Origin of the sequence: Nitrosospira multiformis (assembly GCF_900103165.1) — a bacterium.
In the GTDB taxonomy this organism is placed as follows: domain Bacteria; phylum Pseudomonadota; class Gammaproteobacteria; order Burkholderiales; family Nitrosomonadaceae; genus Nitrosospira; species Nitrosospira multiformis_D.
Genome location: NZ_FNKY01000001.1, coordinates 1960541 through 2018211 on the forward strand (window position 1 = coordinate 1960541; position 57671 = coordinate 2018211).

Here is a 57671-nt window from a genome sequence, read left to right on the forward strand (position 1 = left end):
TTATGCGGGGTTTCGAGATATCGGTTGGCAGGCGTCGCCAGTGCCTGAGCCGGGCGAATGGGGCATGCTACTGGCTGGCTTGGGGTTGATCGTATTTGCAACACGCCTTCGTCAGGCGCCGACAAGAGGAATGATGAGCAGGCAGAATATTGCGGCGCCAATACTCTGTTGACATCGTCCATCGCTGCCCTTAGCTTGCCCTATCTATGGTCAGCCGAATCTCGCTCTCGAGTTCCTGAATACACACATGTTGATACCACAGCAGTCACAATTCTTTTATATCAGGCACTTCCAACTCAATACCCTTTCTAAGTCCGCGAACCCAGACTTACTTCAAGATCGTATGGATTTTTGTTAGTCCTAACTTGAGTAATAGTCAAATATGAATTTTCTCTCCTTACGCTCTAGTGATTATCAGCGTTACGCCCGCATCATCCAGGAAGGGGTAGCGGTGCGCACTCATTTTTGCCTGTTAAAATGGCTACAGGGAGAAATACAGCATTATCTGCCTCATGAAATCATGTTTGCCGCCTGGGGGGATTTTGACTCGAATTACATCCACCACGACATTGTTTCCGCACTACCTGGGGTTCGAACCAACCGTTCGAATACAGGATATTTTTCTCCAACGCTTTGTAACCTCCATAGACAATGGATCGAACTGGGTAAGGCGCCTTGCACACTGAACATTGACTCGTTAGGTCTCTTATTTGAAAACTGGAGACAGCAGTGCTCTCTGGGCGCAGCCTTGCAGGACATGCGTTCTTGTCTACTGCATGGCATCAGCGATAAACGCGGGCATCATGACTGCTTTTACGTGATTTTCAGCTCGAAAGATAACCTCAGCAGCTCCACTCTAAGTGCGATGGAAATGCTGCTGCCCTGTCTCGATATGGCATTGCGCCACATCACCCCCTTATCCCCGCATCTATCCCTTGTGGCGAATTTACTGAAAAGCGAGGCTCATGGGTTGAGCGAGCGGGAAATTGAAATCATGGGTTGGGTAAAGATGGGCAAGACTAATGCCGAGATAGCCAGTATTCTAAACATCAGTCTCTTCACCGTGCAAAACCACATAAGGCATATCTTTAAGAAACTTGACGTCAATAACCGACCACAAGCTGTTTTCAAGATGGAGCGCATCCTCAGTCACGACTGAAATCCTCCGATCTCCATCTCGCGGCCCCAAGGCACCTCATCGACGCCGGGCTTCGCATACGGAAAATTCTTTGCAGTCAATTCGCTGTGTAGTGCATCGATGTCATCGAGCGGCACGAGAATCGTGGAGCCGGGGGTAGCATCGCCATAGTGTTCGCTGAGATGAGTAACTAGGTCGGACCGTCGTATTTGCGCGTATAGCGGCAGTTGCTCCTCGAAGCGATGTTCCCATTCAAGCGTGAAACCTAGGAAACTAACACTTCTTTGCTCAAGTGGTCCTGTCTGTTTCATTGTTACCATTGTTACTTCAGCTGGCAGCATGTTTCAAAGCGCTCTCGAACAGACGGTCTGAGCCGATCACGGTAACCCAACTGTCCCGGGAAAGCCCGCATACATAAAAACGGAGACCGTAGTCTCCGCTTGACTCTAACGTAAAAGCTGTTCTCAGGCTTGCTTGGCCTTGCGGCGGCGTCCTACGAAACCCATCAGGCCGAGGCCGGCCAGCAGCATTGCGTAGGTTTCGGGTTCCGGTATCGGAGCAGTGATCGCAGTGTATTGCAGGCTCAGGAAACCGTTCCCGTTAAACGGGAGTTGCCAGCCGTTGCCGGGGATGGTGCTGTAGAAGGCGTTGCCAATGCCGAAGCCGGAGGCATCCGCCGCCGTCTGGGTGCGCGACAGCTGAATGCCGGTCACAGCCGGGTCGCTGCTGGTCAAGTAGGCAATGTACTTGGTATCGGCATTCAGGCTCAGGCCCAGGTTGTCGAACGCAAGTGTGGTGAAGCCCCCAGTCGAGTTAAAGGTCTCGACGGCCGCGGTCGTGGTCAGCAGGACCGGCCCGACCGAATTGACTGCCTGGTTCTTGGCGTTCGTGTCTGGGTTCCACTGCGCCAGATTCAGCTGCAGGGACAGCGTCTTGTTACCGATCGCATAAAAGCTGAATGATGACAGCATGACGTCCGACGTCAGGGAAAACACTTCGCCCACCCTGGGCGAGTCGCCGCTCGGATTTGGTGCGTTACCAAAGGAAGCAAACGGCAAGCCAGTGGTCGCGCCACCTGGCACGTTGGTGAAGGTGTTAGCGGAGGCACCGACGGCAACCGTGGCCATGAAAATACCTATTGCGAGTTTTTTTAACATCATAGATTTCCTTGAAAGTGTTGAAAGTGTATTTGGGATGGGCCCACCCCATCCCTTATTGTTTAGGATGAGGCTCCCCATCCTTTTTTTTAGATTAAAGCAATATTATTTCATTTCTAACCGTCGCCGCCGGATCGTTAATAGTCCGAACGAACGCGACGGATGGTCCGCTTCAAGCAGTGCTGCGGCGACGCGCAACGGACGTAACCAAGCCAAGCCCGGCGAGCAGAAGAGCATAGATATCCGGCTCCGGAATGGGTGTTACTGAACTGATTACGAAATCGAATCGATAAGAAACAAGCCCACCGGTTCCTGCACCCGGAGCAAATAATTACGGCTGGGCAGTATGCTCCCGGAACTATAGACGAGCGTGGGGAGGAGGTCAGTGTCGATCATGCCGTTGCCATAGTTCATGAAGCCCAGCAGGTTTTCAGCGCCTCTGTCCGATGGCGTGACGGTCAGTTGCGGGCCAGCCGGATGCCTATGAAAGAAGAACTGCCGGACACGAAGGCATTGCTCAACAAACTGGTCGCGGTCAACGCCGCGCCGTTCGGCACGGTGAAGCTGGAGTAGTCGCGATCGACGTCGCCGCCACCATTGCCAGTAATGCCAATGACGTTGTTTGAGCCGATAGTCATGGCAAAGTGGGTCGGCAACAATCCGTCGTTGGACAGGTCGTCGATGGTGGACTCGTCCCAAGTGGAAGCGGCCTGCGCCGCGAAAACCCGCATGCACGCGATAGCGATTGCTAAACGTCCCGGAATGATTTTTCGTCTCATTCTATGTCTGCTCCCCCTGTTAATAAGCTCGAGAAGCTACGTTGGGAAGATGACATGGGAGTAAAGGCTTCAGGTCATTTTATAGGTCACTTACACTACCTGGCATCGCAGGCAGGAGAGGGCGCCGGGTGCTTGCCCGCGCCCATTGGGGATGGAAATCTGGCGCGCCCCGAACGGATAGATCTGGGTGAGTGTTCACTTGGATCGAGGATTGGTATAATCCAGGCGACGTCATAGTGTTCTGGGATATCTTCACCCATGAACTCTGAAAGGAGATAAATTCATCCATGGGGCATCTTCACACAAATACGGTACTCGACAATGTCATACTGTATTTCCTTGCCCTCGCACCTCCAGAAAGCGGCGAGGGCCTCTAATTTGATGTCGGCCTCTATGCCATAAATCTTGTCGCCGTTCCTGCATTTAATATCGACCACCGTTCCCTTCGGTATTGGCAAGCACTTGCCATCGTGTTTAATCCACTCGCCGTTCATGAACATTCCAATGTTCTATGCAGCAGTACGGCAGCTTCTACACCCACTCGCTCACACTGCTTCGGTCCGGCGACTGGAGCAAACCCCAAGAGCCGCCTTTGTCCCGCTATATGACGCGGCACTACCTCGCAAACCAGATCATTGATACCGTTGAGCAGGTGCGCGTAGTAATAGACAAAGTGGAACATGGCCCCCATGACGGCTCGGGTCGGCTGTCCGGGAACGATAGCGAACCGGGATAGTTCTGCTATTTTCCCGCCACGGCGTCGTATTTCATCAAGTTCGGTGGAATAGGCCTCATCCGCACATAGTCCATTGATTGAATCCAGTTTCACCATGACAGTGCCAACTACCGAACCATATAACTCGGCATCTATCACCATGTCGGAGCTGGTTAATGCGTGATTTGCGACATATCCTTTTCGCCAGTACGATGCGTTGACAAGCCATTCTGATGGCGTCAGCGACTTTCCAATGTTTACCGTGTAAGGTCCGAATGTTGTTTTCATTTTCCGGCCACCATGCGGTCATGGGCTGGCTTGCCCTCTCCCATCCATCCCGGAAGCACCCCACACCCAGGGCATCTATAAATCCCTGGATGAATTACCTCCTCAGATGGAGAGTAAATTTTATCGAAGCCTGGATCGAATGATATGGTCAGAAAAGTGCTTCTCTTATAATTTGCCATGTTTTCCTCAAGTGCGATTAAGTATGAATACATACGATTAATGGCCACAGATAAACGTCCGCGGTCATTGAGCATCTTACGGATTTATGGGGGAATCGATAATTGGACTGACGTGCACAAGCAAATCGAGTCGATACCAGACTTACGTACCATGAGCGAATCAGTCGATATTGGACTGACGTACACCAGGGTAGCGGTGTGGTTATTGACGGATCATCCTAAATCCGGCAGTTGGATAGGGTGGAGTGTGCGGTTTTTGAGGTGCAGGGCAAGGCGCAACGACGCGGAATGGTCATTCCATTCCAAGGAGTTGCAACGCCGGCATGCGCCGTAAAAACCGTGCAATTTGCCCTGTAGCGAGCTCACCAAGAAGGTGAAGGTCAAGTAATGCAAACAATCTTTGTGGATCATAGTGTTAAGCTAAAAAGCGAGTGGTCAACTGCCGGATTTAGGATTAGGAAAGGGAACAACAGAAAAATCCGCCGAAGTGGGGCTGGGAGGGGATTTCGGCGGCCTGCCTAGTGCCGGGCGTGCAAGCAGATGGCACCGAACAAATCCTGGGGCTATGGATCGAACAAACTAAATGAAGAGGGCCAAATCCTGGTTGCATGTGACCGGGCTCAAGAATCGGGGTATGCGCCCATGATTGCCATGGTGGATGGATTGAAGGGTTTCTCCGAAGAGATCTCTGTCATCCTTCCGCAAGAACACAAATCCAGACTTGCATTGCGCGCTGGCAGTTCATGGGGATTAAACTCCAGTAAAAACAGTCTATAAACTTTTTTTTTCATAATTATCACCTATAGTTCTTTTAAGGGTACTTTGATGACTGTCCATTTTGATGCGGAGTAATCATCGGAAGTGGATCGATGGCTGTCACAGTGCTACGCAATAGCAGGTTCATTGACAATTCTTGGCCGAAATCGGGGGAGGTTCCATGAAAAAATATCTCATCAATTGGGTTACGTTCGTCGCTTTAGCCATCTGGTTTTCGTCTCCGGCGCAAGCTCAGGATTCTGCGAGCCTGTCTCCAGCGATTGGACATAGCAAGGCCCCGCTTTTTTCCACCAAGGAAAAGATCATTTTCAACCTGAATACCAACTTTACGGATTTGTGGAAGCACCGCGCAATCGCGAATCGGGAAGTGCCTGAGGATATCCGGGATTTTGAGGCGCCCGGACGCCTCGCGTGGACTGATAGCACTGGAAAACATGATCTCCCCGTAAAGGTGCAGTTGCGAGGCAATACCAGTCAGTCCGCATCCGAGTGCCCATTCCCGAAAATGAGTCTAAGTTTCGAAAAAGATCAGGCGAGTGGCGAAAGGGTTTCAAAAGGAACGCTGTTTGATGGATTGAGCTCCATTGGAATAGGTACGCATTGCGGCGGCAAGCCGGGGGCTTCGCTGCGGTTCCGCCGGGTTTGGGGAGGTTTGTCGCCGCATCGGGAGGCGTTGATCTACAAAGTGCAGGAATACCTTTCCATCCCAGGTTTCCAAGTTTCACCGACGAGCTTCAGATATATTGATACAAGTACCGGAAGAGGACCTGTCGAGCCGCAGCCAAGCGGTTTCGCCGTAAATCAGCCTATGCCGGGTTTCTTCCTGGAGGATATCAAGACTTTTGTGAAGCAGGCGGACGGAAAAGAGATTCGCGCGGCGGATGCTCCTTTTCCGGATTCGGATAAACCCTATATTTTCACAAGCATTACCGATGCGCCAAAAGATGCGCGGGCGGCAGGTTCGACGATCGAGCCCATCGATGCGAAGAGTATTATTCGTATCATGTTTTTCCAGGCGCTTGTCGGGAACCGGGACTGGATCATTCGTATCTCCCCGGATGATCTCAGTGCTTCCAGAGGCCTCTGGAATATGAAGGTTGTCGAGGCCAATGGTAAATGGATCGTTTTTCCCTATGATTACGATTTGGCTGGCTGGGTGAAGGCCGAGAATTTCTTTTCGGGTTTGCCGGGCCTGGCTGATGGTGATTTCTATAAGCCCGCCGATATTTCTCAGGTCGTGGCCGAACTGAAGCAGAAACGCCCTGGCATCGAGGCTCTGGTGGATGAGTTGGCCAGAGAGGACAGGGATGGAGCAGACAGGATAAAAGAGCATATCAAGGCTTTTTATAACGCGCTCGATCGAAGATTTCATTGATTGATGTTGTCTGTTTGACCGGGCGGAGGGGCGCTGAGAGATCCGGATAGGCTATTACACTTGGCAAGTGGTGGCCGGTCACCGCAAGATTATCGCGGATTATTGCGGATAAACACTTGTGCCGCAAATTACATTGACGGAATCCTGATTTTGGAGGATCGTGTAGTGGTTACGTAACATCGTGAGTTTAAACGATCTTTTTTATTTTTTGAGCTATCAAGTTAAATAATATCTGCAGATAATATTTCAAGTCAGAGGAAAAGGTTCAGTTCGATGGAAATTGAGAGATTACTCGAGCCAATTTCGCCAGATTCGCCTTGTGGCCCCGATCTTGAGTACGATCCGGATTTCATGGCGCTGGAACAGGCAGGCCAGGGCAAGCCGGAACGGCAGACGGGTGAAGTTATCGTGGCTGCTGAGGAGCCTAACTGGATTGACGTCAGGCAGCGCGCCGAGACACTTTTCTCCCGGACTAAAGACCTGCGGGTGACCGTGTTGTTGACGCGAGCCCTTACCCATAGCGATGGTATGGTTGGACTTGCCTCCGGCTTGAAGTTGTTGCTGGGACTCTTGACTAATTACTGGGAGAATGTTCATCCCGGTCTCGATCCCGATGAAGGCCCGGTTACACGTCTTAACGTGCTCGGGTCGCTGGGGAAATCGTTGCGGGATCCGGATACGGTACTTCGTGATGTACGTGGCGTGAATTTTGTCAGTACCGGTAGCCATGCGCGACTATCGGTACGGGACGTTTTGATAACGCAAGGCAAATTTGCCGCCGCGAGCAATGAAGGGGTGCCCACTCAAGCCGAGGCGGAGGAAGTCCTGCGTCTCCCGGAAAACACTGCGTCTGTACAGGCAATGCGCGATGCGCTGATCTCCCTGAATGGAATATGCATTTTTCTTAGTGAGAAAGTTGGCTATAACCTCATTCCGGATTTGCAATCGCTGCAGGATATGCTCAAAACAGTGGTGCAACTGTGCAGAAACAATCCGGAAACGGGGAACAAACCCATGGATGTGAAAGGAATAGCCGATTCATTGGCGGACGGAGAAATGAATGATCGCGTGCCGGCGATACCCGGAGAGATTCATAGTCGCGAAGACGTTGTGCGAATGCTGGAGAAGATTTGCGAGTTTATCGAGCGGACTGAACCCGCTAACCCGGCACCTCTATTTATCCGGCGAGGACAGCGGCTCATGACCAAGAACTTCGTGGAAATTATTCAGGATCTTGCCCCGGACAGTTTGAACCAGATCAAGCAGATTACCGGTTTTGAACCGAAGAAAACCTAAATAGTTACGAAGGGGGCGGGTCAGAACAAAAAAACGAGCTTAAAACGGGTTGACGGCTTGCATATTCATTGACAGTGTCTATGATTAAAATCATATTACAGTAACAAATCATAGGAGAGTACGATGCACCGGGGAATTTCAGCATAGTCTCTCAATCATCTTTCGAAGGGAGAGTCGGGCCATGGCACAAAGCAGTCAAAAGTTCATCGCGCGTAACCGCGCACCTCGCGTTCAGATCGAATATGACGTGGAACTCTACGGTGCGGAAAAGAAAATTCAGCTCCCGTTTGTCATGGGGGTTTTTGCAGACTTGTCCGGCAAACCGACGGAGCCTTTGCCGCCCGTGGCGGATCGCAAATTCCTCGATATCGATGTCGACAACTTCGATGACCGCATGAAGGCCATCAAGCCACATGTTGCCTTTCAGATCCCCAATACCTTGACGGGAGAGGGAAATCTCAGCGTCGATATTTCGTTTGAGAGCATGGATGATTTTTCCCCCGCCGCAGTGGCCCGCAAGGTCGATGCACTCAACAAGCTACTCCAGGCGCGCCAGCAGCTTTCCAATCTTGTGACTTATATGGATGGTAAAACCGGTGCCGAGGAGCTGATAGCGAAAGTTCTGAACGATCCCGCCTTGCTCCAGACGCTGGCGACCAGTAAGAAACCAGCGGATGAAAGCGGCGCATCCTGAAACTGATTGAACGAGTCTGAGGAAACAAGGAGAAGATAATGGCGGAAACCCAGCAGCAGGCCCCAGAGGCTGAAGTCCCAAAACTGGAGGAAAGCGAGTTTGCTTCATTGTTGCAGAAGGAGTTCAGACCTAAATCCGAGGAAGCGAAAGGTGCCGTCGAGCAGGCGGTGCGCACTCTTGCCGAACAGGCACTTGCGCAGACCCAGCTTATCGGCCGTGATGTGGTCAAATCGATCGAGGCAATTATCGCAGAGCTTGACCGGAAACTTTCCGAACAGGTGAATCTGATCATTCATCATCAGGATTTTCAGAAGCTGGAAGGCTCATGGCGGGGACTTCACTACCTGATCAACAACACTGAAACCGATGAAATGCTGAAGATCCGTTTCATGAACATCTCAAAAAACGATCTGGGCAAGACGCTGAAACGCTACAAGGGTACCAGCTGGGATCAAAGTCCCTTGTTCAAGAAGATCTACGAAGCAGAGTACGGACAGTTTGGCGGAGAACCCTTTGGTTGCATGGTGGGGGATTATGCTTTTGATCATAATCCACCTGATGTTGAGCTGCTGGGTGAAATGTCCAAGGTTTCAGCGGCAGCCCATATGCCATTTATCGCTGGCGCCAGCCCAACCTTGATGCAAATGGATTCCTGGCAGGAACTGGCCAATCCCCGTGATCTGACAAAAATTTTTACGACACCGGAGTATGCCTCGTGGCGTTCGCTCCGCGAGTCGGAGGACTCTCGTTACGTGGGTCTCGCCATGCCCCGATTTCTCGCACGTATTCCCTATGGAGCAAAAACCAGTCCGGTGGAAGAATTCGATTTCGAGGAAGACACCGGCGCGGCCGATCACAGCAGATATACCTGGGCCAACGCCGCCTATGCCATGGCTGTCAATATCAACCGTTCGTTCAAGCTCTACGGCTGGTGTTCACGTATCCGCGGTGTCGAATCCGGGGGTGCGGTGGAAGGGCTGCCTGTGCATACTTTCCCCACTGATGATGGTGGCGTGGATATGAAGTGTCCCACTGAAATCGCCATCAGCGACCGCCGGGAAGCGGAACTTGCAAAAAATGGCTTCATGCCGCTCTTGCATCGCAAGAATTCCGACTTTGCCGCCTTTATCGGCGCCCAGTCGCTCCAAAAGCCGTTCGAGTATGACGACCCGGATGCCACCGCCAACGCCAATTTGTCCGCACGGTTACCCTATCTATTCGCATGCTGCCGCTTTGCACACTATTTGAAATGCATCGTGCGCGACAAAATCGGTTCGTTCAAGGAACGTGCCGATATGCAGATATGGCTACAGAAATGGATCATGAATTATGTGGATGGCGACCCTGCCCATTCATCGGAGAGTACCAAAGCACGCAAGCCGCTGGCTGCTGCTGAAGTCGTTGTGGAAGAGGTCGAAGGTAACCCCGGGTATTACACGTCAAAGTTTTACCTCCGACCCCATTACCAGCTTGAAGGACTGACGGTATCGCTGCGTCTGGTATCCAAACTGCCGTCTGCAAAGAAGGCTTAACGTTTGAAGTCTCAAGTTATCTGTGTCGCCGCAGGTATTAGGCGGATTAAGCGAACAGCAAGAAAGACAGGTTCTTTTACGAGGAGATAATCATGGCCGTTGACATGTTTCTGAAGCTGGATGATGTGAAGGGTGAATCCATAGATGACAAGCATAAGGATGAGACTGATGTACTCGCCTGGAGTTGGGGAATGAATCAGTCGGGTACCACGCATATGGGTAGCGGCGGCGGCGCAGGAAAAGTAAGTGTCAACGACTTGTCCATTACCAAGTATGTCGACAAAGGCAGTCCTACACTGATCATCTCCTGCTGTAACGGCAAGCACTTCAAAGAGGGTTTGCTGACGGTGCGCAAAGCGGGTGAGACGGCACTTGAATACCTCAAGATAACGATGAAAGAGGTTCTCGTCTCGTCAATCTCGACCGGCGGCAGTGGTGGGGAGGATAGAATCACAGAAAACGTCACGCTCAATTTCGCCGAATTCAAGGTGGAATACACGCCGCAGAAGGAGGATGGGAGCGGGGATGCGGCGGTTGAGGCGGGCTGGAAGATTGCCGCCAACGTCAAGGCCTAGATAGCAGGGCCACACCAGATGGCCGGTCTGGCCGCAGGAATGCTTTATTTCAATTAGGGAAAGAGGCTTGGGTTCCGATTTCTCTTGTGACCTCGGCTAGCGGCATCGTAACAGAGTCCGGACGGAGCCTTTGCGTAAACCAATCCTTAGACCAACTATCGGATGAAATATCATGGCCCAGGGTGACATGTTTCTGAGGATAGAAAGCGCCCGCCAGGGTGCGATCAAGGGCGAGGCGCAGGACGAGAATCACAAGGATGAGATTGACGTAAACGACTGGTCCTGGGGCATGCAGGCAAAGACTACGCTGAGTGGAGGCGGAGCCAGCCCAAAGGCCACGTTGAATGAACTGAACATTGTCAAGCAGGTGGATAGCGCATCGACCGGCCTGATGTCTGCAATGCGCAATAACGATCTGATCAAGAAAGCCGTACTTACCGTGCGCAAGGCGGGCGGAACTCCGCACGAATACTTCAAGATCAGCATTGAAAAGGGACGAATCACGGCCCTGGATGTGGATACCAGCAACTTCTCGTCGAGTGGCGACCTTTCCGAACGACTTAGCCTGGCATTTCAGAAAATCAGCGTGGAATATGTTCCTCAGGGACCCGATGGGCTGCCCCAGGGAAGCATGCTTTTCGACGCCGAAATATCCTGAGGCGCTTCATTTAAACCCGGATAACTCATTAGGATGCGAGATGATGGTGAGGCAGGTTACGAGACAGTTTTTCCGGTTGGGAGAAATCCATAGTTTAGTCTATGGACACTGCGCCAGGGGCAAAAATGGCGGCGAGAATGGCCGCAAGCTGACTGCCAACACTCGCGCAGGCTCGGAGAGCCGCCTGATGGATTTATCCGGGTTAAACAAAGGATGTTCGCCATGAATCTGGCCAGTGCCGCCGAGCAAAGTTTGCGTGATGGGGATCCCCCCGGCGCGTTGGTGCAGCTTCAGGAAGCAGTCCGCACCAAACCCGGCGACTCCAAGCTGCGAATTTTTCTGTTTCAACTCCTTTCCGTAATGGGGCAGTGGGAGCGAGCACTAAATCAGTTAAATGTCGTGGCTGAACTTGATGCCGAGGCTTTGGCAATGGTGCAGACGTATCGTGAGGCGCTCCATTGCGAGGTGTTGCGCGCTCAGGTGTTCGAAGGTAAGAAAACTCCAATCGTTTTTGGTCAGCCGGATCAATGGCTCGCGCTGTTGATTGAGTCGCTGCTGCGAGGCGGGCAAGGAAAACACCGGGAAGCCGGCGAGCTGCGCACCGCGGCGTTTGAGGAAGCCAGCGAAACCAGCGGTATCCTCGATGGTCAGCCATTCACCTGGATTATCGACGCCGACAGCCGCCTGGGGCCGGTATGCGAGGCCATCATCAATGGACGGTATTACTGGGTGCCCTTTTCCCGTCTCACCAAAGTTTTCATCGATGCGCCGGAGGATCTTCGGGATGTGGTGTGGATGCCTGCACATTTTCAGTTCGACAATGGCGGTGAGAGTGTGGCATTGATTCCTTCCCGCTATGCAGGTTCGGAAACAAGTGATGATGGGCAGCTTCTGCTGGCGCGCAAAACCATCTGGGTCGAAGCCGCACCTGATGTTTATCATGGGTTGGGACAGCGCATGTTCGCAACGGATGCGGGAGAAAGCCCGCTCATGGATATTCGCAAGATCATGCTCGGACCGGTGGAGGCGGAGTCCGTACAATCGGCTGCACCCTCATATGGTTGATCTGACTCCCCAGGAACGGCTGCAACCGGCACTACTTGATCGCCTCGCTGATAACGAGCCGGACAAAAAACTGGAGCCGCGCGGGGAGCGCGTCATGACCAAAGCCCGATTGCGTGAGGCTGTCCTGCGCGATCTAGCATGGCTGTTCAATACCACGAGACTGGGTAATAGTAACGATTTCACCGGTTTTCCGTTTGCCGGGTGCTCCGTCGTTAATTTCGGACTTCCGGCACTCTCGGGTGAGACGGCCTCCACACTGGATATCATCGAATTGGAGCGTTCGATCAAGCAGGCGATAATCGATTTCGAGCCCCGTATTACGCCTTCCAGCCTGCAAGTCGAGGCGATGGTAAGTGATTTGCAGCTCGATCGTCACAACGTGATCAGCGTGCAGATTCGGGGGATTTATGGGCATACCCGGTGCCGCTGGAATTGCTGCTGCGGACCGATGTGGATCTTGAGACGGGGCAGGTAGAAATTCGTGATCTGGGGCGGTCAGAGCTGTAAATCCTGGCGGTGGATTCATGCCTTCGAGCTTTGGAGAAATAGGGGCGCATAGATGAAAGAATTCTTTGATTCCAATTCTCCCGTTGCCTTCGGGGTGTTGCGGTCAAAGAAAAGATTTTTATATTGCCGTTACCGCGAGTACCAATAAATGGATCCCCGCCTGCTGCGTCATTACAATCGGGAACTCGCCTACATGCGCGAGATGGGTGCCGAGTTCGCCGCACAATTTCCCAAGATCGCCGGCCGTCTTGGCATGGATGGCATTGAAGTCGCCGATCCGTATGTCGAAAGACTCATGGAAGGCGTCGCGTTTTTGGCAGCGCGAGTGCAACTCAAACTCGACGCCGAGTTTCCGCGTTTCACCCAGCGCCTGCTGGAAATTGTCTATCCTAATTATCTGGCGCCCACACCGGCGATGCTGGTAGCCCAGTTCCGCCCGCAACTCTCCGAGACCAATCTTGCGCAGGGGTTTATTATTCCTCGCGACAGTTCCATGCGCAGCCAGCTGGGGAAAAACGAGACCACGGCGTGCGAATTCCGCACGGCGCAAGATATTACCCTTTGGCCGCTCGAGATAACCCATGCCGAATACTTCACTTTTGCGCCGGATTTGCCGCTCAACAAATTGCCGCTGGCCCAGCCTGTAAAGGGCGGAGTTCGCTTAAGAATCAAATCTACCGCGGGGTTGAAATTCAATCAGGTGAGCCTCGATCGGCTGCGGCTGTTTTTGTCCGGTGGTGATGAAGTTGCCTACAAGCTGCACGAACTATGTCTTGGCGCGCCGCTGGGCGTGGTGGTGGCCCCGGCCCCAGCTCCAGCCCCGGCGATGGGGCCATGGCCCTGGCATCAATTTCTGCCGGCGCGCAACATTCAGCCGGTGGGGTACAGCGATGAGCAAGCGCTTCTACCTGTCAGCCTGCGCGGTTTCCAGGGTTACCGGCTGTTGCAGGAATATTTTGCGTTTCCGCAGCGATTCCTGTTTATCGACATTGATGGACTGGGACCGGCGGTACGAAAACATGAGGGGGACGAACTGGAAATCGTCCTGTTATTTTCGCGCGGTGACGCGGTGCTGGAGAATGTCGTCGATCGGGCGAATTTCTCCCTTTTTTGTGCGCCCGCGATCAATCTCTTCCACAAGCGCGCCGACCGTATCCATCTTACCGATAATACTTATGAATATCATGTCGTTGCGGACCGCACGCAGCCGATGGATTTTGAAGTCTTCGAAGTCAGCCGCGTAACGGGATACGGTGTAGGCAGCGACAGTGAACAGGCTTTTCTTCCATTTTATGCGGCCTATCATACCGAATCGCAGGAGCGTCAGGCCTATTTTACCGTGCAGCGTGAGCCGCGCCTGCTATCGTCCGGGCAAAAGCGCACCGGTACCCGGTCCAGCTATATTGGCAACGAAGTTTTCCTCTCGCTGGTCGATCCTGAAGAGGCACCTTATTCCGGTGACCTTCGGCAATTGGCAATCACCACGCTATGCACCAATCGGGATCTGCCCCTGCTGATGCCGCTGGGTGCGGGTAAGACAGATTTTACCCTGGACAGCGCGGCGCCGCTGGATACTATTCGCTGTGTCAAAGGACCTTCCAAACCCTACTCGCCGATATGGAATGGAGGAATTGCCTGGCAATTCGTCAGTCATCTGTCGCTCAACTACCTTTCCCTGATGAATACCGGGGGACGCGAAGGCGCGGCCGCGTTGCGTGAAATGCTGGAACTGTATGCGATGAGTTCCGACGCGGCCATCAAGAAACAGATCGAAGGGGTTCGAAAGGTGTCGGTAAAGCCCTTGGTGCGCCGGTTGCCCATGCCGGGTCCGATCACCTTCGGCCGGGGACTGGAAGTCGAACTGTACCTGGAAGAGCTCGCATTCCAGGGCGGTAGCGCATTCCTCTTTGGCAGCGTGATGGAGCAGTTCTTCGCCCGTCATGTTTCCCTTAATTCATTCACGGAAACCGTTCTTTCCTCTGTCGAGCGGGCTGAAATCATGCGCTGGAGGCCACGATGCGGGGCACGCCCGATCCTCTGACCTATTTTCGCGCCCTGGCGGATAAGCCTTTCAACTACGATTTTTTCCAGGCGCTGCGGCGTATCGAGTGTCTATATCCAGGCAAGCCGAAGCTGGGGATGGGATTGCGCCCCATTGACGAGGCGGTAAGGCTTGCTCAAGAGCCTTCGATGATATTCGCGCCTTCTTCGCTTTCATCGTTTCACCTGCCCGCCGGCGGGCGGCCGGGGCGAATGGAGGTTCGTTTCTTTGGCCTTCTTGGACCCAATGGTCCGCTGCCATTGCATCTGACGGAGTATGCCCGTGCGCGGCTGCTCAACGCGGGGGATGCGACCTTCGTGCATTTTCTGGATATGCTTAACCATCGCTTTCTGATGCTGTTCTACCGCGCTTGGGCACAAGCGCGGCCGACGGTCAGCCTGGACAGGCCGCGCGAGGATCGATTTACGGTTTATGTAGGCGCGCTCGAAGGTCTGGCCGGCAGCAGGATGCGTGAGCGTGACGAGATCGGCGATTTCGCCAAGCTGTTCTTTGCCGGTTTGCTGGGCCGGCAGGTGCGCAACCGTGACGGGATCATTGCGTTGCTTGCATCCTACTTCCGCGTGCCGGTAGAGATAGACGAATTCGCCGGCCACTGGATGCGCATACCAGCACGCGATCAAACGCGGTTATCCGCCGGTGACACCGGGGAGGCAAGCACGCAATTGGGAGTCGGCGCCGTGCTGGGCGCTCGAATCTGGGATCGGCAGCATAAATTCAGAATCCGGCTGGGTCCGCTTACGCTGAGCCAATACGAGAGCTTCCTGCCGGGTGGAAAGGCGATCGGACGGCTTGTGGCCTGGGTAAGGCAATATTTTTGCTTTGAGTTGGAATGGGATGTACGGCTAGTACTCGCACACGACGAAGTGCCAAAGGCCAGCCTGGGGCAGTTTGGGCGCCTGGGCTGGACTACCTGGCTGGGTACCCGTTCCGCCGCCACCGACGCAGCCGATTTGAATCTAAATGCAGAGCGCCTGATTTCTCGGCAATCCGAGATTACTGGTCCGGGTCAGATACGACCATAAAGGGAAGGGGAGGCAGCATGAGTGAAATCAGTCGTGTCGCGCTGTTCGGCAAGCTGAACAGCCTGGCCTACAAGGCAATCGAAGGCGCAACGGTCTTCTGCAAGCTGCGCGGCAACCCTTATGTCGAGCTGGAGCACTGGCTGCAGCAGATCCTGGCTAATCAGGATTCGGACCTGCATCGCATCTTCAAGCATTTCGAGCTCGATAACTCCCGTTTTGCCAAAGACATCACCAATGCGCTCGACCGGTTACCGCGCGGCGCCACGTCAATCTCCGATCTGTCGGAGCATATTGAATATGCGGTGGAGCGTGGCTGGGTTTATGGCACGCTGATGTTCGGTGAAGGACAGGTAAGGACCGGCCACCTCCTGGTTGGCATGCTCAAAACCTCCAGTTTACGCAATGCATTGTTCAATATCTCGCGCCAGTTCGAACGTATTCGCCCGGATACACTGGCAGACGAGTTCGCAAAAATTATCGCTGGTTCGCCGGAGGAGCATTTACGCGCAACCGATGGCTCAGGTAGTGCGCCTGGGGAAGCGAGCGGGGCGATAGCACCGGCGCAGATGGGCAAGCAGGAGGCACTGAAGAAGTTTTCGGTGGACCTGGTCGACCGAGCGCGCAAAGGCGAAATCGATCCCGTAACAGGCCGGGACGAGGAGATTCGCCAGATCGTCGACATCCTCATGCGCCGCCGGCAGAACAACCCCATCCTCACCGGCGAAGCCGGGGTAGGCAAGACCGCAGTGGTGGAAGGCTTTGCTCTGCGGATTGCCAAGGGCGATGTGCCGCCACCCTTGAAGGATGTTTCGCTTCTCACACTGGATATCGGCCTCTTGCAGGCTGGCGCCAGCATGAAGGGCGAATTCGAAAACCGCTTGCGACAGGTGATCGACGAAGTACAGGCGTCCCCGAAGCCGATCATCCTCTTCATTGACGAGGCACACACACTGATCGGCGCGGGCGGCCCGGCGGGTACCGGCGACGCGGCCAATTTGCTGAAACCCGCCCTTGCGCGCGGCACGCTGCGTACTATCGGCGCCACCACCTGGGCGGAGTACCGGAAATATTTTGAGAAAGACCCTGCGCTCACTCGCCGTTTCCAGGTCGTGCAGATACTGGAGCCGACGGAAGAAAAGGCTATCCTCATGGTGCGGGGTGTCGCCTCGACGCTGGAAAAACATCATCGCGTACAATTGCTTGACGAGGCGCTGGAAGCTGCGGTCAAGTTATCGCACCGTTACATTCCCGCCCGTCAGTTGCCGGACAAGGCCGTGAGCCTGCTCGATACGACCTGCGCACGGGTGGCCATCAGCCAGTATGCCACGCCGGCTGAAGTGGAGGATTGCCAGCGTCGTATGGAGGCGTTGCAGACGGAGCTGGAGATCATCGGCCGTGAAGAAGAGATCGGATTCGATGTTGGTGCAAGGCGGAGCGATGTGGAGCAAAAGCAAGCTGCCGAAAAAGAACGTCTGGCTGGTCTCGATGCGCGGTGGCAGGAGGAAAAAGGGCTTGTCGATCATATACTCGAACTGCGCGGTAAGCTGCGTGCGGGCGGCAAACCTGTGGATGTGAAAGTGCAGAGCACCACTACACCGGACAGCCTCAGCCCCAGTAGTGTGGCTGCGCCTGTGCCGGATGGCAAGCCTGAAGACGCTCTACAGGCCGCTCCCCAGGCAGTTCCGAAAGACGAAGCGCCAGCGACATCGCAACCTACCGGGTCTGTGGAAGCCCCTATACCCGTCAGTCCATCTGCGGATGAAGCCGGGCTCAGCGCGGAAGAGCGCCACAAGCTACTGGCTGAGTTGTATGATCTCCAGACGAAACTGGATGCACTCCAAGGTGAGACGCCCCTCATCATGCCCACGGTGGACGCCCAGGTGGTTTCGTCGGTGGTTGCCGACTGGACCGGCATTCCGGTTGGCCGCATGGTGAAGAACGAAGTGGAGGCGGTGCTCAAGCTTGCCGACACCTTGAACCAGCGAATCATAGGCCAGCGCCATGCCCTGGAAATGATCGCCCGGCGCATCCAGACTTCGCGCGCGAAGCTGGATAACCCCAACAAGCCCATTGGCGTATTCATGCTCTGTGGTCCTTCGGGCGTGGGCAAAACAGAAACCGCTCTGGCGCTGGCCGAGTCACTCTACGGCGGCGAGCAGAACGTTATTACCATCAACATGAGCGAGTTCCAGGAAGCCCACACCGTTTCAACTTTGAAGGGCGCTCCACCGGGTTACGTTGGCTACGGCGAGGGCGGCGTCCTTACCGAAGCGGTGCGGCGGCGTCCTTACAGCGTAGTGCTACTGGATGAAATGGAAAAGGCGCACCCGGACGTGCACGAAATATTTTTCCAGGTATTCGACAAGGGCTGGATGGAAGATGGCGAAGGGCGTCACATCAACTTCAAAAACACCATTATTCTGCTCACCACCAATATCGGCACCGATCTTATCATGGGCATGTGCCGCGACCCCGAACTAATGCCCGACGCGGATTCGCTCGGCAAGTCGCTGCGCGAGCCGCTGCTGAAGGTGTTTCCGCCCGCGTTGCTGGGGCGGTTGGTGACAATTCCATACTATCCGCTGAATGACGAGATGATCGGCACCATCGTGCGGCTGCAGTTGGGCCGGATCAAAAAACGTATCATGGAGAACCATAAAATTCCATTCGCCTATGATGACGAAACAGTGAAACTCATTGTCAGTCGCTGCACGGAACTGGAAAGCGGCGGGCGGATGATCGATACCATTCTTACCAATACGGTGTTGCCGCGTATCAGCGAGGAATTTCTGAAACACATGATCGAGGGCAAGCCGGTGACGCGAGTGCAGGTGAGCGTGAAGGATGGAGAATTTGGGTATGAGTTTGATTGAGATAGTTTTAGTGATAAGACATATACCCCATTGAGTATATATGGTAGTGATGTTGAATTAATCCCCTGAAAAGGGTGTTTCATGCGATTCAATAAATATAGGGAAAAATGGCTATGGCTAAATTAACTCGGAGTATTGCTTCTCTCAGTTGGATCGACCCGATTACCGGTTTGCCAGAAGTGGACGAAAATGGAGAGCCGGGCTATTCGTTAACGCGCGAAAATATTGCGGCCGGCCGCATATATCGTTTTGCAAACTTTCTTGAAGCAGAGGTCGAACTTGACAAAGGGGCGCTTCGCAATCCTCGCTTCACAAGTGAAAGTGGGATGTATCGTGGCCCATCTTTTGGAAAACTGGCCAGCGCACCCGTTGGTAAGGTAGGTAAAAGGATTATTGTCCTTAGCCAAAGTATCTTATTTCGGCAAATTGTGGGCTGTCGTACGGAAAGTCCAGAGAAAATTGGCAGTGTTGGCGGTGCTGCTGTCGGAGTGGGTGCTGGCGCTTGGGTTGGAGCAAAAAGCGGTGCAGCAATAGGCTCAATCGGTGGCGTTCCGGGAGCGATAGCGGTTGCTGCCATCGGAGCTGGCATTGGTGGCACCACAGGTTATCTGGTAGGCAAAGAAGTTGCAGAATACGCCATGGCATTTCCACCAATATGGACAGAACTAGAGATGACCATCCACAGTGACGGAACGACCTCACAGCAGGTTATCAGCCACAGCCTCTTCCCAAGCGTGACCTTCTATCTCCTACTGAAAGATAGAATTTATAACCGCATAGGTTTATCCTACGACGGAGTTGCGAACCTGGATCGCTGGAAAAAAAATGGATGGAAACTCACACCAATGATTAATCGCAACGGAGCGGCGGCGGGGAACCCATGGGGAATGGAGGATCCAGGCCCGGAGCTGGGGGGTGGAAAACTACGCACTCAGTGCCCAAGTGGCTATGACTGCCCTTAGGAGGAAAGTGTAATGGTCGTTACAGCAACCTAATGGCTAATTCAGCTAAAAATAGTTGAAGTAATATTGCTCTGACACGTGTCGCAACCAAATATATATTGCGGATAAAGAAGAATTAGGAATTCCACATTGGCTGACCTGTTCGTGAAACTTTATGATCTGCCACGTATGGAATCGAACCTGAAGAGTTCGAGGCATGAAGGTGTGCATCTACGTCATGCAATGGCCTACGAAAAGCATCAGGTTGTTAATTGGGTTCGTGAGCACTTCAGTATGGGATGGGCGAGCGAATGTGACGTGGCGTTCAGCAACCGGCCGATCTCGTGCCATATCGCAACAGAGGACGGCGCAATCCTGGGTTTTGCCTGCTACGATAGCATCAGCCGTGGGATGTTTGGTCCCATTGGCGTGATTGAGTCCGCACGCAGACAGGGCATCGGACGCGGCCTGTTACTTTCTAGTCTATACTCAATGGTAGCTGCTGGTTATGCCTATGCCGTGATAGGCGGGGCCAGTTCCTTGGAGTTCTATCAACGAGTTGTAAACGTCATTGAAATTCCGGATTCCAGTCCGGGGATTTACATTGACAGGTTGGTCGAATAAATAGCTGGCATGGATAGGGTATGACTTAAGCATTGGTGTGGAATAAAGCGAATGATGGGTTGCGCTATGCTTTACCCATCCTACTGGAAACCATATAGCGGTATATACCTTTATGCATCCTGACGTTCAGAACGAAGTCGAGAGTGAACGGGAGACCATTTCGGAGCTGAGTCTCCCCGATGCGCTGGCGCTTGCCTTGCAGATTCACCGTCGCGGCCACCTGACCGAGGCGGAAACCCTCTACCGGAAGGTTCTCGATATCGCACCGGACTGTGCGGATGCGCAACACTTTCTCGGCGTACTCTTACATCAGAGTGGCGATAGCGACTCGGGGATCAAGCTTATCCGTAAATCCATTGCGTTAGACCCCGGCGAACCCAATTATTACAACAATCTTGGCAACGTGCTGGTTGAAATGGAGCGGCTCGCCGAGGCTGCCGAAGCCTATAAAAAAGTCATCGCGCTGGCTCCCGATCATGCCAACGCCCACAATAACCTCGGTGCCTTGTCGAAGGCTCTCGGGCGATTTGATGAAGCTGCCGCAGCCTATCAGAAGGCGATCGAGCTAAACCCGGATCACGTTGATGCCCATAACAACATGGGCAAGCTGCTGTCGGCTCAGGGAAAAACCAAAGAGGCGATCGCCTGGTACTGCAAGGCAATCACCTTGATGCGTCACAATCCGGACTCGCGCAAGCTGCTCGGTATCGCCTATTACACCCTGGGGCAGACGGAGAAGGCGGCTGAAGTCTACCGGCAATGGCTCGCTGAAGAACCGGAAAGTCCGGTGGCAAAACACATGCTATCGGCATGTTCGGGGAAAAATGTGCCGCCACGCGCTTCAGACGAGTATGTTGAATCCACTTTCGATCGTTTCGCCGACAGTTTCGATGCCAAACTGGAAAAGCTTGCCTACCGTGCTCCTGATCTGATTGCCGAGGCGCTGGCCCGCGCTTGTGGAGAACCCGAGAAACGCCTTATGGCCCTCGATGCGGGCTGCGGCACTGGCTTGTGCGGTCCCTTGATCGCCCAATACGTTCATCGACTGGTGGGTGTGGATTTATCGTCGGGTATGCTTGCTAAAGCGCGCGGCAGAAATGCTTATGATGAGCTGATCAAGTCAGAATTGACCACCTATCTCCTTACGCAGTCCGGTGCTTTTAATCTTATCGTTTCGGCGGATACCCTGGTCTATTTCGGTTCTCTGGAAGAGGTACTCGGTGCCGCGCATCAGGCTTTGCAGGAGGGTGGTTTGCTTATATTTACTGTCGAGGCAGCCACCCATGAAGCTATCAATAAAGCTACTAATACAGCCGTCAGCACCGGCTATCGCATTAACCCGCATGGCCGCTACAGCCACAGTAACGAATATCTGCGACAGGTGTTGCCCGCCGCTGGCTTCAGCATGTTTGCGATTGAGTCTGCGGTACTGCGTATGGAAGGGGGTAGTGCGGTAGCAGGGTGGGTGGTTACCAGCCGCAAAGCAAATGGCAACGCGATTAAAGATGATAGAACGTTAACCGCTGTGCCAAAATAAAATGACAACTTTCAAGTCAAGTCTGTGAGACGCGAATGGCCAGAACTTTTGAGCTGATTACTCCTCTCGGTGCCGATGTACTGTTGTTTCATCGCATGCACGCACGGGAAGAGTTGTCCCGCCTGAGCGAGTTTCAGATCGATGCCCTGAGTATCCGCAATGACATCAATCTGGATGAGATTCTGGGTAAAAATGTCACCGTCAAAGTGGAACTTGCGGGGGGGCAGCTTCGTCACTTCAATGGGTATGTAACCCGTTTCGCTCAGGCCGGCATGCATGGCCGCTACCATGCGTATCAGGCAACGGTCAGGCCGTGGTTGTGGTTTCTTACTCGCCGGGCAAACTGCCGCATCTTCCAGCAGATGACCGTGCCGGATATTCTCAAGAAAGTCTTCAATGACCATTCCGGTCTGGCGGACACCAAGTTCGAGCTTACCGGCAGCTACCGCACGTGGGATTACTGTGTGCAATACCGCGAAACGGACTTCAACTTCGTCAGCCGCCTGATGGAGCAGGAAGGCATGTATTACTACTTCAAATATCAGGAAGGCCGTAATACTTTCGTGGTCGCCGATTCATACAGTGCGCATTCGGCGCTACCTGGGTGCGAGCAGCTCCCCTATATCCCCCAGGAGCGAATGACGCGTCCCGAGCAGGAGCGTATCAGTACTTGGAGTTTTGGGCGGGAGATTCAGCCTGGCCGGTATGTTCTTGATGATTACGATGCGACAAAACCTAGTGTCGAACTGCAAACGAAGACCAACTTCAAGCGCAAGCATGTTCACGCCGATTACGAATTCTACGACTACCCTGGCGAATATCTGGAAACGAAGGATGGCGAGCAGTATGTGCGTACCCGCATCGAGGAACTGCATGCTCAATTCGAACTGGCTCAGGGACAGAGCAATGCCCGCGGTTTGAGTACAGGCTATCTGGTCAAACTGACGGGCCAACCGCGTGTGGATCAGAATCGGGAATATCTGGTAGTGTCCGCCCAGCATCAGCTTGATTACAGCGAATACGAATCCATGGAAGAGGCGGGTACCTCCTACGATTGCAATTTCACCATGCTCAACAGCCGCCAGCCGTACCGGCCAGCGCGGACTACCCCAAAGCCCTTCGTTCAAGGTCCACAAACTGCCGTGGTGGTGGGTCCGTCAGGCGACGAGATTTACACGGATAAATACGGTAGGGTCAAAGTCCAGTTCCATTGGGATCGGGTGGGCGAGAAAAATGAAAACAGCTCTTGCTGGATTCGTGTTTCCCATCCGTGGGCCGGTAAAAACTGGGGTATGGTTGCTATTCCGCGCATAGGACAGGAAGTCATTGTCGACTTTCTCGAAGGCGATCCGGATAACCCGATCATCACTGGCCGGGTATACAACGCCGAGCAGATGCCCCCCTACGCGTTGCCTGCAAACATGACGCAGACAGGGATTCTGTCTCGATCCAGCAAGGGCGGCAGCGGCGCCAATGCCAATGAACTGCGTTTCGAAGATAAAAAGGGGGCTGAGCAGGTTTACCTGCACGCCGAAAAGAATCAGGATATCAGCGTCGAGAACGATGAAACGCATTCGGTCGGCCATGATCGGACCAAGACCATCGACAATGACGAAACCAGTCTTATCAAGCATGATCGTACCGAGACGGTGGGTAATAACGAGACGATCACGATTGGTGTAAACCGGACCGAGAAGGTAGGTGTGAACGAGAGCATCACCATTGGTTCGAATCGGACCAAGTCTGTTGGAGCCAGCGAAACCGCGTCGGTCGCCCTGCAACGAACTCACCTTGTTGGAGTGAACGAAACCATCGGTATCGGCGGTGCGCAGGAAGTGGGAATTGGCGGATTTCAGGCAATCGCGGTTGGAGCCTATCAAACTACTAATGTGGGTGCGTACCAAAGCAACAATATTGGAGTGAACCAGAGTACCAATGTGGGTGCAGCCCAATCGGTGACAGTAGGTGCTGCGCAGACTGTCAAGGTTGGCGCGAATCAATCCGTAAGCGTCGGGGCAAACCAGAGCGAATCGGTAGGGGGAAATGCATCCAAGAGTGTAAAGGGAAATGATTCGCTTGGCGTTGATGGGAATCGCAGTGCAGACGTCAAGGGTGACGACAGCACCAAGATTGGTAAAAATCTAGTGATTGATGCCGGGGATTCGGTCACGATCAAGACCGGCAGCGCGAGCATTAGCATGAAAAAGGATGGGACGATAGTGATCAAAGGCAAGGACATCACGGTCGAGGGCTCGGGTAAAATCAATATCAAGGCCGACAGCGATATCGTAATGAAGGGTTCCAAGATTCTTCAGAATTAGACGCGTACCTTATTGGGAGGTGCAAAGTGAGTAGCAGGGATATCATCGAAGTAGAGAAAACACAAGTAGCCGAGGTGGAATCCGGGAGCGATCTCTTGCGTCCTCTGATGAAGGCAGGCCCGGTCAAAGCGCCACAATCTATTCCCCAAGCTGGTATCGTAGTTGGCGAGCTGATCGGTATGACCAATGAAGGCCGCACACCGTTGGTCCGTTATCCGGGACAGACTGGCACCGTGGCGCTTCTCGCCCGTACCATGGTAGATCTGCATGGGCCTCACATTGGCCGTCAGGTCGCACTCATGTTTGAAGGCGCCGACCCATCGCGGCCGATCATTATGGGTGTTCTGCAGGAAGGCGAAGGGTGGCCACGAGATCAGAAGCCTGAACAAGTCGAGGTCGACGTGGATGGCGAGCGTATGCTCGTCACGGCGAAAGAACAACTCGTGCTCCGCTGTGGCAAGGCCAGTATTACGTTAACCAAAGCTGGTAAGGTGATGATCAAGGGGAGCTACGTACTTAGCCGTTCCAGCGGCGTCAATCGCATCAAGGGTGGCTCTGTTCAGCTCAATTAATCGCAAAAACCTCCCATGGACCTTATCAACGTGACGCGCATGGTTGCCGGTTATACAATGGGCATGGAGTCATCAGGTCGTGAGTGGCTGGTCGTTGTTGTCAAGGGTACGTTCTGCTTACCCCAATCCGATGGGAATGTTCAGTTGCATGCCGAACAGTTACCCCTGATCATGGCCGATACTTTCACTGGTGAGCCCGGTTTCTCCGCGCCGGTATACGAAGTTGATTTTGCACCAAGCAAGCCGCGCTGTGACATCCTGCTTCTTGGCAGTGCCTACGCTCCGGAGGGTCGGCCTACGGCACGTGTACCCGTTGGGCTTCGCGTCGGCAACTGGAAAAAAACCTTCGCCGTTGTCGGTAACCGGTACTGGGATAGTGGCGTGACGGGGGTTCGAGCTACCCCTGCTGAGCCATTCTTAATACAACCTTTTTCCTACGATGTCGCATTTGGCGGCGTCGACACGCATCATGACGATCCGGCCAAGCACGTTGCCTTCATGCGTAATCCCATCGGTCAAGGTTTTCATAAACATCTTAAGAAGGAATGGGTGGATGGGACACCATTGCCTCATACTGAAGAGCTTAATCATTCGGTCGATACGCCGGACGGCGATTATGCCCCAATGGCCTTTGGTCCGATTGGGCGAGGCTGGGCATCGCGTCTACCGTACGCAGGGACTTATGACCAGAACTGGATAGATAACACCTTTCCTTTTTTACCCACCGACTTTAACGAAGCTTATTACCAAGCCGCGCCTCTGGATCAGCAAGTAGCCTATCCCAACGGGGGTGAAGAAGTGGTTCTGGTGAATCTAACACCTGAAGGGCGACTATCCTTTAAATTGCCGGCAATAGAAGTTCCGGTGGTATTTTTTCGCAAAAAAGAGGAACGACATGAAACCCAGGCGGTGCTCGACACCATTGTTATTGAACCCGATAAAGGTGTCTTTAGCCTGACTTGGCGTGCCAGTTTGCCACTAAAAAAAAATATGTTTGAAATTCCCCAAGTCCTTGCAGGCAGAATGTCTCGCGCTTGGTGGCGTGCAAGAGAGTCAAGTAAGACCTACTATCCTTCCTTGGCGCATTTGGCCAAAGCAAATAAATCTGAGGTCGACAAGGAAACGCTATGAGCTGCTTCCCTTTAGCCATTACTGGAACAGGCTTGGTGACCGGTGTTGGTCTCAATGCAGAAGCTTCCTGCGCTGCAATCCGTTGTGCCATCGATAATTTCCAGGAAACCCGCTTTATGGATAAAGGGGGAGAATGGATAATGGGTAGCGAAGTGCCGCTAGAACAACCTTGGCGAGGGAAAAGTAAATTGCTCAAAATGGCGACCGCTGCAATAAACGAATGTCTGGTCAATAATAAACAAATCGCTCCTAAATCGACTCCCCTATTGCTTTGCTTGTCAGAGCACGAGCGAAAAGGGCGTATCATCAATGACGATAACCAGTTTTTTCTCGATTTGCAGGATGAGTTGGGCGTGGAGTTTCACGAACAATCCCGTGTCATCGCCCAAGGCCAAGTTTCGATCGCCATTGCACTCAAACATGCCAGAGTGCTACTTCAGGAATCGGAGATCAATTATATTTTGATTGCTGCGACCGACAGTTTGCTGGTTGGATCAACTTTATCTCATTATGAAAAAAATGAGCGATTGTTAACCAGTCAAAATTCCAATGGCTTTATCCCAGGTGAGGCCGGTGCTGCTTTGCTGATTGAACCTGTTTATGCTACACAGGAAAATAAACTTGTTTGTCATGGATTGGGTTTTGGGGTTGAAAAAGCTCATGTATATTCGGAAGAACCTCTAAGGGCTGACGGCTTAACGGCTGCTATTAAGGAGTCGTTAGATAATGCAGGCTATGAAATGGGCGATCTGGATTTCAGAGTTACCGGGGTATCGGGAGAACAATATTATTTTAAGGAAGCAAGCCTCACTTTGCTTCGGCTACTTAGAGAACGCAAAGAAGAATTCGATATTTGGCATCCTGCTGATTGCATCGGTGAAATTGGCGCTGTTATGGGCGTGGCAATGGTTGCCGTTCTAAAGTCTGCCTGCGAAAAAGGCTATGCCAAAGGTAACCACATATTAGCCCATTTGGGTAATGATTATGGCAAACGTTCTTCGATGATATTTTCTTGGCAAAGAGCCGACAGTCAATAATGTCGAATCAAGTTTTTGCCAATGGTAGAGAAATTGCCTGTAAAGCAGGAGCAGGCAAAACGATCTGTGCTATGCCGGATGTTTGTTTTACCCCGCCTGAAAATCCTGCGACCCCTCCTGGTGTCCCAGTACCTTATCCAAATACTGGTTTAGCCTCTGATACAACTGAGGGTAGCAAAAGTGTGATGATCTCCGGTAAAGAGGTTATGTTAAAACACATTTCTTATTTTAAAACTTTAACGGGAGACGAAGCTGGTTGTGCAACAAAAAAGGGCGTAATAACCAGCAAGAACAAGGGAAAAGTCTATTTTGAAGCTTGGTCGATGGATGTGAAATTCGAAGGCGAGAATATTGATCGGCATTTAGATTTGACGACGACTAATCACGCTTCCGATCCTGGTGATGCGCCACCGTGGCCTTATCAAGATAGCATGGCTCCATCCGGAGTTGGGCCAGAACATGACATCATGTGCGCCATAAAAAAATGTGATAAAGCGGACGAAAATGGAAAACCATATGACGTCAGTAAGACAGCAAAGGGCGGGAGTATGCCCCCTAATAGCAGGTGTAGTGCGCTTGGGTCGAAAAAGCATACCTGTGTAAAGAAGACCTTAGAGAAGAAAAAGCAAAATAATGTTGCATGTGAGCAGACCTTTGATATGACAAAAAATCCTCCTGCAGCTTGCTCTCAAAGCCCGGGGCGTGGATTAGGGCGGCGGCCTGACATCATAGTCGGGGATCCAAGTGCGAGCCCAAGGAATATTGATGTCTATGATGCCAAGTTTCCTTGTTCGTCGGGATCGACCTCTCGACCGGTTAGTGGTCAGCAATACATGACTGCGAAGCGTGCAAGGAATGGAGGACGGCCGCTAAAGGAAGAGAAAGATTACAAAACTATTGCCGGACAGGGCAGATCGAAGGTACTTACGCCTGAGGATTGTAAGAACGAAAAGTGTGAGGGCGATTAGATGCAGCTGCCATTAGATTTACATCGCTTCGAGTTGCGAAGCAAAGAAGAGAACGTCAGGATCGTCTCGCTCGCCTACGATCTGGTGCTCTACACGGACAGAATCCTGTCGGAAGTTCCCGAGGCAGTGCTCTATGCTTACGATCGGTTCCTAAGAATAGTACCCCCGGGCACGCTGCGCTGGTATCTGACAGAAAGCATGTCGAAGCATAAAGCGATTACGCCTCGTAGCATGGATATGTTAGGTGGCTGGCTTAAGCTTGGATCGTCGAGCCGTGAAATTATTAACATCGAACTTCGAGATGGACAAGATTTTACGAACACTGCGGACTTCGTATTCTTTGTATATGGGGGTGAACCAACGTATCCGCGACATAGATTTGAGGCTAACATGATAAGGCTTTGTTTTCCTCCAGAATGGGGTGCTACTCGTCACCTAGAACTCTATCATCTTGCCAAGGATATATGCCACCATTTTCCCTTTCAATCTGGGCATTCTGGATATGTATTGCAGACGTCAAAATATGTTCAAGAAGAAAGTGAGTTTCAAGCTTTTAAGCTCGGTATGCAATTTCCATGCGTCGATATCCGAAACGAAATAACAGATCTTATCGCGGTACGGGATGCTATTAAGGGCGTTAACTGGCTTACCATGTTATGTGATGATTTTGTCGATCGAATTCGCGGACGCTTACCTTTGAGCGCCTCTCTGCCACCCAGTGCAGAGATTATTCGTGTAGATGGAGGCGTCATCCTGAAGGCAGGTAATCATCCGATCTTAGGGGATTTAGATACTGGCGAGGACATCTCGCTGTACAAGGCGGTCTACCGGTTAGTTGAGCCTCTGCAGCGTGCCGCGAGGGATAAGTATAGTTCCTTCCTATTGCCGGGCGGCGATCATGTCGCCAAGACGCAGCGTTGGTTGAGGAGGCTGGGAGATGACTAACCACGTGTTTAAGTTCACCGTGGTCTGGGATAAGGCCTTGGCGCAGCAGTTTTCGATTGACTTTGTTTTGGCTTCCAATGCATCTCTATCACACATTGCGGAGTTGTCGAAGTGTTTAAGGGCATTTGTTCAGGTCGGAGTGCATGGAGGGTTTGTCGAGCCAACCGAAGCTCCTCATGAAGGGAGCTTGAGCTTAGTGAGTCAGGACTTTGGTAACCCTGAGAAACCGAGGTTTTTACTTGAAGCAAGATCAATTGACGTTCGTGCCTTCCTGGTTCTGCAAAATCTTGTCGCGAGGTTTAGCAGACGAGTGCACCGGGTATACGGAGTTGAAGTTAGAAGCCTGGCTCCCTTGGCTGGAGACGTTCATGTTCTGTTTCCACCGTTGACTTGGGATAATGCCCATGACCTCTACCCGGGTCTATCGAGCTTTATTAGTGTACGAGTTCAAATCGAAGATCCACAGGATTATCATAAAGGACGCAGATGTGTTGTCGAGTTTCAGCAACCTGAAGTACGTGAGAAACTGGAGCTTCTTCGAGAGTGGATTAACCATTGGGCTACTATTGTTGAACTTGGCGGATATTCTTTGCCCGTTAGAGAGGCACACGAAGCCGAAGCGTGGGTTGACGTACTCCAGATCTACGATGAGTACTCCGTAGAGGTAGTGTTCTCGCTGTTTGAAGCTGCGGAAGAAGCTTGGAAGCCTTTGATTAATCTCTTGGATCGTTTCTCCATTGAGATTGGATCCCTTGCTCTAGTATCAGTAGAGTAGAAAGATTAACTCGCAATGTGGAACTATGGATGAGTTCCTTTGAATATTACCGGGTAGTACAAGACATGGGGTCAGGATGGCTTTTTAGCATGTCAAGACCCTTGCGAAGATAGACACCGGTTTCTGGACGTGCTGTCAGAGCTTGTGAATGACTTCAACTGGGCCGTTTATGCCTATTCCTATTGTTTGATGAACAACCACTATCCTCTGCTGATCGAAATTCCGGAAAGTAATTTGTCTAGGGGCATGCGCCAATTGAACGGAGTTTACACACAGCGTTTAATTGCGGGCATGGGCGGGTGGGGCATGTATTCCGGGGCCGTTATAAGATACCGTGTAGAAGGAATTGTACCTGTTGGAACTGGCCCGCTACGTTGCCCTCAACTCGGTCAGGTGCGCAGCGGCTTAATACTTGGCTCGTAATATTGGTATTTGACGTGTTAGAGGGGTCGGGTTTGAATTAATTTGGAAACTGCGGCTGCCACAAGCATTAGCATTAACAAAATGAAGGGATTTGCCAATGTTAGCCAACTTTCTGGAACCCATACCACATATTATTCAGCAGCACGCTGAGGAAGCCGCGCACCTGCGGCATATGCGCTCGACTCTTGTATCTGCCCCACACGTTAAACTCCATCACCTCCGCCGTCTCGACGACCGTCTTGCTGCCCATCTCGATGGCCTCGCAGTAGCGGGTGAGTATGGCTCAAATGCGTGCGAGGCCGCGCTGGAGTCGCCCGGCATTGGCGAAGTGTTCGCGGCAACCGTGCGGGCGATCATGGAGAAGGATGAGCGGCGGCTGGATAAGCTGTTTGCCTTGGCGGGTGCCGTGCCGAAAGCCCAGCCCGGTCTGATTTCCGCCTTTGGCTGGGTTTCGGCCCCTTACCTGGAAGGCACTGTCGCAACGCTGCTTGCCTCAATGGAACCCTTCAGGCGGCAGACGGGCATCACCGCCTGCGTCATGCATCGCGTTGATCCGGGTGCGACACTTACGCAGTCACTTACCCATTCTGAGCCGAGTCTTCGTGCTCGTGCTTTGCGCGCGGTGGGTGAACTGGGGCAGCGAGATCTGCTTGTGTCGTGTTTGAGTGTGTTGGAAGATGAAGATGCCGGGGTACGCTTCTGGGCGGCCTGGTCGGCGGTGTTGCTGGGAAATCGGGAGAAGGCGGTCAAGGTGTTGGAAAGCTTTTTGCTTTTGCCCAATGCTTATCGAGAGCGCGCGCTGCGGCTGTTGCTGAAAGTACTCGATCTACCGAGCGCCCAACAACTGCTCAAGACAGTTGCGCAGGACCCCAACAAGCGGCTGGTGATTCAGGGCGCAGGCATCGCTGGCGATCCCTATTACATACCCTGGCTGATCAAGCAGATGGAGGATCTGAAGCTCACTCGCGTTGCCGGTGAATCGTTCAGCTTCATTACCGGGCTTGATCTTGCCTACCTCGATCTCGAACGTAAGCCGCCTGAGGGTGTTGAGTTCGGTCCGAACGACGATCCGGAAGATGACAATGTTGCGATGGATGAAGACGACAGCTTGCCGTGGCCCGATCCGGTAAAGATTCAAGCGTGGTGGGACGCGAACAAATCTTGCTTTACCAATGGTGTACGCTACTTCATGGGCGCGCCGGTTACGCGCGAACACTGCATCCATGTGCTCAAGGAAGGGTACCAGCGCCAGCGTATTGCAGCGGCTGAGTATCTATGTCTGCTCGCACCCGGCACACAGCTGTTTCCTACCAGTGCCCCCGCATGGCGGCAGCAACGCTGGCTGGCGAAGATGGGCTGAATTTGGGTATTCCAGATGCTGGAATGGCTGGAACGGCATCCTGCCGTATTGCAATAAGAGTCTGACTTTGAGAGGAGAGAAGAGGCTCATGGCTTCAGCGAATTACGCGGCCTCTTCCGGGGAGTAATATGGCATTATTGTGCGAATGGTGGACAAGGCGGATCTACTGAGTAGTTCAGAGGAAGCGGCAACACAGGGGAGGCGAAATATGGCAAAGACGGTCGAGTTTGTATCCCAGATGGAGGATTTATCCACCGAGAAGGGTTATCAATTCACGTTCCACTGCGACAAGTGCCATAGGGGTTACACGTCCAGTTACCACGCGACACCGCTAGGCATTGCCGCCGATCTTCTGGGCACCGCGGGTGGCGTGTTCGAGAGCTTCGGGTCAATTTTCGGAAAAGGCAAGGAGGCGGCCAAAGGAGTGCAGGAGGCATTAGGCGGTAAAACGCACAGCGACGCCTACGCCGAAGCTGTGGAGGAGGTCAAGCCCCAGTTCAGGCATTGTTCCCGCTGCGGCCATTGGGTGTGTGTGGATGCTTGCTGGAATGTAAACGCAGGTCTGTGCGATGAGTGCGCACCTAATGTCAAGGAAGAGCTCGTTTTCAAACAGACCCACCTTACGGTCGAACAACTCGGACAAAGGTTGAGTGAGCAGGATCTTACCCAGGGCATGGATTTGACGACACCCGCTCAAGTGGTCACCTGTGCGAAATGCGGTGCTGACATCGCTGCGGGAGCGAAGTTCTGTAGCAGTTGCGGTGAGCCCGTCCGGAGCGTCAAGGGTGTTTTTTGTTCGGAATGTGGTGCAAAGCTGAGTGGCGGGAAGTTCTGCCCTTCATGCGGTAAGCCGGTACAGTAGCCGGGCAACCCGGTCGGAAATATGACTTAAACGGATTGAAATTAAAGAGATTATCAGCGACTTGCTGCATAAAGATATTGCATTAATCGGGGAGATCAACTAGAAATAAAATTGAAGCTGAGTGAACTGCCGCGTTAGTTGATAAGTATTCGACTATCGCAATCCATCTTGCCAATCCGGAATAGTAGTAAAACGATTCAGAGCTGCTGAACAACGGTAACAAAAACGTTAGGGGGAAGCTTTGATGCTGGAAAAAATCGGTCGCTTCAACATTCTTGAAGAGCTGGGCAGGGGCGGCATGGCGGTTGTTTATAAAGCCTACGACCCCAATATCAACCGTCCGTTAGCCATCAAGGTTCTGCTGGAAGAGCGCTGCGCCAACAAGGAGTACCGTTCCCGATTTCTGGCTGAGGCTAGAGCCGCCGGTCTCTTGTCCCATCCCAACATTGTGACTATCTATGATATCGGCGAGGTGAACGATCGTCCGTATATCGTCATGGAACTTCTCGAGGGCGAACCTCTCGATGAATACATGAGATCGACACCCAATCGCTCTCGTCTCGAAGATCTCGCTATCGGTATTCAACTCGCCAAGGCGCTGCATTATGCGCATAGCAGAGGCATTATTCATCGCGACATCAAACCGAGCAACATCATCCGCGCCAAAGACAGCAATAATATAAAAATTACAGACTTTGGCATTGCGCATGTCGAAGATCCGGAACAGACCCGGCATACCATGATGGGTGAAGTGCTTGGGACGCCTCAGTACATGTCTCCGGAACAAGCGCTGGGCAGGCAGGTTGATGCACGGTCCGATCTTTACTCTGTTGGGGTAGTGCTTTACCAGTTAATGACGGGGAAAAAGCCTTTTGAAAGCAATACCACTGCCACGCTGCTGCTACAAATCACTACGACCGAACCGGTGCCCATTGATCAAATTGTTCCCGGTATCCCAAGATCGGTAAAGTTAATTGTTGAGCGTCTGCTCAGGAAGGATCCTGAAAAGCGGTTTCAAAACGGCAAAGATCTGGCTGATGCCTTGATTGACGCGGTAGAAGAGATTCGCCAGGACGAGATACAACGCGCGAAGCCAAAGGTATTGCCGATTCGCGTGAAATGGACTCTTATCATGACTGTTATCGTCTCGGTCACGATGATCATCGGCGCTACCTGGTTATACAAGCGCCAGTATGCCAGCATCATCCAGCAGGCTACCGAGTATGGCAGTTCCATGGTGCGCTTCATGGCGGCTGAGAGTGCCGAGAAAGTATTCAATGAAGACTGGATCTTTCTTGAAGTGTTTATTCAGGATGCGATGACCGGGCAGCGATTTGGCTATCTTGGCCTGGTGGATAGCCATGGCATAGTCAGAGGAAGCAGCGCGCCTGACAAGGTTGGACAACCTTATCAGAAAATAGAAAATGGTGAACTGATTGCCACGATTGGCGATGTTTCCATACAGCGCTACGATGTATCGAAATCATCCTCAATGATGGATTTCGATGCTCCTGTTGTATTTCGTGACAAGGAGATAGGCCGTATTCATCTGGGCATGCAATGGGACCCTCTGGATGAGTTGAGCAAGCAGATCGTTTTAACGATGCTGCTGCTCATGATAGTGACCGTCGCCGCGGCATCGGTGGTGGCTTACGTGTTCGCGGGCGCGATATCCAATCCGATAAAGACATTGCGAAAATCATTTGAAGAAATCAAAAAAGGGAACCTGGGTTACCGGATTGCGCAGACAAGGAAAGATGAGTTCGGAGAGCTCTTCGAGTCTTTTGACAAGATGGCCGATACGATACAAAAAAGCAGCGAGAATACGACTGATGCTCGTAAGCTATCAAGTAACGAGAAAAATACGGATACCCATGGCGCCGGCTAAATTCCTGACGTTTGTTTCACTGATTGTTTTAACGGGATGCGCCAGCCCGCCCGCAGGCATACCCACCAGCAAATCCGGCGAAATCCGCGGAGAGGAATATGTCATACACACCGCGACACCGGATGACACATGGGTTTCTCTTGCTGATACGTACTTAAAGGATAAAGGTAAATGGTGGCTGATTGCCGATTTTAATAAAACCAGCGAAGTGACAGCCGGCCAGCAAATTATTATTCCCCTCATTCATCCCAATCCAATCGGTGTTTACTCATCGGGGTATCAAACCGTGATGATTCTTTGTTATCACAGGTTTGGTCCGAATAAATCAAAAATGGCTATCACCCCGGGAGATTTTGACGCTCAGATGGCCTATCTTAAAAAACATGACTATCGGGTGATTCCTCTTTCCAGTATTCATTCTTTTTTAAAGGGGGACACCGCGCTTCCTCGGCGCGCGGTGGTAATAACCATAGATGACGGCTATCGATCTTCATACGATGTTGCCTACCCAATTCTCAGGAAATATAACTTTCCCGCCACCATGTTTGTTTACTCGGATTTCATGGGCTCTCGAGATGCCTTAGGCCGGAGTGAAATGAAGGAAATGATCGGATCCGGTCTCATTGACATCCAGCCCCATTCAAAAACACATATTTCCATGGGCAAACGGCTGGCTAATGAAAGTGATGAAGCGTATCGCAGAAGAATAGATGAGGAAATCAGAATCCCCGGCCAGCAAATCAGAAAGGGGCTGGGTTTGCCGCTCCATACATTTGCTTATCCCTATGGCGATACCAATGATTTTCTGATTTCACAACTCAAGAATGCTGACTACAGTGCTGGCGTCACCGTCAATGCGGGTGGCAACCCTGCTTTTTCCTACCCGTTCAAGCTGAGAAGAACGATGATTTATGGTGATCGCGATATGGCTTCTTTCGTCAGGAATCTGCGGGTATTTACCACGGAAAAATTAAAATGATGTTATCATGGTTCCATCACCTGGTTGTCATGATATCTATTGTCGCTGGTTTACTGGTCTTATCCGGCTTAAGCGGTTGCGCACAGTCGCCGGAGAGGCAGGTCTCCGTCTCCCAGCCCATTTCAACAACGGTTAACAGGGAAAAGTTGGCACTGGACCTGAAGAATAGGGGAGAGTTGGCTGAGGCACTTATCCAGTGGAAGATTCTTGCGACCATTGAGCCTTCCAATACGAATTATGAAACCCAGATCGACGCCACAAGACAGCTTATCGACAAGAAATCGAAGCAGTTCATTCTTGATGGGATCGCAAACTTGCGCCAGGGAGCACGGGAGGCCGCAAGACTATCCTTTTTAAAGGCGCTTGCATTGAGTCCAAAGAATAGCGAGGCTTTCAATTATCTGCGGCAACTGACAATGCGGTACCCTGCAATCGGGCCAAATAGCGGTTGGCCGGATGACATGTGTTGCATGAACTACAGTGCCAATGGAGAGGGCAAAGAATAGCGTGCCGGCATAAAGTCGTGGCTTGATGAATTATGTGTGCTGGGCTTGACGGATTCCACCACGATTCAGCCATCCCGCATGATCTTCACTTATTTACGCTGTTGCCCCAATTGTTCGCGATCCAGAATCGCCTTTATTTCATTGCGATTAGACTTTGCCAGCTCATGATTGGGGTCAATTTCCAATAGCTTATCCAGACTGCTGATTGCCTCGGTAAAGTTTTGACGCCTGCGGGCACGAACGGAATCGGCATAATAAGCTTCCACAACCTGAGGTCTAATTTTTGCCAGTGCAGCCTTCGCGCCAGCATGCTCTGGCTCCAGCTTCAATGTTTTGGCGTAGGCCGCATAAGCGTTGGTCAATTGCCCGTTGTTTTGCCACTGATTCCCTTCTTCGTAGGCTTGTTCGGCATTACGATGCACATCAATTTGATCGCTCGTTTTTCTCAAACGCTCGTTGCCAGGGTAGGCGATTAATGCTTTGGATAATAATTTATTTGCTTCGGCGAATTGGCCAGAGCTGGTTAATTTTTTTGCATAAGCCACATATACCGTAATCAGAAAATCACTTAGCTCGGCGTTGCCGCCTCCTTCTGTCTGTATATGTTCCAAGGTGCTGATTGACTCCGCAAACCGGCCATCCGAATACAGTTTTTTAGCTTCGGCCAGTCTCAGATTGGATACATCCGGTGTTACCGGGTGCTCGACAGGGATTGCAGCCGTCGCTTTACCTGGTGGAGGTTTTTTCCCCGGAATTTTTATGGACCGTCCGGCTTCCAGATTATCGGAAAGCGTGATCTCATTGTACTTCGCGAGTATGTAAAACTTGAAATGATCGCCAAGAAAGCGCTTGGCGATCAGCGAGAGCGTATCGCCTGGCTGTACTTTATAAGGAAAGTATTCTTTGCCCAGCATTTCCACCGGATTGGCATCGATTTGCAGCAATAAACTGGAAGCATTTTTATGATTTGGTTCCAGCACGAGTACTTGCTGCAACAGGGGTTTGGCTTTTGCTCCATCGCCGTGTTGAAGCGCATCCACGCCGGCCTTGAACAATTCCTTGGCAGTGCCCTGGGGCACCACAACTACAGGAACCGGCACCGGTTCGGGTTCTGGTGGCAATGGTGCCGGTTTTGGCGCCGGTGCCAAGGCACAGCCCCCTAAACCAGCAATCAGTAAAATGCAACCATAAATGCCCAGGCGTCCCATACCGGCCCTTTCCATGCTCATTTTGTTGTTGAGCCTCTAAACGTTTTCGATAGGATGGGGAGAAGTACAACCCATCATCTGCTTTATTTTCTATCTCACGAAATTCCTGCCGCTTGCTTCACATTTCCAGTCCAATCGTCATGGTTTGGCATGGGTCATGCTGTCAAATCGAGAATAAGTTATGGGTATATTTTGTTACTGCTTCCTTTCCCGTTTCGAATTATAGAACGTATAAGGCATATCCCATATTCTCTGCCGGCCACTTCAGCGCAGCAACATTATTGCTGACTGGCTTTTAATGTGCCCATTAGCCGATCTTTGAAGGGATCGCCCAGATTTTCAATATCGCCAACATTGATAAGCTCCTCGAAAGCGTTCTTGCCGGACAGCTCGGTACTTTCGATAACCAGGCCATCCGGAGGAAGGCTGGTGGAGATTGACGATGTAATATACGTGATGGGCAATGCGCCAAAATCCGATAATTGGCTCGACGCAAGCGGAAAGTGCAAGGTGCTGAGTATCTGGGCGAGGCCTGGCTGTTTCGAGACGACCACATGCATGGCAAGGTAGTGCAACACAAACTGTTGCAGTTCGCCATCATTCCGGTTGCGGTTTGTGAGCAGCTCCCTGAGCCGTCTTGGAGAGTAGCCTGTATAGGTAATTATCGACTTGAACGGACAGGTAACGGTGATGGTTCTGCTCTCTCCATCCTTCGCGGCTGTATGTATATACTCCCATGGCGTTAGCTCAAGCGACGAGGTCATCTGCATGAGCGGCGAATTGAGTTCCCTGGATAGATGAAATGGCGCTACGGTAGCGATGGACTCATACAGGCTTTGCAATTCCTTGAAGGCCTGTTCGGCGCCTTTGACCGTCTCTTTTCCGCTGGCCTGGATATATTCACCGAACACGGCCCGCTGACGAAAAAGGGGAGTCAGCGTTGCGACGTATGCCTTCATCTGGCCGTTGATAATTTCACCGGTCGTACGGGTCAATTTTCTAAGGGTGAGGAGCTTTTGAGTTGTATAAGTGTCGTTCATTCGGGCTCCAATAATTAAGGCGTCTGAGGGTATATTGAACAGATGCGGGGCCTTGCTAAACAAATCAGCATCAAGATTGCAATATCCGTACCCTGGTGATGGATAATAAGCTGATTCAACGCTGTTTTCCAGTCCAAGATGGCATCCGGAGCGGCTGATTGATGGTTTGTGGCGCGGTGGGTGACCCAGCTGTCTATTAACGAGCAATCAGCTTGCTCTCTAGAAGGGCCGCAACGGTTTTCTCGAAAGCGCTTTGCCGGTCAGTAAAATATATGCTATCAATAGGTTATATAGGTGATAGGGGGCGTATCGGGGAAGAATGAGCGATCAACTTCCGGATTTAGTATTATCATCCATTGAAGTTATCCATAGTGACTGACCATGCCGTTATAATTTTTAATCGCCATCATGAATCTGACACAACCGCCCGATGATGACCGTACCGTCATGCCCTCATCCGCGCCGGGATCTGTAGTTGAACAAGCGGAACAGGCACTGGGCGTGGATAACGCGCTACCGGCCGGGACGGCGCTCGGCGAATTCGAGATAACCGGCCTGATTGGCGCAGGGGGGTTTGGCATCGTATACCTTGCCTACGATCACTCTCTACAGCGTAGAGTTGCTCTCAAGGAATATATGCCATCAGGGCTGGCGGCACGAAAGAGCGGCGTGACCGTCGCGAAATCGAAGCAGCATGTGGAGACGTTTCAGGCAGGTCTGCGCAGCTTTATCAATGAAGCTCGTCTACTGGCTCAATTCGATCATCCATCTTTGGTCAAGGTTCACCGTTTCTGGGAAGCCAATGGAACCGCGTATATGATTATGCCGTTCTACGAGGGCAGCACGCTGAAGGAAACACTGCGTCAGCGTGGTGAACCGCCAACCGAGCTCTGGCTCAAGCAACTGCTCGGACATTTGCTCGATGCATTGGAAATCATTCACAAGGAAAACTGTTTTCATCGGGATATCGCGCCCGACAATATCCTGATCCTCAAGGATGGCCGGCCACTGCTTCTCGATTTCGGAGCCGCGCGCCGTGTCATCAGTGACATGACACAAAACCTGACAGTGATATTGAAGCCGGGCTACGCGCCTATCGAACAGTATGCCGAGATGAACTCGATGCAACAGGGAGCATGGACCGATATTTATGCGCTGGCCGCAGTGATATATTTTGCGGTCACGGGCAAACCCCCCGTGCCGGCTGTGGCGCGTATCATCTCTGATTCGATGGTGCCACTTACCGAGGCTATCGGAGGCCAAACACAAAGCCGGTATTCTCCGGCATTCTTGCATGGCATCGATAAGGCATTGGCGGTAAAGCCGGAAGAGCGCCCACGGGATGTCGCTACGTTCCGCAGGCTGCTGGATCTGGCGGAGACCACCCCGATCACAACCGGCTCACCCCTGAGAGATGGGGCGGCCATCATGCCTGGGGGCGGTCCAGCGGAATTGGTGAAGACGCGTAGTCAGCGTCCTTTGGCGTTGTACGGTTTCGGTGGCATGATGCTCCTTGCCTTGATCATAGCGGGCTGGTTTTTGATGCGGGAGACCCCGATTCCCGTGCCTGTGCCGATAACACCTGAGGAAAACAGGATTCTTGCCACACCTGCCATCCCCGCCGGTGATGCTTCGGTCAATGAGCCGGAGACGGATTCCAAACCGCATACCCTCCGCGAGGCGTCACCTGTCACATCCGGAATGACATCCGGGTTGCCACCTAAAGTGGCACCCGGGATCGGGCAGGGTGATATCATTAATCCGGAAGCCGAGCTTAAGTCGGGCATCATAAAACGTGGACGTTCTGACGCTGAATCCTCGGTATCACCGGAAGTGCCGACCCGGATTGAAAAAAAACGGGAGTCTTCGACAAGCGCAATCGAAAAGGTGATCAATGCCAGCCTCATAGAGGGGAAGGCTTGCCTCAGTAACAAAAATTTCGAGTGTGCCATCGCAAAAGCAGAAACGGTACTACAACTCGAACCGGGCAACGCACCCGCGCGCGCACTTCTGAAAGACGCCAACATAGCGCAGCAAAAAGCATGGGAGGCGTCTGAACTCAAATAGCGATAATTGGGAGATGAATGAAAACCCATAAACAGCATACGTATTGGCGCGCAACAGCGGCCGGAATAGCCATCGTCATGGCGTTGTCGAGTTGCGCCTCGACCGGAGGGTCAGGGTTTGCAGGGGATAATGTTGGAAAATTGCTTGGCACTCTCGGTGGCGCGGCAATTGGAGCGGCAGTAGGAGGCAAGAAAAACCCCTTGATTGGAGCAGCGATAGGCGCATTGGTAGGCTATATGGCAGGTTATGCGTTCGATAGTTACCGGATCAGCCAAAAGAAGGATGCCACCGAGGTGAATGACGAGTACAAAAGAGATCATGACGGACGCCTGCCTGCCGAGACCGTGGTGACAAAGTATGTGACAAGAACCGACCCATCAGGCCTGGTCAACAGAGGGAGCCAGCTTGATATCGTTTCGGAAATTGAATTGGTGAAGGGTTCGGGTTCTTCCGGGAAGAAAGATCGCGTTGACGAAGAGCTGATGATCTCCGATGCTTCAGGCAGGAATACAAAGAAATTGAAGAAACAGGCGCTTAGTGAGGCAAGTGCCTCGGGCGCGTATGTAACCCGATTTACTTTCAAGCCGACGCAGGAGATTGCGCAAGGAACCTACCCCTTCAAGACCGTTCTGTATCTCAATGACGAGCAGGTAAGGGAATCCGCAGGGAAGATCCAGATTGTAATCGTTGATCAGCAAATAAGGGTGGCGATTCTTGAGCAAGAAGCTGTAATCTACGCAATTAAATGAACTCCCGTACTATCCGGATGTTCTAAAAGGCCGATATGGTCAGTAAAAAAGTCAGTAATAAAATCGCGGCGCGTACTACCGGTATATGAATTGAAAACAGCAGGGCGCGGGAGAATGGATGTCCATAGAGGTGGGCTATAATGATCCGTATCCAAGTCACTAGCTATAACGGCGCTTCGCTATCTCAGCCACTCTCTGCCGAGTTTAACGAAATGGGCGGCAATATCGGCAGGGCGGAGGGAAATGCATTGGTGCTGCATGATCCTACGCGGACGATTTCCAGAACTCATGCTTCAATTGCATTTCGTGGTGGAGGTTACGTTATTCGTAACCTCGGCACCGCGATGCCTGTTTACGTCAATGACCGGTCACTGGGTAATGGCCAGGATACGGCAATTGCCGCCGGCGACGAAATTCGCATCGGCGGTTACACCATGCAAGTGGCGGGTAGAGAAAAACCTGCATCGATACGTGATGGTGAGGGTATCGGTCCGTCCATCCTATCGAAGGATCCGCTGGAGCTGTTTGGCGACCCGCCCGGCCCCAATCCATTCGATGATCTAATTAAGCCTCCTGCCGGGCATCCCGGGCCGCAGTCTCAGGTCAATCCATTATCGAAAGCAAAAGGGCCGTTTGGCAACTTGGGTGCCGACGGTCTGGCCCCGGTGTCTTCGGCCATTATTCCCTCGGATTTTGATCCGTCTGCGGAGGCGCCGTCGCTTGAGCCTCAGTCACACCCTTTTTTCACGCAGCCGCATAGCCCCCAACCAGAAGACATATTTGACGGGCTGGGTCCACTGGTACCGAACAAAAGTATCGACGAATTGTGGGATTTGGGTCCGGAAACGAGTTCCGACCCGCTTGCCCCCGGCGCTCCATTAGCGTCTCCGCTTAGCCAATCAAATATGGCCAGCGTTGATCCGTTGGTGGCACTGAATGCTGTATCGGAGAAGAAATCTTCTGGCAGTCACATCCAGCGTGATGATGGCCCCGAATTGGAAAATTCGTATCATCCGCCGAAGGCAAAACCGGACCCCGCTATCCGTGCAGTATCGCCGGCAACGCCGCAGACTGGCAGCGTCTCATCGTCCGAACCCGGCAGCCTGGTGCTTTCCTGGGGAAGCAAGGAATCAGATCAAGATACTGGCGAGATCATCAGTGTGATTGTGCCATCACCGGCACATGAGCGGCGAAGAAGCGACAGGCGCCGCAGTGAACAGCAGCCGGCCGTGCAAGGAGAAATTGTATTTGACAAAGTAGCACCTGCAGGCGAGTCCGCAACGATGCCGGTTGACCTTACGCCAGAGCCGAAATCGATCGCTGATCGTGACGAATTGTTGCGTGCGTTTCTCGCAGGCGCCGGCGTACCCGATCTTGTCATACCCGCGGGATTGACGCCACAGTTCATGAATACTCTAGGGCAGTTATTGCGCGAATCGACGCAAGGCACGCTGGATTTGCTGCTTGCCCGGACACTCACCAAGCGCGAGGTGCGCGCGGACCTTACCATCATTGCCCCAAGGGAAAATAATCCACTGAAATTCTCTCCCGGCGTGGAGGTTGCGCTGTTGCACCTGCTGGCCCCTCAGGGACGCGGTTTTATGACGCCGCTTCAAGCAATGAAGGATGCTCATGATGACCTGTGCTCCCATCAGTTTGGTTTCATGGCGGGCATGCGAGCGGCTCTGGCGGGCGTGCTGGAGCGTTTCGATCCCGTGGAACTGGAGCAGCGGCTCACACAAAAAACGGTGATCGATTCCCTGATCCCGATCAATCGTAAAGCAAAACTCTGGGATCTATTTGCCGATCGCTATAAGGACATATCTCATGAAGCCGAGGAAGATTTTCATGTTCTGTTTGGTAAAGAGTTTCTGCGGGCATACAAGGAGCAGATTGCCAAGCTTGAACAGGACGACAAGAGCATGAAACGTTAAGAGCCCCTTAATATTCAACCTGAATCCGGTAGTTGACCGCTCATTTGATAGATCAGTGTTATGATTAATAACGATATTCCTTATTATTTGACTCTCACCTTCCGGGTGAGGCCCGCTACGGGGACCTCGTCCGACTACCGGATTTAGGTTCAATTCATGCGCCTGCCATGCAGCTTGAAATAGTAGTGCTCTCGAAAGCCGGGGGACGCGAAGTCAATGAAGACGCATGCGGTTTCTGGTCAACTCCGGAAGCTTGCTTCTGTGCCTTGTCCGATGGTCTGGGCGGACATTATGGCGGCGATGTGGCCTCGAAACTCGCAGTAGAGCATATCCTCGATTGGTTTCGAGAAACCCCGGAATGCAGCGTGCGCGCGGTCAAGGCATCGTTGGAAGCGGGCAATTCCGCCATCATGCGTGAGCAGCAGCGCGATATCCGGCTGAAGCAGATGCGCGCAACTGCGGTGGTACTCTCCATCGACATCAAGCATGATGTGGCGATTTGGGGGCATACCGGCGACTCGCGATTATACTGTTTCCGGCAGGGCCGGATCATCGAACAAACGCGCGATCACAGCGTATTGCAAAGCATGGTCGATGCTGGCTATCTGCAACCCAGGGAATTGCGTATTTCACCGAACCGTAGCAAATTGCTGGCCGCACTCGGCAATGAGCAGCAGTTCGAAATGGGCATCAAATCCGTTGAGTTTCCGTTATTGCATGGCGATATTTTCCTGTTGTGCACTGATGGACTCTGGGAGTATGTGGAGGAAGAGGATATGGAGCGGATGCTGGGCGCCTCAACTTCCGCGCCGGAATGGTTGCGAGCGCTGGAGAGCCAGGTACTTGCGCGTGGACATGCAGGTCAGGACAATTACTCGGCAATCGCGGTGTGGTGCAGCGATCCCGATGAAGCTACCCGGTTTGACGCTTCACAGCTTGCGGAGACGATTTTATCTGATGAAATCCCGCTGTAGGGTGTCATGGCAGCGAGACGTATGCGTTCATGTCATGATTCGGAAAGCCGCGGCATTCTGGCGGAAATATTATTTTTCGAGCATGGTGGCGAAATAATCTTCAGGGGGAAGACCGGAGAAGCAGTGCAGTTGCGTCGTTCCCGCTTCGGCTGATACAGCCCACCAGAAACTCTTACCCGCGCTCGTGGAGGTGAGAAGGTCTTCCGCGGTGGTATCGAACAGATCGGCCAATGCGTTTTCCGTCGGTAGTGTAAGAGCCTTGGGGGTATGTTCTCCAGTCCACCAGATCGCGAGTTCTTGCGCATTACCACGCTGGCCGCCCGGTTCCAGCAGGGGAAATGGATTCTCGGATAAATTACGGTCCAGATCATCCGGCAGCGCATTGATGTTAAGTGTAGCGAGTGCAACCCGCTCCAGGGCAGCGTACCAGGCTTGCGCGGAAAACACCGTTAACATCGATCCGGGCCGGGGATCGATCCGTAATGCGATCGTCAGTGGAAAATAACGCCCTACCTTATCAACGCTCGGCATGAGCACGCCGGCCCACATACTGGTCGTATCGCCACAGATCCCCGGCATGAGGGTAAAACGCCATATGGGGCCGGTGAGGTAAGCATCGAGCCAGTGCTCACCCAGTTCTGCGCGACTCGCGGCCATGGCGTGCTGCAACCATGAGTCCCAGGTATCAATGAAGCGGGTTGGCAGGCGGCGCGAGATGAAGTCCCCGAGATATGGGATCTTTCCATACCAGCCTGCGATGAGCGAGCCATCAGGGTCGCTACAATCGTTCCGGACACTGGAATTGTTCGAGTTCATGTAGGCGGAAAGGGTTTTGCACACTGCTGGTAATGACCTCGAAACGTGCTTTTCTTCCATCGATACTGAAGGTGACGACGAATTTCTCCGGTTGCGAAGTTGGAGTGATTTGTACCCCGTCGAGCATACGGAATAATGCCCAGGGACCTTCAAATATCTGGCCCGATGCGCCGCTCGCACTGGCCGGGGAAATTTGCAGACGTACCTGCGAGCTGCCTCGTGGACCGGGCCATTGCAGTTCCATGGGAACCTGTGGGCCATGGCTGTACTTGACCAATTGTCCATCGACATCGAGAATGAATTGTGTGATCGATGCATCCATTTCAATTGGCTTGAAAACAAGTTTCATTCCTGCTGCGCGGCCGCCGCTCCGAAAAAATACGTCACGGATTATTTGTGCGCGACGGAACTCCTGCAAGGCTCCCGAAGCATGGCCCATGCTGGCGTCTCCGGCCTTGCGAAAACTCCATGGCCGTGTTGAGGTATCGACGTATGGCGTGAGATTTTTCTGAAAAAATTCGTCCAGCAATCCGCCCGGTGCGAACAGCCGGGCGAAATCATCCTGGGTCACGTCGCGTGCGCTATTCTTCTCAAATGGATAACGACCATCGATTGCCTTGTGGCAGAAATCGCTGATCGTTGCTTTGAGAGATTGATTCAGGTTGGCGCGCGTCTCCCCCAGTGCCTGGCTGATGCCGCTCGTGGAAAGGGTGACAAGCATCGACCGTATTGGCTCCGGCATGCGGCCGGCATCCGCCTTTATTTTAGACGGTACATCGCTCGGTGGTGGCGCACCGCCGCCTTTAACCGCCGCCTCGGTTGCGGTGAGCAGTATATACAGCTCATTGATCTGGGAAGGTATCGCGTCGATTGGCGCTGGTTGGCCCGGGGCAGCAGGACGCACCATGCTGCGCAATTCCTTGAAGCGATCATCGACGATACGCTCGGGCCTCGACTCAAACGCTGTTATGGATGTTTTTTTGCCGGTTTTTCCAATGAGTATTTCCAGCTTGTCCCGGGCAGTTTTCACCTTATCTACCGCCTTATCGGCCACGGTCTTGTCGGCCTCGTCGACATCGATGAGCGTCACTTCTTTTACGATGCCGCGTATGAGTGATGTCAGAGGCGAGTCCGGGGCGGAAAGCAGTCGCGCTGACTGGATACTTTTCGGCAAGCTATCGGAACGCAGCAACCCGATATCGTCAATAAATGCTGACCATATCTGCGCATAGTCTTCGAGATATAAACGACGCACCTCATCCACCAGGCGTACTTGCGCCTGGGGGTTCGTCCACTTGTTGCGATCTTTTTCCTTGAGACCAAGCACCCATACTTCTTCATCCGCCAGTTGCCCGGTTACTTCCTTTGCGGCCTGGAAAAAAAACTTATAGTAACCATCATAGCTGAACAAGCCCGGTACACCCTGGGTAAGCGGTTGCCCGCTAATCCTGGCAAAAATCAGCGGTGCAGACGGGCCGGCGGCCCTTACGATGGTGAATTCGGGTATTTCAGCGCCAACACCTTGTAGTTTAAGCCGGTTATAACTGCGTTGCGCGATGGGTGTCTGTGCAACGGTATACCGTACGTTGGCAATCAATTGCTCATTGAGGGGAATAGGCGACGATAACGGGCCGCGAGACAATAGATGATCCAGGTGAGATTCGAGTTCGTCGCGTTGCTCGATGGTTATCTCCCGTGGCAGGCTGACTTCCCAATCCGCGGTGATAAAAGCCTTCAGCGCAACGGGATCGAAGTGCTCGGGATTGCTCAGCATGAGATAAGCTTTGAGCCCTTCATACAAGAGATCCAGGTTTGCACGGCCACCGCCGGATAGCAGGCGTTCAATACGCAGCACAAGCTGCGGCAGAAATGCATCATGCAGTAAACGCTGATAGGTATTGTTCGATGCGGCCGCCAGTTTGTCTCCCTGATAAAGGCCAAAGCCCATGGATAATGGTACGGTGTCATCGTTACCAGGAGAAGCGCTGCTTAAATCCCGTACGGATTTAAGGACGGGCAGTAAGCTGACGATATCCATGCTTTGCAGGACGGGTAACTCCTCGACCTGCTGAAGGATCGCGGGTATTTTCTCCCTTGCCTCGGCAAGATAGGCTTGATTGCGTGAATAACTGACGGTCCACGCGGTGATGGCGCCCAGGGTGATCAGCCCGGCTGTGGCGAATGCTCCCCATTGTAGCCAGGCGCGCCGCCGTTCCCAGCGCAGATTGGTGCCGGCGAGTCCCGCTTCGGAGAAAATCACGTCCTTTACCAATCGTGTCAGAAAGAAGCTCTTGCCACTTGGCTTATTAGGAGCAAGCAGCTTTCGGTCGAGGTGCAGCGCCCGGGCGAGGGTGCCCATTACGCGATCGATTGGATTACCTTCCTGTGTTCCACTGGTGAAATAGAAGCCCCGCAATAGCGGTTGCTGTTCGAAACGGGAAGGTGAGAATATCTGGTTCAAAAAATCGCCCAGTACTTCCTTGAGACTGCTGAATTGCTGAGGGAAGGCGTAGAGCAATGCTCGTTTTTGCGCATCCCTTTCCTGCTGCAGGCGATCAATCAGCCGATCATTCAGACGCTGCTCCAACGCGGAGAACTCGGTGCTGAAATTGGCCAGCGGTAAAGTATCCTGTTTTTCGGTAAGCGGAAACGTTGCGCCCCAGACCTGAGCCCTTTCCTCCCTGCCGTATTCGCCGAAGAAATCCATGAAACCCGCAAGGAGATCAGCCTTGGTGACAAGCACATAAAGGGGAAAACGGATATTGAGCTCCGCGTGCAGTTCCTGAATACGTTTGCGTATCGCGGTTGCCTGTGCTTCTCGCTGCGCCACGGTCTGTTGTAGCAGATCGGTCACGCTGACTGTAACGATGACGCCGTTAATCGGCCGCCGGGGACGGTATTTCTTCAAGAGTTGCAGAAAACCCGTCCACGCCGCACTATCGGCTTCCCGGTTGCTCTCCTGAGTCGTATAACGTCCAGCTGTATCGAGGAGCACGGCTTCGTTGGTGAACCACCAATCACAGTTGCGCGTGCCGCCGATACCTCGAATGACTTCCTGACCAAAGCGCTCCGCAAACGGAAACTGAAGCCCCGAATTAACGAGCGCTGTGGTCTTCCCCGACCCGGGTGGACCGATGAAAATATACCAGGGAAGTTCGTAAACGTATTGCTGGCGGGTCAGTAGCGCGAGCAGCGGTTTTCTGGGCTGGCCACCGAGATTGGCTTGTTTCAGCACCGTCACGGCTTCCTCGAAACGTTTGCGCAAAACCACTACTTCTTCAGCACCCGCGCTATCGCCTGGTTGTGGGGGTGGGGATGGATGCCACAAAAGGCCATCCATCAACCGTGCATTCAATGTCTTTGCCTTGATGACTCTCCAAACGTGTTTTCCGGCATAGAGAATAATGGCCAGTGCAATAATAAAGAGCCGTACCGTACTGGATTCCAGAGGGTGATATTCCGCGATCGCGACTAACGGCCCGACGAACCAAATCAGCAGGCCGGCCGCAACCAGACCGAGGAATACCAAGGTCCAGTGATTGAATAAAAGTTTAAAAACCCTTTTCATGCCTTTTACCCTTATTCTGGAGGCGGTGAATGCTATTTGGCGGTTCGAGGGACATAGAGCGTGATCTCCACCCGGCGATTGCGTGCGCGATCCGCGGGCGTGCTATTCGGAGCGACAGGTTCGGCATCGGCACGGCCTTCCGCGGTCAAGCGGCTTGCCAAGGTTCCCTTTTCGGTAAGAAATTGCATTACGGAACGGGCACGGTCTTGAGAAAGATGCCAATTGGAAGGGAATCGCAATGATCGTATCGGTTGATTGTCGGTATGACCGGTAACCCGGACCTGTCCCGGCACGGCATTAAGCGCGCTGGCTATGCGTGCCAGAATGGGTAAAAAGTTCTCAGAAATTGTCGCGCTGCCTGGGGCGAACAACCCGTCGCCCCGGAGGGTAACTACACTGCGCCCCTCCTCATCGCGCACAGCCACCAATCCCTCCTGAATTTCTGCTGCAAGGAATTCCGCAAGCCGGGGTTCCGCCGCCGGTAACGGTATGGGCTCGGGGACGGGGTATTTGACGCGGATGGATTGTATCTGGGTGAAAATCGGGTCAGAGGTATTGTTGAGCTGAAAACTGAACCACAAGTAGGTGGCCAGCATAATAAGTCCGCATACAGCCGCCAGAACCCATACAGGCAAGAGGGCGAGAATTTTTGCGCGCTTGATGAGTGTGGGGGGCCAATGGGGTGACAGATCACGTTCGTATTCGCCCCGCTCTTTACTCAACAACTGCGCGACACGTTCGCGTAATGCGTCGAGATGAGCCTTGCCATTTTCGATTACACGATAGCGGCCTTCGAAACCCAGGGCAAGGCACACGTACATAAACTCCAGGAGATCGCGGTTGGCTTTGGGGTTCTCAGCCAGCTTCGATAGCAGCTGAAAAAATTTCTCGCCCCCCCATGCCTCGCTGTGGAACATAACAAGCAGGCTTTGTTCGGCCCATATGCCACTGCCCCAAGGTGTCGACGCGGCGGTCTCATCCAGTAGGGTGCAAAGCGCATAGCGGGCTGCGATGACTTTTTCGGGTGCTATTCCGGCAGCCTTGGCACGAATTTCAAACGCCTTGATATTCTGTGCAATGTGATCGCGCAGACTTGAAGGGTCAGGATGTTGCAAAGTGCTGCGTAGCTGCGGCACGATATTCAGCAAGGAACTGGCGGCGGCAATTAATGGATTCAGCCCCGCAGTGGCTGTTATTTCGTCTATTTCTCTGGTTGTTCCTGTCGAGCCGGTTGTTTGCCAGATATTCGTGGATTGGCCCGGCGAAACGGTACGTCCCCCCGGTGAAGGCATTATTACCGTTTTGTCCGTATCCGAAGAAAACGGGTCATCCTGGCTCATAATGTGTATCCGTAAATATATTTTTGACGCATGTTCAGGACAGAACAGGATTTTTGAGAGTCCAATATTATTAAACCCGGATAATCCATCAGGCGGCTCTTCGAGCCTACGCGAGTACCGGCGGTCAGTTTGCCGCCGTTTTTGCCACCGGTGCGGCGTCCATAGACCCGGCTATGGACTTCTCTCAACCGGCAAAACCGTTTCGCAACCTGCTTCATCATCATCTCGCGTCCTGACGGATTATCCGGGCTTAAAATTTTTTACCGTCTTATGGCCCAGAATTCAAGTTCAAGTCCGGGGAACTCGCCGGCGACATGCATTGCCAGGCCACCGGAGCGTTCCAGTTGCTTCCAGATTTCACCCCCCCTTTCGAGCTCGAAGTAGCTGAATCCTGCATGGAAGGGTATCTGCCGCGGGGCAACCGGCAAAGAATTGAGGGGAATGCCGGGCAAAGCCAGATTAACGAGATCTCGAATGCGCTCGACAGACCCGATTTTAACCTGAGCGGGGAAGCGCGTTCGCAGCGTTTCCACTGGCAACTGTGCGTTGACGGCAAGAACAAAGTGTGCGGTTTTAAGCAGCTCCTGGTCTGGAATTACCGCAACCCGTATGCCATATTTACGATCCTGCAGCTCGATTGGAATGGCGTTTTGCTCCAGTACCATGCTTAACGAGCGGCGTAAATCGGTTATGAGTGGCATGAAACAGTGTGCCAGTGCATCATGCTGATATTCTGGATAGGTTGGCGGCCGGCGATTGTCGTGGGTGAATGTTGCCAAATCCCCAGCGAGGCCAAGACATGCGCTGAACAAGCGCTCCGGGTGCAGTAGCCGGTGGGTTGAAAGGTGTGCAAACAAGGGCTCGTAACGATTAACAGTCTGTAGCATAAGAAAATCGGCGACCTCCGCGACTCCGCCACGGCCCGGTTGTGCAACCCGTGAGGCAAGTGTTTCGCCTCGCTGGTGAAGCAGGCCATGTAATTCGTTTGCGTATCCCGTCAGGGTGACGTTACTGCCCACGCACAGCATGGGCGGAATGAACTCCTTCTGGAAGACCAGTTGATTGTCGGCACGCCGTTCCGTAATTTGCACTACATCCAGCGTTGTGTAGGCATCGGTTACATCACGCTTGCGCATAACCCGCAAGCGAAGCTGTCCCACCTGCAGGAATGCACTGTTCTGAGAGTCGGCATTGGAATCGGCGACTTCCCGTTCTTCTACCGAGAAGCGTGCAAGGGAGTTGTCCTGGTTAGTGCCCGTATCCGTTTCATCCATCCCCGAGCGTCGCATGGGTAACGCCAGCACGATAAATTCATTCCTGGTATCAACGTCGATATCCAGGGGTAAAGGCGGCATATCCTCGGAGGGAAAATCGAACGGCGTGCCGTCAGGAAAAATCCCGCGTGCCGCGGTCAGTTGCACCTTGCCGAGCGTAACCGCGGCAAGGTTGAGTTCCATGTTGCTGAATCCCCAGCTATAGCCGAGCAATGGCGCCGCACGGCCTTCCACCAGCCTTTCGACATAACGGTCGTGCTGCTGAAAATGTTGTGGCTGAAGAAATAGCCCCTCAGACCATACGACTTTATTGTTCCAGGACATCATTTTGCTCCGGTACCGGATATTGAAAGTCAGATTTATCCAAATATTTCAGTTTCACTGTTAAGGTTTCTGGATTTCTTGCAAATTGCCGAGTGACTGTGGTTTCTGTAACGAAAGTTCGCACAAAAATGAGCATTCACCCTCCGCGCCAATCAGGATTCTGTTTCCATCAAGCTGGATGACTATCCGGGAGATTTTCTGCTTCGGAGGAATAGCCAGGGATGCCCGCCATTGCGCGTGTTCAAGATCCCGGAATGCGGCAACTGCCGCCACATGGCGAGCATCCAGATGCAAGGGTCTGTCGAGTTCCAGCTTTTCCCCCGGGCGGAGCTGGAATACTTCGCTGTTAAGCAACTCGGCACCGAGTGTTTTTTGTTCGCTGTCGAAAACAGAGAAGAAATCCGTGGCATCAAATGCCGCAACGGATTTGAGCTCATAAAACTTCACCACCACTGGCGAAGCCCTGCCATGCGAATCCGGATTCACCCCTGATTTTGCATGAAGAGAGACTTTAATGATGACGGGCTTCGGCGTGCTGGCGCATCCGGCCAGGAAAAGAAGCGCAATAACAGAAATAATTTGGGCAAGATATAGAAAAGGCTTCATTCTTCTCTTCCTGTTCCGGGATAGACTTTTATCAGTATAGACAAACTTCGCCACATTATCCGAACGCGATTAGCACTGCGGCCGCTACTTTAAGTGGCGCAATGGGGCCCGGTCAGTTTGTGCCTTCAAGGAATGTGTCATACAACGATCGGATCTGGCTGTGATTCATCTCTCCTCGGTGAAACATACACAAATAACGTCTTTCAAGGCGACGGATTTTCATCTACAGTTAACTATCCGGACAAGGCAAGTAAGAAAGCTGCAAAGGAGATGCCTGAGGGCCTGAATCACGGGTAGAAGTCTGTCTTATTGGGGAAAAATAGTGCTTAATCGAGGTTATATAGCGACTCCTGAACGGGACTGGAAATTGATTAAGCATCTTTCTTTTATCAGATACCGAAGGTTAATTTTCAATCGGCGAAATAGTGGATGTTGGGTATTATAAGCATTGATGCCGTATATCCCGGAACCCGGAACGATTCATCCGGGGATCCGGGCATTCTGATCACCCGGTTGCAAGGAGGACGGTTATATGGTCAGGTTACTCTCGGCAGGCGCAACCGACTTGGGGCTCCGGCGCGGCAATAACGAGGATGCGTACCTTGCTATGCCTGAACTTGGATTCTTTGCCATTGCGGACGGGATGGGGGGTGAAGCGGCCGGAGAAACCGCCAGCAGGTATTTTATAGAAACGGCGCAAGCTGCTTTCCGCAGCGAGGTTCCTTCTTCGGAAGAAACAAATTATGCATTGGTTCAAAAAGTGTTCAGTTGCTCGAATAAACGAATATTTGAGCATGCGGAACAAAATCCTGATGATCATGGAATGGGGTGCACTGGAGATCTTCTGGCATTTTATCGCGACAGGTATGTTATCGGGCACGTGGGAGACAGCCGGGTTTACTTGTTACGGGATGGCAGCTTGCGGCAGCTAACCCGGGATCATTCCCTGGTGCAGCTTCAAGTGGATCGTGGAATGCTTACTCCGGAGGAGGCAAGAAATCATCCAAGAAAAAACATCCTCCTTCGGGCGCTAGGCACGGATCCGGCGGTATCCTTCGATATGCTGGAGGGCAGCGGACTGAACGGCGACATATTTCTCTTGTGTTCCGATGGACTGACGGACATGGTGGATGATGCGGCGATTCAGGATACGCTTGTTTCGACAGAGACGATCTCGCAAAAAGTGAAGAGTCTGATCGGAACAGCTTTATCGGCCGGAGGCCGAGACAATATCACTGTCATTCTTTGTGAAGTACAGATGAATGGGGCGGTGGAATCCAGTAGCGGTGCTGCTTAACGGGTCTTGCTCTTGTCCGGGGTATCATTTATGCGGTTACCGCGATGGCAAGGATAATATTTTTTCTGTCAGCCTAAAGTTCTGTGACGAATGGCCGTTGACCCAGTTATGTCATTCAACACGTCTACATAATATCGCCGCTGCCACTACGTAATATCCATCCCAGGCTGAACTCTAACGGACCGCCACTCTCCTTGAGCTTCCATGTAGGAAATATTCCTACATGGAATACCTGCTATTTCCTACGCGTAAATCGGATGGATTCCGGTTTTGCGGCGAGGCGCGACTGCGCACAATGGAGCCTCACATTCAAGGGGGTAAACATGAACGCTAACGAACTGACAATGGAAATCAAGGAACTCAATCTGACCTATTTGATGCTGGCTCAGCAGATGGTGCGCACGGATCAGGATATGGCGATTTTCCGGTTGGGAATCAGCAAGGATATCGCCGAAATATTGGCAGTTCTGACGCCAGGCCAGATTCTTAAGCTGTCAAACTCCAACGTGATGCTGTGCCGCATACGCTTCGATGACAGCCTGGTGCTGGGTATGCTCGCCAACTATGGCAAAGAGAAAACAATGGTGCAGTCACATGCTGCTATTTTACTGGCAGGTCAGCCAGTTGAACAAATCTCCTGAAGTACAGAAATTTACTAATTAACGACTAAGGGATAACCATCGTGGCGAAAAGAAGCGTAGTGTCAGAAGCCAAAGAGATTCAGACCGCAATCGAGATGATCGATCTGGGCGCGCGGCTGCAACTGCTGGAGAGTGAAACCAGTCTGAGCCGCGAGCGGCTTATCAAGCTCTACAAGGAATTGAAAGGCGTTTCCCCCCCCAAAGGAATGCTACCATTTTCCGCTGACTGGTTTTTGACCTGGCAACCCAATATTCATTCTTCCGTTTTTGCCGATATTTATCGTTATCTGCTCACGCACGCCGATTGCCGTGGCATCTCCGCGATTATCAAAAGCTATAAGCTTTATCTGGAGCATTGCAAGATGAGCGAAATGGAACCGGTATTGAGCCTGACACGCGCCTGGACCCTGGTGCGGTTTTTCGAGGGCCGTATCCTGCAGACCGCATCCTGTACCCAGTGCGGCGGACATTTCGTAGTGTATACCCACGATCTTTACAGCCGCTATGTGTGCGGGTTGTGCCACACTCCTTCACGCGCCGGCAAAACCAACAAATCCCGTGTAGCCGCACTGACAAGTATAGCTGCCACCCCATCTGCGGCACCCATCGCATCCTGAATCCAAGTATTCCTCCTTCACCGGTGGCCGGGAGTTTCTCCCCCCACCGGTTTTTCTTTCCTCATCCTACTTAAAGTTTGCGCCGTTCCGGCCGTTACACAGGTGAACGTTTTATCGCAATAAGCCTGTGGCCACAGCAACCGTGAGTATTCATGCTGAGTATTTACCGTTGGCTGGTCAAGGCGCGAGCCTTGCGATCAAGGCAATAACCTAAGTCAGGAGTATCGGTAAAAATGCTGCTCATAGTGGGATGTCTCATTGTTATCGGGTCGGTGTTTGGCGGATTTGCTCTTGCCGGCGGACACCTTGCTGCGCTGTATCAGCCGCTGGAACTACTGATGATTGGCGGCGCCGCGGTGGGAGCCTTCGTGCTGGGCAATACGAGCAAGGCGCTCAAGGCTACCTTCAAGGCATTGCCCAAGGTCGCGCAGGGTTCCAAATACACCAAGGTTCTGTACATGGATCTCATGGCGCTACTCTATGATCTTCTCGCGAAAGTCCGCAAGGAGGGGTTGATGTCGATAGAGAGCGATATCGAGAACCCCGCGGAGAGCCCCATCTTTGCGCATTATCCCAACGTTCTGGCCGATCACGAAGCGATCGAATTCATGACAGACTATTTGCGCCTGATGGTGGGTGGCAATCTCAACGCGTTCGAGATCGAGAACCTGATGGATAACGAGATCGAAATTCACCATCAGGAGGGTGAGGTGCCGGTGCATTGCATCGCTAAATTGGGCGACAGCATGCCCGCATTCGGCATCGTCGCGGCTGTCATGGGCGTAATTCATACCATGGCATCGGTGGGCCTGCCGCCATCGGAGCTGGGCATTCTGGTTGCCCAGGCGCTGGTTGGCACATTTCTCGGGATCCTGCTTGGCTACGGTTTTGTTAGCCCGTGCGCCGCTGTACTGGAACAGAAGCTGGAAGAATCCACCAAGATGTTGCAGTGCATCAGGATGACGCTGCTGGCCAGCATAAATGGCTACGCCCCTGCGCTGGCGGTCGAGTTCGGGCGCAAAGCACTGTATTCGACCGAGCGGCCGAATTTTATCGAGCTGGAAGAACGCGTCAGACTGGCAAAAAACAAATGATCGCGGAGAAATGCATTCATGGCTGACGAAAAACGCACCATCGTCATCAAGAGAATCAAGAAGCATGGCCGTCATCATGGTGGTGCATGGAAAATTGCCTATGCGGATTTTGTTACCGCAATGATGGCGTTTTTTCTGCTCATGTGGCTGCTGGGCGCCACTACCCAGGAGCAGTTGCAGGGTCTTTCCGAGTATTTCCAGACACCGCTCAAGGTTCAGCCAAACAAGGCCAGCGGCAGCGGGGACAGAAGCAGCGTGATTCAGGGAGGCGGCAAGGATACAACGCAGCGCGTAGGACAGGTGAGGAAGGTGAGTGCCGGACCCGGCAATCTCAAGGCAGCACAGGCCGAGCTTGAGCGGCTTGACAGGCGCAAGCTGGAAGCTCTGAAGGGCCGGCTGGAGCAGTTGATCGAGTCTCATCCGATCATGCGCGACTTCAAGGAGCAATTGCTGCTGGATATTACTTCCGAGGGCTTGCGCATTCAGATAGTCGATCACATGAACCGGCCCATGTTCGCACTCGCCAAAGCCGAGTTGCAGCCCTATACCAAGACCATCCTGCAGAAGCTGGGCGGGGTATTGAATGAAGTACCCAATAAGATAAGTCTCTCGGGCCATACCGATGCGACACCCTATGCGAGCGGCGAGAAGAACTACAGCAACTGGGAACTATCGGCCGACCGGGCCAATGCCTCGCGGCGTCAACTCATCATGGGCGGCATGAATGAGAAAAAAATCATGCGCGTGGTGGGTTTGAGTTCGGCGGTGCTGTTCGATAAGGACGATGCCACCAATCCCGTCAACCGGCGCATCAGCGTTATCGTAATGAGCAACAAGGCGGCGGAGGATCTAAGCAAGGAAGGTGGGTCAACAAAAGAAATCAGAAGTAACGCCACCGTGGATGCGCATGCCTTGCGACCCGGCGGTGCCAGTTAAAAAAACTTGGAATAATCTCACGTTGGACGGTGAAGGGTTTGTGCAGAGATTTCGCAGCGCGCACCCGGCATAAAGGAAATCTGGCTGCAAAAGATCTGGCCGGTCCATATCCCGCCATTTTTTATGCCAGCAGAACAACAATTGCCTTCAAAATCCGCCCTTGCCGAGCCATTGTTTCGCTTCGATTCTTCAAATTCGACAGGCTGCTAACGCAGCTACTCTTCTAAAAGCGGAATTGCGGGGCTAATTTAACTCTTTTCCTTCGATGATCTACTCACGAAGCATTCAATAATCACGCATGTGGCTGATGAGCCGATTATGAATGCATTAGTGGGAGTCTGCAGTGAGCGAAGAGAGTGATCTCGAAAAAACGGAACCTGCATCGCCGCGGAAGCTGGAGAAGTCCCGCGAAGAGGGACAGATTCCTCGTTCCCCCGAACTTTCCACGTTTGCGGTTCTGATTGCCGCCGGCTGCGGCCTGTGGGTGATGGGCGGACATCTCACCACGCAGCTTTCCACGTTGATGAAAGATGGAATGAAGGTGCCGCGCGATGCCGGCTTCGATTCCAGCCTGCTCCTCGATCGGCTGTTCGATCAATCCCTCGATGCCCTGTTTGCGTTTTCCCCTTTCTTCATCCTGATGTTCCTGGTGGCGATCGCTGCACCAATGCTCATATCCGGCTGGCTCTTCAGCTGGAATTCGCTTGCACCTAAATTCAATCGGCTCAACCCCGTCAGCGGAGTGGGCCGCATGTTCTCGCTGAACAGTCTGATCGAACTGGCCAAAGCGCTTCTCAAGGCCGCGCTGATCGGCGGGGCGGGAGTCTGGACGATCTGGCATAACAAGGAAGCGGTGCTGTCATTGATTGCCGCTCCGCTTGCCGTGGGTGCCGGTCATATGGGAAATTTGATCATCACGAGCTTTCTCGCCATAGCGGGAACCATGGTGCTGATTGCGGCGGTGGATGTGCCCTTCAAGCTCTGGGATCACTACCGCAAACTCAAGATGACCAAGGAAGAAGTGCGCCAGGAAAACAAGGAAACCGATGGCGATCCACAAATGAAAGCTCGCATCCGCGCCAAGCAGCGTGAGGCGGCAAGAAAACGGATGATGGCCGAAATTCCCAAAGCCGACGTAATCGTCACCAATCCGACGCATTATTCCGTTGTACTCAAGTATGAAGACGGCAAGATGCGCGCACCGTGCGTTGTTGCCAAGGGCTCACATCTGCTGGCGCTGAAAATTCGCGAGATAGGCCAGCAACATAACATACCGCTGCTCGAAGCGCCGCCGCTCGCCCGTGCGTTGTATCACCACGCCGAACTGGGCGACGAGATTCCTCAGACTCTGTATAACGCCGTGGCCGAGGTGCTGGCCTATGTCTACCAGTTGCGCCGCCATCGTGAGTACGGCGGCAAGGCGCCCAGTCTGCCGGATGCCCTGGAAGTGCCTGCCGAACTGGATCCGGAAAATACCGCATCAAAATGACATCTGACCCATCCGAGAAAGACCTGACCATTCCATGAACATGATCGCCAAATTCAACCACATATTCAGCGGTGTAAACGCTCGCAGCCTGACCGGCCCGTTACTGATACTCATGATTCTCGGCATGATGGTGTTG

At 52.7% G+C, this 57671-nt stretch carries 53 protein-coding genes (2 of these 53 running past the window's edge); 39 read left to right on the top strand and 14 right to left on the bottom strand.

All coding sequences use genetic code 11. From position 1 onward, the window contains the following. Positions 1 to 172, top strand: the final stretch of a protein-coding gene (locus BLR00_RS08770) for a PEP-CTERM sorting domain-containing protein (RefSeq protein ID WP_074632000.1). The gene continues 281 nt to the left of window position 1, outside the view; the window shows 172 of its 453 coding nt (coding positions 282-453); its start codon lies off the left edge, out of view; it ends in the stop codon at positions 170 to 172. Positions 173 to 382: 210 nt separating this feature from the next. Beyond that, positions 383 to 1159, top strand: coding sequence for an XrtB/PEP-CTERM-associated transcriptional regulator EpsA (gene epsA, locus BLR00_RS08775; protein ID WP_074632001.1), 777 nt, complete (start codon positions 383 to 385; stop codon positions 1157 to 1159). Here epsA and BLR00_RS08780 read toward each other — a convergent pair. The 7 genes from BLR00_RS08780 to BLR00_RS08805 form a co-directional block, all read right to left on the bottom strand. After that, positions 1150 to 1458, bottom strand: coding sequence for a glyoxalase superfamily protein (locus BLR00_RS08780; RefSeq protein WP_218124316.1), 309 nt, complete (start codon positions 1456 to 1458; stop codon positions 1150 to 1152). The genes epsA and BLR00_RS08780 overlap by 10 nt on opposite strands. A gap of 144 nt (positions 1459 to 1602) precedes the next feature. Then, positions 1603 to 2298 carry a PEP-CTERM sorting domain-containing protein gene (locus BLR00_RS08785; protein WP_074632003.1) on the bottom strand — a complete coding sequence of 232 codons (696 nt, stop codon included), beginning with the start codon at positions 2296 to 2298 and terminating at the stop codon, positions 1603 to 1605. A gap of 169 nt (positions 2299 to 2467) precedes the next feature. After that, complete coding sequence (locus BLR00_RS16015) at positions 2468 to 2569, bottom strand: PEP-CTERM sorting domain-containing protein (RefSeq protein WP_081346848.1); 102 nt, start codon at positions 2567 to 2569, stop codon at positions 2468 to 2470. Continuing rightward, a complete protein-coding gene (locus BLR00_RS16975; RefSeq protein WP_256324094.1) occupies positions 2569 to 2691 on the bottom strand; it encodes a hypothetical protein in 123 nt (40 codons plus the stop codon). Before BLR00_RS16975 ends, BLR00_RS16015 begins: the two co-directional genes overlap by 1 nt. Positions 2692 to 2753: 62 nt before the next feature. Then, positions 2754 to 3074 carry a hypothetical protein gene (locus tag BLR00_RS08790; protein ID WP_074632004.1) on the bottom strand — a complete coding sequence of 107 codons (321 nt, stop codon included), beginning with the start codon at positions 3072 to 3074 and terminating at the stop codon, positions 2754 to 2756. A gap of 281 nt (positions 3075 to 3355) precedes the next feature. Further along, positions 3356 to 3568: a hypothetical protein gene (locus tag BLR00_RS08800; protein WP_074632006.1), complete on the bottom strand. Its 213-nt coding sequence runs from the start codon at positions 3566 to 3568 to the stop codon at positions 3356 to 3358. Then, the gene (locus BLR00_RS08805) at positions 3565 to 4077 is read right to left on the bottom strand and encodes an N-acyl amino acid synthase FeeM domain-containing protein (RefSeq protein WP_074632007.1); all 513 of its coding nucleotides are present in this window, start codon (positions 4075 to 4077) and stop codon (positions 3565 to 3567) included. Before BLR00_RS08805 ends, BLR00_RS08800 begins: the two co-directional genes overlap by 4 nt. Before the next feature lie 1116 nt (positions 4078 to 5193). Between BLR00_RS08805 and BLR00_RS08815 the strand changes: the two genes are divergently transcribed. The 26 genes from BLR00_RS08815 (at position 5194) to BLR00_RS08940 (ending at position 35561) form a co-directional block, all read left to right on the top strand. After that, positions 5194 to 6408 carry a hypothetical protein gene (locus BLR00_RS08815; protein WP_074632009.1) on the top strand — a complete coding sequence of 405 codons (1215 nt, stop codon included), beginning with the start codon at positions 5194 to 5196 and terminating at the stop codon, positions 6406 to 6408. Positions 6409 to 6681: 273 nt separating this feature from the next. Then, the gene (gene tssA, locus BLR00_RS08820) at positions 6682 to 7704 is read left to right on the top strand and encodes a type VI secretion system protein TssA (protein ID WP_074632010.1); all 1023 of its coding nucleotides are present in this window, start codon (positions 6682 to 6684) and stop codon (positions 7702 to 7704) included. 181 nt (positions 7705 to 7885) lie between these two features. After that, positions 7886 to 8398, top strand: coding sequence for a type VI secretion system contractile sheath small subunit (gene tssB / locus BLR00_RS08825; RefSeq protein WP_074632011.1), 513 nt, complete (start codon positions 7886 to 7888; stop codon positions 8396 to 8398). 38 nt (positions 8399 to 8436) lie between these two features. Next, positions 8437 to 9930: a type VI secretion system contractile sheath large subunit gene (gene tssC / locus BLR00_RS08830; RefSeq protein WP_074632012.1), complete on the top strand. Its 1494-nt coding sequence runs from the start codon at positions 8437 to 8439 to the stop codon at positions 9928 to 9930. A gap of 92 nt (positions 9931 to 10022) precedes the next feature. Next, entirely contained in the window at positions 10023 to 10505 is a 483-nt protein-coding gene (locus BLR00_RS08835; protein ID WP_074632013.1) for an Hcp family type VI secretion system effector, read from the top strand. 172 nt (positions 10506 to 10677) lie between these two features. Then, positions 10678 to 11163, top strand: a complete 486-nt coding sequence (locus tag BLR00_RS08840) for an Hcp family type VI secretion system effector (RefSeq protein ID WP_074632014.1) — start codon at positions 10678 to 10680, stop codon at positions 11161 to 11163. Positions 11164 to 11385: 222 nt separating this feature from the next. Then, a complete protein-coding gene (locus tag BLR00_RS08845; protein WP_081346849.1) occupies positions 11386 to 12228 on the top strand; it encodes a type VI secretion system accessory protein TagJ in 843 nt (280 codons plus the stop codon). After that, positions 12221 to 12703 carry a type VI secretion system baseplate subunit TssE gene (gene tssE, locus BLR00_RS08850; RefSeq protein WP_218124317.1) on the top strand — a complete coding sequence of 161 codons (483 nt, stop codon included), beginning with the start codon at positions 12221 to 12223 and terminating at the stop codon, positions 12701 to 12703. Before BLR00_RS08845 ends, tssE begins: the two co-directional genes overlap by 8 nt. 180 nt (positions 12704 to 12883) lie before the next feature. Continuing rightward, positions 12884 to 14776 (top strand): type VI secretion system baseplate subunit TssF, encoded by a 1893-nt coding sequence (gene tssF, locus BLR00_RS08855; RefSeq protein WP_074632015.1) that lies wholly within the window; start codon positions 12884 to 12886, stop codon positions 14774 to 14776. Beyond that, positions 14752 to 15819: a type VI secretion system baseplate subunit TssG gene (gene tssG, locus BLR00_RS08860; RefSeq protein WP_074632016.1), complete on the top strand. Its 1068-nt coding sequence runs from the start codon at positions 14752 to 14754 to the stop codon at positions 15817 to 15819. The genes tssF and tssG overlap by 25 nt, the downstream gene beginning before the upstream one ends. 17 nt (positions 15820 to 15836) lie before the next feature. Further along, a complete protein-coding gene (tssH, locus tag BLR00_RS08865) occupies positions 15837 to 18692 on the top strand; it encodes a type VI secretion system ATPase TssH (protein WP_074632017.1) in 2856 nt (951 codons plus the stop codon). Between the two features lie 113 nt (positions 18693 to 18805). Beyond that, positions 18806 to 19654: a glycine zipper domain-containing protein gene (locus BLR00_RS08870; protein WP_074632018.1), complete on the top strand. Its 849-nt coding sequence runs from the start codon at positions 18806 to 18808 to the stop codon at positions 19652 to 19654. A 129-nt stretch (positions 19655 to 19783) separates the two neighbouring features. Continuing rightward, positions 19784 to 20257 carry a GNAT family N-acetyltransferase gene (locus BLR00_RS08875; RefSeq protein WP_074632019.1) on the top strand — a complete coding sequence of 158 codons (474 nt, stop codon included), beginning with the start codon at positions 19784 to 19786 and terminating at the stop codon, positions 20255 to 20257. Positions 20258 to 20369: 112 nt separating this feature from the next. Continuing rightward, positions 20370 to 21794, top strand: a complete 1425-nt coding sequence (locus BLR00_RS08880; protein ID WP_074632020.1) for a tetratricopeptide repeat protein — start codon at positions 20370 to 20372, stop codon at positions 21792 to 21794. A gap of 35 nt (positions 21795 to 21829) precedes the next feature. Then, positions 21830 to 24115 (top strand): type VI secretion system Vgr family protein, encoded by a 2286-nt coding sequence (locus tag BLR00_RS08885; RefSeq protein WP_074632021.1) that lies wholly within the window; start codon positions 21830 to 21832, stop codon positions 24113 to 24115. Positions 24116 to 24141: 26 nt separating this feature from the next. Continuing rightward, positions 24142 to 24687 (top strand): DUF6484 domain-containing protein, encoded by a 546-nt coding sequence (locus BLR00_RS08890; RefSeq protein WP_218124318.1) that lies wholly within the window; start codon positions 24142 to 24144, stop codon positions 24685 to 24687. 15 nt (positions 24688 to 24702) lie between these two features. Then, on the top strand, positions 24703 to 25818 hold the full coding sequence (locus BLR00_RS08895; protein ID WP_074632022.1) for a DUF2169 family type VI secretion system accessory protein: 1116 nt from the start codon (positions 24703 to 24705) through the stop codon (positions 25816 to 25818). Further along, positions 25815 to 26855 carry a 3-oxoacyl-ACP synthase gene (locus tag BLR00_RS08900; RefSeq protein WP_074632023.1) on the top strand — a complete coding sequence of 347 codons (1041 nt, stop codon included), beginning with the start codon at positions 25815 to 25817 and terminating at the stop codon, positions 26853 to 26855. The genes BLR00_RS08895 and BLR00_RS08900 overlap by 4 nt, the downstream gene beginning before the upstream one ends. Next, a complete protein-coding gene (locus BLR00_RS17135; RefSeq protein ID WP_081346693.1) occupies positions 26855 to 27823 on the top strand; it encodes a DUF4150 domain-containing protein in 969 nt (322 codons plus the stop codon). Before BLR00_RS08900 ends, BLR00_RS17135 begins: the two co-directional genes overlap by 1 nt. Beyond that, on the top strand, positions 27824 to 28768 hold the full coding sequence (locus BLR00_RS08910; RefSeq protein WP_074632024.1) for a type VI immunity family protein: 945 nt from the start codon (positions 27824 to 27826) through the stop codon (positions 28766 to 28768). Next, positions 28761 to 29543 (top strand): hypothetical protein, encoded by a 783-nt coding sequence (locus BLR00_RS08915; protein WP_074632025.1) that lies wholly within the window; start codon positions 28761 to 28763, stop codon positions 29541 to 29543. Before BLR00_RS08910 ends, BLR00_RS08915 begins: the two co-directional genes overlap by 8 nt. A 520-nt stretch (positions 29544 to 30063) precedes the next feature. After that, positions 30064 to 31326 (top strand): TIGR02270 family protein, encoded by a 1263-nt coding sequence (locus BLR00_RS08920; protein WP_074632026.1) that lies wholly within the window; start codon positions 30064 to 30066, stop codon positions 31324 to 31326. Positions 31327 to 31534: 208 nt separating this feature from the next. Next, positions 31535 to 32188: a zinc ribbon domain-containing protein gene (locus tag BLR00_RS08925; protein WP_176759961.1), complete on the top strand. Its 654-nt coding sequence runs from the start codon at positions 31535 to 31537 to the stop codon at positions 32186 to 32188. 244 nt (positions 32189 to 32432) lie between these two features. Then, complete coding sequence (locus BLR00_RS08930) at positions 32433 to 34076, top strand: serine/threonine protein kinase (protein ID WP_074632027.1); 1644 nt, start codon at positions 32433 to 32435, stop codon at positions 34074 to 34076. After that, positions 34063 to 35055 (top strand): polysaccharide deacetylase family protein, encoded by a 993-nt coding sequence (locus tag BLR00_RS08935; RefSeq protein ID WP_074632028.1) that lies wholly within the window; start codon positions 34063 to 34065, stop codon positions 35053 to 35055. Before BLR00_RS08930 ends, BLR00_RS08935 begins: the two co-directional genes overlap by 14 nt. After that, positions 35052 to 35561, top strand: a complete 510-nt coding sequence (locus tag BLR00_RS08940; RefSeq protein ID WP_074632029.1) for a tetratricopeptide repeat protein — start codon at positions 35052 to 35054, stop codon at positions 35559 to 35561. The genes BLR00_RS08935 and BLR00_RS08940 overlap by 4 nt, the downstream gene beginning before the upstream one ends. Before the next feature lie 89 nt (positions 35562 to 35650). Here the strand turns inward: BLR00_RS08940 and BLR00_RS08945 are convergent, their stop codons facing one another. Continuing rightward, positions 35651 to 36790, bottom strand: a complete 1140-nt coding sequence (locus tag BLR00_RS08945) for a LysM peptidoglycan-binding domain-containing protein (protein WP_081346696.1) — start codon at positions 36788 to 36790, stop codon at positions 35651 to 35653. A 257-nt stretch (positions 36791 to 37047) separates the two neighbouring features. Then, the gene (locus tag BLR00_RS08950) at positions 37048 to 37809 is read right to left on the bottom strand and encodes a hypothetical protein (RefSeq protein ID WP_074632031.1); all 762 of its coding nucleotides are present in this window, start codon (positions 37807 to 37809) and stop codon (positions 37048 to 37050) included. Between the two features lie 408 nt (positions 37810 to 38217). Between BLR00_RS08950 and BLR00_RS08955 the strand changes: the two genes are divergently transcribed. The 4 genes from BLR00_RS08955 (at position 38218) to BLR00_RS08970 (ending at position 43533) form a co-directional block, all read left to right on the top strand. After that, positions 38218 to 39876 carry a serine/threonine protein kinase gene (locus BLR00_RS08955; protein ID WP_074632032.1) on the top strand — a complete coding sequence of 553 codons (1659 nt, stop codon included), beginning with the start codon at positions 38218 to 38220 and terminating at the stop codon, positions 39874 to 39876. A 17-nt stretch (positions 39877 to 39893) separates the two neighbouring features. Then, complete coding sequence (locus BLR00_RS08960) at positions 39894 to 40625, top strand: YMGG-like glycine zipper-containing protein (RefSeq protein WP_074632033.1); 732 nt, start codon at positions 39894 to 39896, stop codon at positions 40623 to 40625. Positions 40626 to 40765: 140 nt separating this feature from the next. Further along, a complete protein-coding gene (tagH, locus tag BLR00_RS08965; protein WP_074632034.1) occupies positions 40766 to 42559 on the top strand; it encodes a type VI secretion system-associated FHA domain protein TagH in 1794 nt (597 codons plus the stop codon). A gap of 167 nt (positions 42560 to 42726) precedes the next feature. Next, a complete protein-coding gene (locus BLR00_RS08970; RefSeq protein WP_074632035.1) occupies positions 42727 to 43533 on the top strand; it encodes a PP2C family protein-serine/threonine phosphatase in 807 nt (268 codons plus the stop codon). A 69-nt stretch (positions 43534 to 43602) separates the two neighbouring features. Here the strand turns inward: BLR00_RS08970 and tagF are convergent, their stop codons facing one another. The 5 genes from tagF to tssJ form a co-directional block, all read right to left on the bottom strand. Further along, positions 43603 to 44409: a type VI secretion system-associated protein TagF gene (gene tagF / locus BLR00_RS08975; protein WP_081346697.1), complete on the bottom strand. Its 807-nt coding sequence runs from the start codon at positions 44407 to 44409 to the stop codon at positions 43603 to 43605. After that, positions 44312 to 47917: a type VI secretion system membrane subunit TssM gene (gene tssM / locus BLR00_RS08980; protein WP_074632037.1), complete on the bottom strand. Its 3606-nt coding sequence runs from the start codon at positions 47915 to 47917 to the stop codon at positions 44312 to 44314. Before tssM ends, tagF begins: the two co-directional genes overlap by 98 nt. A 32-nt stretch (positions 47918 to 47949) precedes the next feature. Continuing rightward, positions 47950 to 49257 carry a DotU family type VI secretion system protein gene (locus BLR00_RS08985; RefSeq protein WP_074632038.1) on the bottom strand — a complete coding sequence of 436 codons (1308 nt, stop codon included), beginning with the start codon at positions 49255 to 49257 and terminating at the stop codon, positions 47950 to 47952. Positions 49258 to 49517: 260 nt separating this feature from the next. Beyond that, a complete protein-coding gene (gene tssK / locus BLR00_RS08995) occupies positions 49518 to 50858 on the bottom strand; it encodes a type VI secretion system baseplate subunit TssK (RefSeq protein ID WP_256324095.1) in 1341 nt (446 codons plus the stop codon). 57 nt (positions 50859 to 50915) lie between these two features. Further along, positions 50916 to 51461 carry a type VI secretion system lipoprotein TssJ gene (gene tssJ / locus BLR00_RS09000; protein ID WP_074632041.1) on the bottom strand — a complete coding sequence of 182 codons (546 nt, stop codon included), beginning with the start codon at positions 51459 to 51461 and terminating at the stop codon, positions 50916 to 50918. A 532-nt stretch (positions 51462 to 51993) separates the two neighbouring features. Between tssJ and BLR00_RS09005 the strand changes: the two genes are divergently transcribed. The 7 genes from BLR00_RS09005 to flhA all read left to right on the top strand — a co-directional run. After that, positions 51994 to 52758: a Stp1/IreP family PP2C-type Ser/Thr phosphatase gene (locus BLR00_RS09005; protein ID WP_074632042.1), complete on the top strand. Its 765-nt coding sequence runs from the start codon at positions 51994 to 51996 to the stop codon at positions 52756 to 52758. A 323-nt stretch (positions 52759 to 53081) separates the two neighbouring features. After that, the gene (flhD, locus tag BLR00_RS09010) at positions 53082 to 53399 is read left to right on the top strand and encodes a flagellar transcriptional regulator FlhD (protein ID WP_074634229.1); all 318 of its coding nucleotides are present in this window, start codon (positions 53082 to 53084) and stop codon (positions 53397 to 53399) included. A gap of 41 nt (positions 53400 to 53440) precedes the next feature. Further along, positions 53441 to 54016: a flagellar transcriptional regulator FlhC gene (flhC, locus tag BLR00_RS09015; RefSeq protein ID WP_074632043.1), complete on the top strand. Its 576-nt coding sequence runs from the start codon at positions 53441 to 53443 to the stop codon at positions 54014 to 54016. Between the two features lie 233 nt (positions 54017 to 54249). After that, complete coding sequence (gene motA, locus BLR00_RS09020) at positions 54250 to 55110, top strand: flagellar motor stator protein MotA (protein WP_074632044.1); 861 nt, start codon at positions 54250 to 54252, stop codon at positions 55108 to 55110. Between the two features lie 18 nt (positions 55111 to 55128). Further along, positions 55129 to 56046, top strand: coding sequence for a flagellar motor protein MotB (motB, locus tag BLR00_RS09025; RefSeq protein WP_074632045.1), 918 nt, complete (start codon positions 55129 to 55131; stop codon positions 56044 to 56046). A gap of 343 nt (positions 56047 to 56389) precedes the next feature. Then, the gene (gene flhB, locus BLR00_RS09035; RefSeq protein ID WP_074632047.1) at positions 56390 to 57535 is read left to right on the top strand and encodes a flagellar biosynthesis protein FlhB; all 1146 of its coding nucleotides are present in this window, start codon (positions 56390 to 56392) and stop codon (positions 57533 to 57535) included. A 34-nt stretch (positions 57536 to 57569) separates the two neighbouring features. After that, positions 57570 to 57671, top strand: the start of a protein-coding gene (gene flhA / locus BLR00_RS09040; RefSeq protein WP_107797653.1) for a flagellar biosynthesis protein FlhA. Its footprint extends 1977 nt past the window's final position; the window shows 102 of its 2079 coding nt (coding positions 1-102); its start codon is at positions 57570 to 57572; its stop codon lies beyond the right edge, outside the window.

Excerpts from the sequence above, each read along its gene's own strand:
- epsA (WP_074632001.1), top strand. The coding sequence starts at position 383 with ATGAATTTTCTCTCCTTACGCTCTAGTGATTATCAGCGTTACGCCCGC.
- BLR00_RS08780 (WP_218124316.1), bottom strand. The coding sequence starts at position 1,458 with ATGGTAACAATGAAACAGACAGGACCACTTGAGCAAAGAAGTGTTAGT.
- BLR00_RS08785 (WP_074632003.1), bottom strand. The coding sequence starts at position 2,298 with ATGATGTTAAAAAAACTCGCAATAGGTATTTTCATGGCCACGGTTGCC.
- BLR00_RS16975 (WP_256324094.1), bottom strand. The coding sequence starts at position 2,691 with ATGATCGACACTGACCTCCTCCCCACGCTCGTCTATAGTTCCGGGAGC.
- BLR00_RS08790 (WP_074632004.1), bottom strand. The coding sequence starts at position 3,074 with ATGAGACGAAAAATCATTCCGGGACGTTTAGCAATCGCTATCGCGTGC.
- BLR00_RS08800 (WP_074632006.1), bottom strand. The coding sequence starts at position 3,568 with ATGAACGGCGAGTGGATTAAACACGATGGCAAGTGCTTGCCAATACCG.
- BLR00_RS08805 (WP_074632007.1), bottom strand. The coding sequence starts at position 4,077 with ATGAAAACAACATTCGGACCTTACACGGTAAACATTGGAAAGTCGCTG.
- BLR00_RS08815 (WP_074632009.1), top strand. The coding sequence starts at position 5,194 with ATGAAAAAATATCTCATCAATTGGGTTACGTTCGTCGCTTTAGCCATC.
- tssA (WP_074632010.1), top strand. The coding sequence starts at position 6,682 with ATGGAAATTGAGAGATTACTCGAGCCAATTTCGCCAGATTCGCCTTGT.
- tssB (WP_074632011.1), top strand. The coding sequence starts at position 7,886 with ATGGCACAAAGCAGTCAAAAGTTCATCGCGCGTAACCGCGCACCTCGC.
- tssC (WP_074632012.1), top strand. The coding sequence starts at position 8,437 with ATGGCGGAAACCCAGCAGCAGGCCCCAGAGGCTGAAGTCCCAAAACTG.
- BLR00_RS08835 (WP_074632013.1), top strand. The coding sequence starts at position 10,023 with ATGGCCGTTGACATGTTTCTGAAGCTGGATGATGTGAAGGGTGAATCC.
- BLR00_RS08840 (WP_074632014.1), top strand. The coding sequence starts at position 10,678 with ATGGCCCAGGGTGACATGTTTCTGAGGATAGAAAGCGCCCGCCAGGGT.
- BLR00_RS08845 (WP_081346849.1), top strand. The coding sequence starts at position 11,386 with ATGAATCTGGCCAGTGCCGCCGAGCAAAGTTTGCGTGATGGGGATCCC.
- tssE (WP_218124317.1), top strand. The coding sequence starts at position 12,221 with ATGGTTGATCTGACTCCCCAGGAACGGCTGCAACCGGCACTACTTGAT.
- tssF (WP_074632015.1), top strand. The coding sequence starts at position 12,884 with ATGGATCCCCGCCTGCTGCGTCATTACAATCGGGAACTCGCCTACATG.
- tssG (WP_074632016.1), top strand. The coding sequence starts at position 14,752 with ATGCGGGGCACGCCCGATCCTCTGACCTATTTTCGCGCCCTGGCGGAT.
- tssH (WP_074632017.1), top strand. The coding sequence starts at position 15,837 with ATGAGTGAAATCAGTCGTGTCGCGCTGTTCGGCAAGCTGAACAGCCTG.
- BLR00_RS08870 (WP_074632018.1), top strand. The coding sequence starts at position 18,806 with ATGGCTAAATTAACTCGGAGTATTGCTTCTCTCAGTTGGATCGACCCG.
- BLR00_RS08880 (WP_074632020.1), top strand. The coding sequence starts at position 20,370 with ATGCATCCTGACGTTCAGAACGAAGTCGAGAGTGAACGGGAGACCATT.
- BLR00_RS08885 (WP_074632021.1), top strand. The coding sequence starts at position 21,830 with ATGGCCAGAACTTTTGAGCTGATTACTCCTCTCGGTGCCGATGTACTG.
- BLR00_RS08895 (WP_074632022.1), top strand. The coding sequence starts at position 24,703 with ATGGACCTTATCAACGTGACGCGCATGGTTGCCGGTTATACAATGGGC.
- BLR00_RS08900 (WP_074632023.1), top strand. The coding sequence starts at position 25,815 with ATGAGCTGCTTCCCTTTAGCCATTACTGGAACAGGCTTGGTGACCGGT.
- BLR00_RS17135 (WP_081346693.1), top strand. The coding sequence starts at position 26,855 with ATGTCGAATCAAGTTTTTGCCAATGGTAGAGAAATTGCCTGTAAAGCA.
- BLR00_RS08910 (WP_074632024.1), top strand. The coding sequence starts at position 27,824 with ATGCAGCTGCCATTAGATTTACATCGCTTCGAGTTGCGAAGCAAAGAA.
- BLR00_RS08915 (WP_074632025.1), top strand. The coding sequence starts at position 28,761 with ATGACTAACCACGTGTTTAAGTTCACCGTGGTCTGGGATAAGGCCTTG.
- BLR00_RS08920 (WP_074632026.1), top strand. The coding sequence starts at position 30,064 with ATGTTAGCCAACTTTCTGGAACCCATACCACATATTATTCAGCAGCAC.
- BLR00_RS08925 (WP_176759961.1), top strand. The coding sequence starts at position 31,535 with ATGGCAAAGACGGTCGAGTTTGTATCCCAGATGGAGGATTTATCCACC.
- BLR00_RS08930 (WP_074632027.1), top strand. The coding sequence starts at position 32,433 with ATGCTGGAAAAAATCGGTCGCTTCAACATTCTTGAAGAGCTGGGCAGG.
- BLR00_RS08935 (WP_074632028.1), top strand. The coding sequence starts at position 34,063 with ATGGCGCCGGCTAAATTCCTGACGTTTGTTTCACTGATTGTTTTAACG.
- BLR00_RS08940 (WP_074632029.1), top strand. The coding sequence starts at position 35,052 with ATGATGTTATCATGGTTCCATCACCTGGTTGTCATGATATCTATTGTC.
- BLR00_RS08945 (WP_081346696.1), bottom strand. The coding sequence starts at position 36,790 with ATGAGCATGGAAAGGGCCGGTATGGGACGCCTGGGCATTTATGGTTGC.
- BLR00_RS08950 (WP_074632031.1), bottom strand. The coding sequence starts at position 37,809 with ATGAACGACACTTATACAACTCAAAAGCTCCTCACCCTTAGAAAATTG.
- BLR00_RS08955 (WP_074632032.1), top strand. The coding sequence starts at position 38,218 with ATGAATCTGACACAACCGCCCGATGATGACCGTACCGTCATGCCCTCA.
- BLR00_RS08960 (WP_074632033.1), top strand. The coding sequence starts at position 39,894 with ATGAAAACCCATAAACAGCATACGTATTGGCGCGCAACAGCGGCCGGA.
- tagH (WP_074632034.1), top strand. The coding sequence starts at position 40,766 with ATGATCCGTATCCAAGTCACTAGCTATAACGGCGCTTCGCTATCTCAG.
- BLR00_RS08970 (WP_074632035.1), top strand. The coding sequence starts at position 42,727 with ATGCAGCTTGAAATAGTAGTGCTCTCGAAAGCCGGGGGACGCGAAGTC.
- tagF (WP_081346697.1), bottom strand. The coding sequence starts at position 44,409 with ATGGAAGAAAAGCACGTTTCGAGGTCATTACCAGCAGTGTGCAAAACC.
- tssM (WP_074632037.1), bottom strand. The coding sequence starts at position 47,917 with ATGAAAAGGGTTTTTAAACTTTTATTCAATCACTGGACCTTGGTATTC.
- BLR00_RS08985 (WP_074632038.1), bottom strand. The coding sequence starts at position 49,257 with ATGAGCCAGGATGACCCGTTTTCTTCGGATACGGACAAAACGGTAATA.
- tssK (WP_256324095.1), bottom strand. The coding sequence starts at position 50,858 with ATGATGTCCTGGAACAATAAAGTCGTATGGTCTGAGGGGCTATTTCTT.
- tssJ (WP_074632041.1), bottom strand. The coding sequence starts at position 51,461 with ATGAAGCCTTTTCTATATCTTGCCCAAATTATTTCTGTTATTGCGCTT.
- BLR00_RS09005 (WP_074632042.1), top strand. The coding sequence starts at position 51,994 with ATGGTCAGGTTACTCTCGGCAGGCGCAACCGACTTGGGGCTCCGGCGC.
- flhD (WP_074634229.1), top strand. The coding sequence starts at position 53,082 with ATGAACGCTAACGAACTGACAATGGAAATCAAGGAACTCAATCTGACC.
- motA (WP_074632044.1), top strand. The coding sequence starts at position 54,250 with ATGCTGCTCATAGTGGGATGTCTCATTGTTATCGGGTCGGTGTTTGGC.
- motB (WP_074632045.1), top strand. The coding sequence starts at position 55,129 with ATGGCTGACGAAAAACGCACCATCGTCATCAAGAGAATCAAGAAGCAT.